Here is a 56,602-nt window from a genome sequence, read left to right on the forward strand (position 1 = left end):
GTGGGCTGCCGGGCGGGGCCCGGGGGGCGGGCCGTTGGGCCGCCGCCCCGGTTTATATGCCGGGGGGGGGCGGCCCTTCGCGGTACGGTAGCGAATATGGCGACTCGTACCTCCTCCGCGCCTCAGTCCAGCAGCAGGACCGGAAAGCCGGCCCGTTCTCCCCGGTCCGGCGGTACGGCAGCACGCAGCAAGGGCACGTCCACGACCCGCTCGGGCGTGACGAGCACGGACTCCGGGCAGCCCTGGCCCGCACGGGTCCTCAGCGGCGTCTGGCTGGCGCTGGCGCACGCGGTCGGCGGCGGCGTGCGGCGGATCGGGACGGACGTGAGCCACATCCCGGCCGACGAGCGCCGCGACGGGGCAGGGCTGTTCAACCTCGCCCTCGCGGTCTTCATTGCGACGTTCGCCTGGTGGGGCTGGCAGGGCTGGTTCCCGGACGCCGTCTACGCGGTGGTCAACGGCACGTTCGGCTGGATCTCGCTCCTCCTGCCGCTCATGCTCGGAGTGTGCGCCTTCCGGCTGTTCCGCAGGCCGCAGGACCACCGCGGCAACAACCGGGTGGGCATCGGCTTCCTCGTCATGGCCTTCGCCGGCACCGGAATCGCCCACGTGGCCGGCGGCCTCCCGGCCGCCTCGGCCGGCTTCGAGGGGCTCCGTGCCGCCGGCGGCATGCTCGGGTTCCTCGCGGCCTCGCCGCTGGCCGAGATCCACCCCGCGGTGCCCGTGCTCGTCTACGGCGCGCTCGCCTTCGTCTCGCTGCTCATCGTGACGGCGACGCCGTTCGCCACCATCCCGCGGCGCATGCGGGGAGCCTGGGAGCACCTTATGGGGGTGGACCTGCACCCCGATGACCGTGAGGGCGGCGGAGGCGCTCATGACCGCAGCTACCTCGAGGACTCCGAGCGCCGGGCCCGCGAGGCCGCCAAGGAACGCCGGAAGAAGGGCCGCAAGGGCCTCCTCGGCCGCGGAGGCGCGGACGAGTCCGACGCGTCCGAGGGGTACGCGGGCGACGAGCCGTACGAGCAGGCGGTCGTGGACACCATCGATCCGGACGCCGCGCCGGCAGCCCCGGACGAGCGCGCGGCCGGCCGCTCCCAGGCCGAGGCCGCCATCGAGAAGATCCGCGCCGCCCAGCAGGGCCGCGTCGGCACCAAGGCACCCGAGGGCGCCACCGAGGCCATCCCGACGGTCGGCCTTCCCGGCGCCGGCGGGGCCGCCGCACCCCACGTGCCGTCGACGCCGGTCGCTCCCACGCCTCCGCCGGCCCCGATCCCGCAGCGCACCGAGCAGCTCCAGCTGGCCGGCGATGTCGCCTACACGCTCCCGCAGTCGGACTTCCTCGTCCAGGGCACCGCGCCCAAGGAGCGCACCGAGGCGAACGACGCCGTCGTGGCGGCCTTGACCAACACGCTCCAGCAGTTCAACGTCGACGCCGAGGTCACCGGCTTCTCGCGCGGTCCCACGGTCACGCGCTACGAGATCGAGCTCGCGCCCGGGACCAAGGTCGAGAAGGTCACGGCCCTGAGCAAGAACATCGCCTACGCCGTCGCGAGCTCGGACGTGCGCATCCTCAGCCCCATCCCCGGCAAGAGTGCGATCGGCATCGAGATCCCCAACATGGACCGCGAGACAGTCTCCCTCGGCGACGTCCTGCGCAGCAACAACGCCCGCCGCACCGAGCACCCGATGGTCATGGGCGTGGGCAAGGACGTGGAGGGCGGCTTCGTCGTCGCCAACCTCGCCAAGATGCCGCACATGCTCGTGGCCGGCGCGACCGGGGCCGGCAAGTCCTCGTTCGTGAACTCGATGATCACCTCGATCCTCATGCGCGCGACCCCGGACGAGGTCCGCATGGTCATGGTGGACCCCAAGCGCGTCGAGCTCACCGCCTACGAGGGTGTCCCGCACCTGATCACGCCGATCATCACGAGCCCCAAGAAGGCCGCCGAGGCGCTCCAGTGGGTCGTGCGGGAGATGGACGCCCGCTACGACGACCTCGCGAACTACGGCTTCAAGCACATCGACGACTTCAACAAGGCGGTCCGGGCCGGGAAGGTGATCCCGCCGGCAGGCTCGGAGCGCAAGGTGCGCCCGTACCCCTACCTCCTCGTGATCGTCGACGAGCTCGCGGACCTCATGATGGTCGCCCCGCGGGACGTCGAGGACTCGATTGTGCGCATCACCCAGCTCGCCCGCGCGGCCGGCATCCACCTCGTCCTGGCCACGCAGCGCCCGAGCGTGGACGTGGTCACGGGCCTCATCAAGGCCAACGTGCCCTCGCGCATGGCCTTCGCCACCTCCTCCGTCACGGACTCCCGCGTCGTCCTGGACCAGCCCGGCGCCGAGAAGCTCATCGGCCAGGGCGACGCCCTGTTCCTCCCGATGGGTGCCTCGAAGCCCATGCGCGTCCAGGGCGCCTGGGTCTCGGAGTCCGAGATCCACAAGGTCGTCGAGCACGTCAAGGGCCAGCTCTCCGTGACGTACCGGGACGACGTCGCCGCGGAGCCCGAGAAGAAGCAGATCGACGAGGAGATCGGGGACGACCTCGAGGTCCTGGTGCAGGCGACCGAGCTCGTCGTCACGACCCAGTTCGGCTCGACCTCCATGCTCCAGCGCAAGCTCCGAGTGGGATTCGCGAAGGCCGGCCGCCTCATGGACCTCCTCGAGTCGCGCGGGGTCGTGGGCCCGTCCGAGGGCTCCAAGGCCCGCGACGTCCTCGTGAAGCCGGACGACCTCCCTGCCGTCCTCGCCGCCCTCCGCGGTCAGGAGGCACCGTCGTCGGACGCCGGCACAGGCCCAGCCGAAGCCCGCACTGCCGCGGCGCTCGCCGACAACGCGAGCGCCAACCACCGCACGGGCGAGTACGAGGAGTCCTCGCCGTATGCGGAGGACCGGGTCGCGGCTGACCTCGATGCGCGCTCCCAGGCCGTCGACTACCACGACGGGTCCGACGGGGAGGACGGCAGCGAGGACGCCTGGCAGCTCACCGGACGCTAGGCTGAACCGGTGACCTCCCCGCCGCCGGCTCCGCCGGGCCAGCTCTGGAACCTGCCCAACATGCTCACGATGTTCCGGATCGCCCTCGTTCCGGTGTTCGTGTGGCTGATGCTCGCGGACGCATCCCAGCAGGGGCTCCTCCGCTGGCTCGCGGTGCTCGCGTTCGCCGTGGCGATGTACACCGACCACCTCGACGGGCAGATCGCGCGCCGGCGGAACCTCATCACCGACTTCGGCAAGATCGCGGACCCCATCGCTGACAAGCTCCTGACCGGCTCCGCGCTCGTGCTCCTCTCCGCCGTGGGCGAGCTCCCGTGGTGGATCACGATCGTGATCCTCGTGCGCGAGTGGGGGATCACGGCCCTGCGCTTCGTCGTGATCCGCTACGGGGTCATGCCTGCCTCTCCCGGGGGCAAGCTCAAGACCGTCCTGCAGACCGTCGGGCTCGGGCTGTACCTCCTGCCGCTGCGCGACGTGGCCCCGGCCGTGCCCGCCGTGGCGTTCGCCGTCATGCTCGCCGCCGTCGCGGTGACGGTCGCGACCGGCGTGGACTACGTGGTCAAGGCGGTCCGGCTGCGAGCCGCGGCGAAGGGCGGCAGCTGATGTCCACCGCCGCCCGGGTCGTCCGCGCGATGGCGGACCGCGCACTGACCGCGGGGACGGCCGAGTCCCTCACGGCAGGACAGGTCGCCGCCGCACTCGCGGACACGGCGGGCGCATCGGCAATGCTGCGCGGCGGGGTCGTGGCGTACGCGAGCGCGGTGAAGGAGCACGTGCTCGGGGTCCCCGGGGAGCTGCTGGCCTCGGTGGGCTCGGTCGACCCGGAGGTCGCGCGGCAGATGGCCCTCGGCGCCCAACGGGTCCTCGGGGCCGACTACGCTGTGGCGACCACGGGCGTCGCGGGGCCCGAGCCCCACGACGGCAAGCCCGTGGGCACCGTGTACGTCGCGGTCGCGGGTCCGCGCGGCTGCGCGGCGCAGGGCCACCACTTCGCCGGCGGCCGCGCCGAGGTGCGCGCGGCCGCGACCGAGGCGGCCCTCGCCGCCCTGCTCGATGCGGTCCTGGCGGCCGACGCCGCTGCTCCCGCCCCCTGACGCCCGCGGCCCCTCTCCCGCGGGCCCCCCTCCCGCCGGGCCCGCGGGGCCGGCGGGCTCGTCCCGTCCGTCGACGGACCGGCTGGCCCCCGCCAGCCGAACCCGAATCGAAGCTGGGAGACTCCTGTGAATCCGCGTAGCGCGCGCGGGGACGGGGAACAAAAGAGGACAAGGCCGAGTTGTGCATAGTGTCCATCGTCGGATGGGCAACACTAAGATGAGTCAGACCGGAGCTCGAGCGGGGCTCCCGTAGTCGAGGAGTGCGTCGATACACATGGTTAAGCAGCCCGTGTCCGTCAATGGAGTAGTCCGCTGGCGCGATGTGGGCATGGCCGGGATCGCGAAGCAGGAGCAGAAGGAGCGCACCATGGTTGTACTGCGACATGAGATCGGCGACGTCCTCCGGGACGTCCGTCAGCGGCAGGGCCGTACGCTCCGTGAAGTCTCGCACAGCGCGAGGGTCTCTCTGGGCTACCTGAGCGAGGTCGAGCGCGGCCAGAAGGAAGCCTCCTCCGAGCTCCTCTCGTCCATCTGCAGCGCGTTGGACGTTCCCCTCTCTGTGATGCTGCGCGAGGTCAGCGACCGCGTGGCCGTCGCCGAGGGCATCACCATCCCTGACACCGTCCCGCAGGAGTTCTCCCAGCGCTACGGCAAGGACATGACCACGACGGACCTGGACGCTGAGCTGACCAAGCTCGGCTGACCTCTCCCCAACCGGGACGGCGGGGTCGGGCGCAATGCCCGGCCCCGCCGTCGTCGTGTCTGTGCGCACTGCTGCGCGGTGCCGCGACAGGCGCCGCAGATCAGGCGTGCCGGTGTTCGGCGTGCTTCTCCGCCAGGGTCGTGTTGAGACGGCGCAGGTATCCCGCGAGGGCGGCCACCTCGCTCTCGTCCCAGGCGCCGAGTGCCTCGCGGAAGAAGCCGCGGCGGCGGTCGAGCACGTCGTCGACGTGGGCCCGGCCCTCCTCGCTGAGGAGGACGAGCGCCGCGCGCCGGTCCTCGGGATCGGACTCCTTGCGCACGAGCCCGAGTTCCTCGAGCAGCGTGACCTGACGGCTCACGGTGGGCTTCCCGACCCCCACTGCCGCGGCGAGATCGGTGACCCGCATCGGGCCCTCGCGGTGCAGGATCGCGAGCAGGCCGTATCCGGCCGGATCGAGCTCGGGGTGGAGGGCCCGTGCCATGGCCTGCGAGGCGGCCCTGCCGCGCCGCCAGAGGAGCCCCAGCTGCTGCTCGATCTCGAGGAGCGCGGTGTCGCGCTGGTCGGCGGCAGGGGCATGGGAGGGCGGCATGGCTCCCATGATAGGGGCCGGGGCTGCGCGGGCAGGGAGCGGCGCGGGGAAGCGGCGGCGGTCGGCGAGTGGCGATGGGAGAATGGACGACGTGCGGCACAGCGACTTCTGGCAGTTGATGGACGACGAGTTCGGGTCCGGGTACGCCCACGTCCTCGCATCCTCGGCCGTGCTCAGTGCGGTGGGCGGCAGGACAGCGGTCGAGGCGCTGAAGGCGGGCGTCCACCCACGCGCGGTCTGGGTGGCCGTGTGCGACCTCCAGGACGTGCCCCAGGAGCGCAGGCTCGGCCGCGACCGGCCCCCGCGCGACTGATCACCGACGACACGCCGCGGGGGGATTCGAAAATGTGTTCGGAATGGCGGTATCCTCCTGCACAGAGCATTCCTCGCCCGTCTCCGCCGGCACTTGTCCACATAGGGCGCCCAAGGCCTTGGACTGTCGGTGGAGCTCGGTAGCGTAGCAGCGTGGGGGACGGCGGGGCCGGACAGGGGCTCCGTCCATGACAATCGGATCCCGGAGGTGGACCATGGCAGTTTCGCCGGAGCGCGAGAAAGCCCTCGAAGCAGCACTCGCCCAGATCGACAAGCAGTTCGGCAAGGGCTCGATCATGCGCCTGGGGGACGACACGCGTGCGCCTGTGGAGGTGATCCCCACCGGTTCGATCGCCCTCGACGTCGCGCTGGGCATCGGCGGCCTCCCGCGCGGCAGGGTGATCGAGATCTACGGCCCGGAGTCCTCCGGAAAGACGACCGTCGCGCTGCACGCGGTGGCCAACGCCCAGCGCAATGGCGGCATCGCGGCCTTCATCGACGCCGAGCACGCACTGGATCCGGACTATGCCGCGAAGCTCGGCGTCGACACGGATGCCCTCCTCGTCGCCCAGCCGGACACCGGTGAGCAGGCGCTCGAGATCATGGACATGCTCGTCGGCTCGGGCTCGTTGGACATCATCGTCATCGACTCGGTTGCGGCACTCGTCCCGCGCGCCGAGATCGAGGGCGAGATGGGCGACAGCCACGTCGGCCTGCAGGCACGCCTCATGAGCCAGGCGCTGCGCAAGGTCACCGGCCGCCTCAACCAGACCAAGACCACGGCGATCTTCATCAACCAGCTGCGTGAGAAGATCGGCGTCTTCTTCGGATCGCCCGAGACCACCACGGGTGGAAAGGCGCTCAAGTTCTACGCCTCGGTCCGTATCGATGTGCGGCGTATCCAGACGCTCAAGGAAGGGTCCGACTCGGTCGGCAACCGCACCAAGGCGAAGATCGTCAAGAACAAGATGGCGCCGCCCTTCAAGCTCGCCGAGTTCGACATCATCTACGGCCAGGGCATCTCCCGCGAGGGCGGCATCATCGACATGGGCGTGGAGCACGGGATCATCAAGAAGTCAGGCTCGTGGTTCACCTATGACGGCGACCAGCTCGGCCAGGGCATGGAGAACTCGCGCCGGTTCCTGCGTGACAACCCCGAGCTGGCGGACGAGCTCGAGCGGCTCATCAAGGCGAAGCTCGGCGTGGGCGTCCAGAGCGAGGCGGAGGGACAGCCGCGCCTGAAGGCCGTTGAGGGAGACTGAGCGGCCCCCGCGCCCGGAGGAGGACCCGGACGCGGATCCCGAGTCGGTCGCGCGGGCAATCCTCCTGCGGCAGCTGACCCACGGGCCCCGGAGCCGTCACCAGCTCGAGGGCAGGCTCCGCGAGCGGAACGTTCCCGAAGAGCTGGCCCAGATGCTGCTCGACCGGTTCGAAGATGTGGGCCTGGTCAATGATGCGGAGTTCGCACGCCTGTGGGTGCGGAGCCGGGCGGAGAGCAAGTCGCTCGCCCGCTCCGCGCTCCGGCGTGAGCTCGCGGACAAGGGCATCCGGGGCGAGACGGCCGAGGCAGCCCTCGAGGAGCTCGGCGCCGACGAGGAGGAGGCGGCTGCCCTGCGTCTGGTCCAGCGCCGGGTGCGGGCGTTCGACCCGGACGACCCCGCCGCGCGGGACAAGGAGCTCCGCCGGCTCGTGGGGATGCTCGCCCGCAAAGGCCACCCGCCCGGCCGCGCGTTCCAGCTCGCTGCGCAGGTCCTCGAGGAGTCCAGCCGGCACCCGTGACGGCCCGGTACCCTTGATGGGTGAGTTCCACGATCGATGCCAGCTCCCTCCCCGCCCTCGAAGCCCAGACCGGGGAGGCGCGCAGCTATGAGGTGCGGACGTTCGGCTGCCAGATGAACGTCCACGATTCGGAGCGCATGTCCGGCCTGCTCGAGGCTGCCGGCTACGTGCGCGCCGAGGACGGCGCGCAGCCGGACGTCGTCGTGTTCAACACGTGCGCCGTCCGCGAGAACGCGGACAACAGGCTGTACGGCCATCTGGGCCAGCTGCGCCCGGTCAAGGACCGCAACCCCGGCATGCAGATCGCAGTGGGAGGCTGCCTGGCCCAGAAGGACAGGGACACGATCCTGGCCAAGGCCCCCTGGGTCGATGCGGTGTTCGGCACCCACAACGTGGGTGCCCTCCCGGCGCTGCTCGAGCGCGCGCGCCACAACGAGTCCGCCCAGATGGAGATCCTCGAGTCCCTCGAGGTGTTCCCCTCGACGCTGCCCACAAAGCGCGATTCGGCCTACAGCGGCTGGGTCTCGATCTCCGTGGGCTGCAACAACACCTGCACGTTCTGCATCGTCCCGAGCCTGCGCGGCAAGGAGCGCGACCGTCGCCCGGGAGAGATCCTGGGCGAGATCGAGGCGCTCGTGGCCGACGGCGCGATCGAGGTGACCCTCCTTGGCCAGAACGTGAACTCGTACGGGGTCGAGTTCGGCGACCGGCTCGCGTTCGGCAAGCTCCTGCGCGCGTGCGGAGGCATCGAGGGCCTCGAACGGGTCCGCTTCACGAGCCCGCACCCTGCGGCGTTCACGGACGACGTCATCGAGGCCATGGCGGAGACCCCCAACGTCATGCCGCAGCTCCACATGCCGCTCCAGTCCGGCTCGGACCGGATCCTGCGCGAGATGCGCCGCTCCTACCGCAGCGCGAAGTTCCTCGGCATCCTCGACAGGGTGCGGTCCCGCATCCCGGACGCCGCCATCACCACGGACATCATCGTGGGCTTCCCCGGCGAGACTGAGGAGGACTTCCAGGCGACTCTCGACGTGGTCGAGCGCTCCCGCTTCGCGAGCGCCTTCACGTTCCAGTACTCGCAGCGCCCCGGCACGCCCGCCGCGGACCTGCCGGAGCAGCTGCCCAAGGCCGTGGTGCAGGAGCGCTACGAGCGGCTCGTGGCCCTCCAGGACCGCATCGCCGCCGAGGAGAACGCGAAGCAGCTCGGCCGCACGCTCGAGGTCATGGCCACGGCCCAGTCAGGCCGCAAGGCCGAGCAGACCCACCGCCTTTCGGGCAGGGCCCGCGACAACCGGCTCGTCCACTTCAGCGTCCCCGAGGGCGCCGAGGCCCCGCGCCCCGGCGACCTGGTCACGGTGCCCGTGACGGAGGCGGCACCCTTCCACCTGATCGCGGACCCCGCCGGCCCCGAGGACTACATGCTGCGCCGTTCGCGCGCCGGGGACGCCTGGGACCGCGCCCAGGCGGACTCGTGCGGGGCTCCGGCAGCCCCCGCCGGCAAGGGCGGCCGCGGCGTGAGCCTCGGCATGCCCGCACTGCCCGTCCGCGCGCTCTAGCGGTGGCGGACTCTGAGGCCCTGCCGCCGGTGATCGCGGTCGTGGGGCCGACCGGTTCCGGGAAGTCGGACCTCGCGGTCGACCTCGCGCTCGCCCTCGGCGGCGAGGTGGTCAACGCCGACGCGCTCCAGTTCTACCGCGGCATGGACATCGGCACGGCGAAGATCACCGACCCCGAGCGGCGCGGTGTCCCGCACCACCTCCTGGACATCCTGCACGTCCGCGAGGAGGCCAGCGTCTCGGCGTTCCAGACCCTCGCCCGGGAGACTGTCGCGGACATCCACGCGCGCGGGCGGCGCGCGGTCCTCGTGGGCGGCTCGGGCCTGTACGTCCGGGCCGTGCTCGACGTCCTCGAGTTCCCCGGCACGGATCCGGCCGTGCGCGCGAGGATCGAGACGGAGGCCGAGCGGGACGGCCTGGAGGCACTGCGGGAGAGGCTGCACGCTGTGGATCCCGTCTCGGCGGGTCGGCTCGGGGACGTGCGCCGCATGGTCCGGGCCCTCGAGGTCCACGAGCTGACCGGACGGCCCTTCAGCTCCTACATGCCCGAGCGGCAGTACGCCGCGCCTGCGGTACAGATCGGCCTCGACCTCGACAGGGCGGCGCTCCACGCGCGCCTCGCCGCGCGGGTCCACCGCATGGCCGACGCCGGCCTCCTGGAGGAGGTGCGCCAGCTCGCCGGGGAGGGGCTCCGGGAGGGCCGCACGGCGTCCAGGGCCCTCGGCTACGGGCAGTTCCTCAGGGTGGTCGACGGCGAGTCCACGCTCGAGCAGGCCGTCGAGGAGACCATCGTGGCGACGCGGCAGTTCGCGCGCCGACAGCTCACCTGGTTCCGTGCTGACCCCCGCGTCCACTGGCTCGACGCCTTGGCGCCGGACCTCGCGGAGCAGGCGCTCGGCGTCGTGCGGGCCGCCGACGACGCCCAGCGCCGGGCGGCCGGGCGGGCGGCCGGTACGCTGGACGCATGACCTCTCCTGCCGCGACGTCCACGCCGTCCACCGCGCCCGAGCACCGCGCCGCCGTCCTCGCCGGACTCGCCGGCCTGCCGTTCGCGAAGGGCCACGGCACGGGGAACGACTTCGTCCTCGTCGCGGATGGCGCCGGCGAGCGCGTGCTGGGCGAGGCCGAGGCCGCGGCCCTGTGCGACAGGCACCTCGGGCTCGGCGCGGACGGGCTCATCCGCGCCATCCGCTCCGCCGAGCTGCCCGAGGGGCGCGCCGTGCTCGCCGAGGAGCCAGCGGCCGAGTGGTTCATGGACTACCGCAACGCGGACGGCTCACTGTCCGAGATGTGCGGCAACGGCGTGCGGGTGTTCGTCGCCTTCCTCATCGACCAGGGCCTCGTGCAGCTCGCGCCGGGAGAGGTGCTCGCGATCGGCACGCGGGCCGGGGTGAAGCGGGTCGAGCGACGCGGCGAGGGGTTCGCCGTGGACATGGGGCCGTGGGAGTTCATCTTCCCCGCCGAAGCCCAGCGGGACGCGGCGGACTCGCAGGTGACCGCGGTGGGCCTCGACGTGCCCCGGCCGGCGCTGAGCGTGAGCATGGGCAATCCGCACACCGTCGTGGCCCTCGCCGAGGCCGCGGAGCTGACGGGCCTCGGCCTCCACACGGCCCCGGGCGTGGAGCCCCTCCCGCCGCACGGGACCAACGTGGAGTTCGTCGTCCCGGCCGAGCCGCTCGTGGCTGGCGGGACGGGGACCATCACGATGCGTGTGCACGAGCGCGGCGTGGGCGAGACCCAGTCCTGCGGGACGGGGGCGTGCGCTGCCGCCGTGGCCATCCGCCACTGGGCAGGCCCGGGCGCCACCGACCGCTGGAGCGTCCACGTCCCCGGCGGAACGGTGGGCGTCACGTTCGTGCCCGGGCCCGAGGGCCGCGAGCATGTGGAGCTCGCCGGCCCTGCGGCCATCGTGGCCCACGGCACCCTCGGCTGATCCTGGCCCGGCGGCGGTCAGGCCGCTCTGGCGACCCGCAGCAGCCTGAAGCCCTTCGACGTCGCCGCCCGCTCGACGTCGTACCCGTCGCCGAGCTCCTTGACGAGCCACGGCGCGAGGGAGTCCGCGCCGAGGTTCTTCTGCACCACAAGCCAGGCCTCGCCGCCCGGTGCGAGCCGCGGCAGCCACAGGAGGAGGAGATCGTGGAGGGCCTGCTTGCCGATCCGGATGGGCGGGTTGGACCAGATCGTGGCGAATCCGAGGCTCGGGTCCACGTCCTCCGGAAGGGACACGCGGACATTGCCGAGCCCGAGCAGTGCCGCGTTCTCCTGGGTGAGCGCGAGGCTGCGCGTGTTGACGTCCACGGCGTGCACGGTCGCGCCCGGGGAGCGCATCGCCATCGTGAGGGCGATCGGGCCCCAGCCGCAGCCGATGTCGAGCAGGTTCCCCTCGGGCGCCGGATCCGGCGCCTCCGCCAGCAGTACCGCCGTGCCCTTGTCGACGCCGTCGGGGCTGAAGATCCCGGCGGAGGTGCGCAGGGCCAGCTCACGCCCCTCGAGGACGACGGCGAGCGGCCGGCGCACGTCCGGCACGTCCGGTGTGGCGTTGAAGTAGTGGGCAGGCTCCATAGGAGACCAGCGTAGTGGCCCGGGCCCGAGGGCATGCCCCGCGGGGTCCGGGAACCGCTTCCGCGACTGGCCCGCCGCAGGCGTGGAGGAGATGCGTGCGGTCCGCGCCGCGGCCGGATGGCGCTGCAGCCGTGTCCCGTCTGGGGGAGCGGGCGGCTGTCGGGTAGACTAGAACGCATGTTCGTGTTCATCTGACGCCGCCGTGTCGCCGCGGCTTCCGCCCGCGACGCCGCCGCGAGGCCCCCCGACCGTCGAGGATCGGCCGCTGCCCGCACGTCCACGCGCTCCGATGCCCATTCCGGCAGCGCACAGAACACCATCCCAGGAGCTTCCCCGTGACATCCCATCCCCTCCAGGGGCCTTCTCCACAGACCCCTGCCCCAGACGCTGCCGGCGAACGGCGCCCGCACTATTCTGGAAACCCACCCGCAGCTAAGGAGACCATGACCGACAACCAGCAGGGCCCGCGCGTCCCGTCCGACAGCGGTGCCGAGTCCGGCGACCTGAGCGCCGCCGACATCCGCGCTGTGATCGACCGCATTCTCACCACCGAGGACGCAGCCTCAGCCAAGGGTGCAGAGGCGCCCGGGGCCGGCGGGGACGTCGCAGGCGGATCCGCCGGCTCGCGGCGCAGCCTGTCCGGCCGGGCCCAGGCGCTCTCCGCGCTCGAGTTCGAGCACGGCGACTACGACGGCGAGCAGCGCGACCTCGATGAGCGGCGGGCACTGCGCCGCGTGGCCGGGCTCTCCACCGAGCTCGAGGACGTCACCGAGGTCGAGTACCGGCAGCTGCGCCTCGAACGCGTCGTGCTCGCGGGCCTCTGGACGGAGGGCACGCTCGAGGAGGCGGAGAACTCGCTCCGCGAGCTCGCCGCACTCGCGGAGACGGCTGGCTCGGAGGTGCTCGACGGCGTCGTGCAGCGCCGCCAGAAGCCTGACCCCGGCACCTTCCTCGGCTCGGGCAAGGCGCTCGAGCTGCGCGACATCGTCATGGCGACGGGTGCGGACACGGTCGTGGTCGACTCCGAGCTCTCCCCGTCGCAGCGGCGCGGCCTCGAGGATGTGGTCAAGGTCAAGGTGATCGACCGGACCGCCCTGATCCTGGACATCTTCGCCCAGCACGCCAAGAGCCGCGAGGGCAAGGCGCAGGTGGAGCTCGCGCAGCTCGAGTACCTCCTCCCACGCCTGCGCGGCTGGGGCGAGTCGATGTCCCGCCAGGCCGGTGGCCGGGTCGGTGCAGCCGGCGGCGGCATCGGCTCCCGCGGTCCCGGCGAGACCAAGATCGAGCTGGACCGCCGGCGCATCCGCACCCGGATGGCCAAGCTGAGGCGTGAGATCGCTGGCATGAAGCCGGCGCGCGAGACCAAGCGGGCCAACCGCAAGCGCAACGAGGTCCCGTCGGTCGCGATCGCCGGCTACACCAACGCCGGCAAGTCCTCGCTCCTCAACCGGCTCACGGACGCCGGAGTCCTGGTCGAGAACGCCCTGTTCGCGACCCTCGACCCGACAGTCCGCCGCGCCGAGACGGCCGACGGTCTCCCGTACACGCTCGCGGACACGGTCGGGTTCGTCCGCTCGCTGCCCACGCAGCTCGTCGAGGCATTCCGGTCCACCCTCGAGGAGGTGGCCGACGCCGACCTCATCCTCCACGTCGTCGACGCCTCGCACCCGGACCCCGAGGGGCAGATCGCCGCGGTCCGCGAGGTCTTCGCAGAAGTGGACGCGCGCAAGGTCCCGGAGATCATCGTGCTCAACAAGGCCGACGCCGCGGACCCCTTCGTCCTCGAGCGGCTGCGGCAGCGCGAGAAGCGCCATGTGGTGGTCTCGGCCCGCACGGGGGAGGGCATCGCCGAGCTCAAGCAGGCCATCAGCGACGCGATTCCGCGCCCGGACGTGGCACTGACCCTCCTGGTCCCGTACAGCCGAGGCGACGTGCTCAACCGGCTGCACGAGTCGAGCTCGGAGATCCGCTCCCTCGACCACGTCGAGCAGGGCACGCGCGTCGAGGTCGTGGTGCGCGAGGACCTCGCGGCGGAGCTCGCCCCGTTCGCTGTCGATGGCTGAGGCGGACGCCGGGCCCGAGGCGCAGGCCGTGCGGCTGCTCGACGCGGCCGTCGCGGCGATGGGCGGCGCCCAGCGCGAGGGGCAGCATGAGATGGCGCGCCAGGTGGCGCGGGCGATCGAGGAGGGGGAGCACCTCCTCGTCCAGGCCGGCACCGGGACGGGGAAGTCCCTCGCCTACCTCGTTCCGCTCATCGCACACGCGCAGCACAGCGACCGTCCCGCGGTCGTCGCCACCGCCACGCTCGCGCTGCAGGCCCAGATCGTCGGACGCGACCTGCCCCGCCTCCTCGAGGCCGTGTCCCCGCATCTGGACCGTCCCGTCGACGTCGCCCTCGTGAAGGGACGCTCGAACTACCTGTGCCGGCACAAGCTCGAGGGAGGCTTCCCCACGGACGAACCCGCCGACGGAGCCCTCTTCAGCCTGGGCGAGGAGACCGCCGTCGGGCATCCTGCCGCGCCGCCCAGCTCCCAGCTGGGACGCGAGGTCAAGCGCCTGCGCGAGTGGGCCGAGGACACCGAGACGGGGGACCGCGACGAGCTGGTCCCCGGGGTCTCCGACCGGGCGTGGCGGCAGGTCTCGGTCTCTGCGCTCGAATGCCTCGGTGCGCAGCGGTGCCCTTTCGCGGCGGAATGCTTCAGCGAGCTCGCCCGCCAGCGCGGCGCCGAGGCCGACATCGTGGTGACGAACCATGCCCTGCTCGCCATCAACGCGTTCGAGGGCCTCGCGGTGCTCCCGGAGCACGATGTGGTCGTGGTGGACGAGGCCCACGAGCTCGCCGACCGGGTCACAGGCGCCGTGAGCGCCCAGCTCTCGGCTGCAATGGTCTCCGCGGCGGCCTCGAGCGCGCGCAAGCACACGGGCATCAGCGTGGACGCCCTCCACGCGGCCGCGCAGGGCCTCGAGCTCTCCCTCACCACGGCGCCGACAGGCCTCCTCTCGCGCGGGCTCAGCGAGGAGCAGGCCCAGGACGTCGCGCTCGTGCGCGACGCCTGCAGGGTGGCCCTGTCCGAATCCAAGCCCGGGGAGGGGCAGAATGCATCCGACGGCGGGCGGCAGGTCGCGCGCTCCCGGCTCGCGGCGCTCGTGGACACCTGTGAGCGGATCCTCGATGCCGAGGCCAGCCGCGAGGTCGTGTGGATCACGCGGACGGGGACGTTCGACCCCGCGTCCGGCTACGCCGCCCCCGACGACGACGCTCCAGCGGTCCTGAACATCGCCCCGCTCAGCGTGGGCGGGCGGCTCCGCGACGGCCTCTTCGCGGACAGGACCGTGGTGCTCACGAGCGCGACGCTCGCGATCGGCTCGGCCTTCGAGCCGACGGCGGGCGGACTCGGTCTCCTCGGCCAGGGCGCCCCCTCGTGGACGGGGATCGACGTCGGCTCGCCCTTCGACTACCCCCGCCAGGGAATGCTCTACGTGGCCCGCCACCTGCCCAAGCCCGGGCGGGGAGTCTCCCCCGAGGCGCTCGACGAGCTCGAGGCCCTCCTCACGGCCTCGTCCGGGGGAGCGCTGTGCCTGTTCTCCTCGCGCCGTGCGGCGGAGGAGGCTGCGGACGCGCTCCGGGACCGGATCCAGGTGCCCATCCTGTGCCAGGGCGAGTCGTCGATGAGCGCGCTCGTGAAGCAGTTCGCGGCCGAGCCGGACACCTGCCTCTTCGGCACCATGTCGCTCTGGCAGGGGGTCGATGTCCCAGGCCACGCGTGCCGGCTCGTGGTCATCGACAGGATCCCCTTCCCGCGTCCGGACGACCCGCTCATGACCGCGCGTTCGAGGGCCGTCGCGCAGGCCGGCGGCAATGGTTTCATGGCGGTGTCCGCGACCCACGCCGCGGTGCGCCTCGCGCAGGGCGCCGGGCGGCTCATCCGCTCGACTGCTGACAGGGGAGTCGTGGCCGTGCTCGACTCGCGGCTCGCGACCGAGCGCTACGGGGCATTCCTCCGCGGCGCCCTCCCGCCCCTGTGGGGCACGACCGAGAGGGACACTGTGCTCAAGGCGCTCGCCCGGCTCGCCGCCGCGGGCTGACGCGCGGACCGCACCGAGCGCGGCTCAGGCCGACCGGCGGGTCGCCGCCCCTGGAACGCGCGCGGCTCAGACCGACCGCAGCACTGAGACGACCTTGCCCATGATCGTGGCCTCGTCGCCGAGGATCGGCTCGTACTGGGTGTTCTGCGGCAGGAGCCACGTGTGCCCGTCACGCTGGCGGAACGTCTTGACGGTCGCCTCGTCGTCGAGGAGCGCAGCGACGATCTCGCCGTTCTCGGCGCTGTTCTGGCGCCGGACGACGACCCAGTCGCCGTCGCAGATCGCGGCGTCGATCATGGAGTCGCCCTTGACCTTGAGCATGAAGAGCTCCCCGTAGCCCACGAGCTGGCGGGGGAGCGGCATGACCTCTTCGACGGCCTGGTCGGCGAGGATCGGACCGCCGGCGGCGATCCGGCCGACGAGCGGCACCATGGCCGTGTCCGCGGCGCTCGCCATCTCCCCGACGGGGATGCCCCCCGCGCCGAGCACCGAGCCTGCCTCGGGGCCGGTGACGCTCAGCTGGCCCTCGTCGAGAGTGAGCGGCATGAGCACCTCCATGGCGCGCGGGCGCTTGGGGTCGCGGCGGAGGTAGCCGAGCTTCTCGAGCTGGCTCAGCTGGTGCGTGACGCTCGAGAGGCTCGCGAGCCCGACAGTGTCCCCGATCTCGCGCATGGACGGCGGGTAGCCGTTGTCCTGGACCGAACGCTGGATCGTCTCGAGGATCCGGCGCTGACGGGCCGTGAGCCCCTTGGCCGCTGCCTTGGTCCGTGTCGCCATCCCGCCGTGCCTCCTCGTCTGCCGGCCCGGGTCCGGGCCTGGTCGCCAGCTCGCAGGATCCCCGCCGTCTTCGAGAACTGTCGGACCCCCTCGCCACGATGGCCATATGCCGTCGAGGAGAGGGTGGTCGACGGTTGCACGCCGGGCGCGGACCCTGCTGTGTCAACCGTAGGCCAGGAGAGCGCGTGTTTCAAACATGTGTTCGACACCATCTGGACTTTGTTCGAGGGCAGGTGCTAAGAAGTACCTACGGAAGTTCGAATACCCGTTCGAAAAGCTGTCCCCGGTCCCGTCGGTCTGTTCGCCAGATCCGCGGCCGGGCCCAAGGGAAGGCAGACCATGGCACACGCTCTCGCCACCGGCACCCGCCGCGCGTCGACGCGCCGCCACGAACGGCAGCGGCCCACGCCGCTGCGGCTCACGCGCCGCGGGCGCTTCGTCCTCATCATCCTCCCGCTCTCGCTGGCGATGGTGGGCCTCCTCGCGCTGTGGGCGGCTCTCATGGCTCCCGCCCACGCTGAGGCCGAGATGCTCGCCGGCCCCGGGGAGGCCGTCGCGGTGACCGTCCAGCCCGGGGACTCCCTCTGGACGATCGCGGCCGAGCACGCTCCCGGGCAGGATGCCCGGGTGACCATAGGGCAGATCCAGGAGCTCAACGACCTGACGGGGTCGCGGGTGGTGGCGGGGGAGCGCCTCCTCGTCCCCGTGCTGGACTGAGGCGGTCGCAGGCCGTCCGTCACGTGGGTCGCCGCATCCCGCCGCTCGCGTAGGCTTGAGGGGTGGACGACCAGCTCGAACGTTTGAACCGACTCCCGCTCAGAGACGACCTGCGGGGACAGCATCCCTACGGGGCCCCCCAGATCGACGTCCCGATCCAGCTCAACGTCAACGAGAACACGTACGGCGTCCCGCAGGACGTCCAGGAGGCGATCGTCGAGGCCGTCCGCGAGGTCGCTGCCGGCCTCAACCGCTATCCCGACCGCGAGTTCACCGCCCTGCGCGAGGCGCTGGCCGAGTACCTCGGCCACGGGCTCGGTGCAGAGCAGCTCTGGGCGGCGAACGGCTCGAACGAGGTCCTCCAGCAGCTGCTCCAGGCCTTCGGCGGGCCCGGACGCTCAGTCCTGAGCTTCCCGCCGACCTACTCGATGTACCCGCTGCTCGCGAGCGGGACCGGCACCGCCTATATCAAGGGAGAGCGTGCCGAGGACTTCGGCCTCAGCGCCGAATCGGCCGCGCGCCAGGTCCGCGAGCACGCGCCGAGCATCGTGATCCTCTGCTCGCCCAACAACCCGACCGGGACGGCGCTGGGCCTCGACGTCGTCGAGGCGGTCTACGCGGCCGGCGAGGAGAGCCAGACGGTCGTGATCGTGGACGAGGCCTATGCGGAGTTCGCGCACACCGGCACGCAGTCCGCCCTGACGCTCCTGCCGGGCCGGCCGCGCCTCGTCGTCAGCCGCACCATGAGCAAGGCGTTCGCGCTGGCCGGGGCGCGGCTGGGCTACCTCGCGGCGGCGCCCGAGGTCGTCGACGCCCTCCGGCTCGTCCGGCTCCCCTACCACCTCTCCGCCGTCACCCAGGCCACGGCTCTTGCTGCCCTCCGGCACCGCACCTCCCTCATGGCCGAGGTCGAGGCCATCAAGGGGCAGCGGGACAGGATCGTCCGAGAGCTCGCCGGGCTAGGGCTCTCGCCCGCCGCCTCTGACTCCAACTTCGTCTTCGTCCGCGGCTTCGAGGACCCCCGCCGGATATGGGAGGGCCTCCTCGAGTCGGGCATCATCGTGCGGGACGTGGGAATCCCCGGGAGCCTCCGTATCACCGCCGGCACGGAGGCCGAGACGACCGCGTTCCTCGACCGGCTGCGCGAGCTCCTCGTCACGGCCTGAGCCCGCACGGTGCCGGGCACGCGCCCGGGGACCGCGGCCGACGGCCTAGAATTGTCCAGACCCGATGAATGCAAAGGACGGCACACGCATGAGCACCGAGCTGCAGACCGCACCCACCGCGCCACGGACTGCCCGGATGGAACGGACCACGAGCGAGTCCACCGTGCTCGTCGAGATCAACCTCGACGGCACCGGGCGCTCGGACATCTCCACGACGGTCCCGTTCTATGACCACATGCTCACCGCGCTCGCCAAGCATTCCCTCATCGACCTCACGGTCAAGGCCTCCGGCGACACCGACATCGACGTCCACCACACGGTCGAGGACACGGCGATCACGTTCGGCGAGGTCCTGCGCGAGGCCCTGGGCCGCAAGGCCGGCATCCGGCGCTTCGGCGAGGCCACTGTGCCGCTCGACGAGGCGCTCGCCCACGCCGTGGTAGACGTCTCCGGCCGCCCCTACCTCGTCCACGGCGGCGAGCCCGCGGGGCAGGAGTACCACCTCATCGGCGGCCACTTCACGGGCTCGCTCACGCGGCACGTCTTCGAGGCGATCACGCTGCACGCCGGCATCTGCCTCCACATGAACGTCCTCGCGGGCAGGGACCCGCACCACATCGTCGAGGCCCAGTTCAAGGCCTTCGCCCGCGCTCTGCGCGCTGCAGTCGAACCGGACCCGCGCATCGGCGATGCCATTCCGTCCACGAAGGGGGCCCTGTGAGCACCGGACCCGCCGACGACGCGCTCCCGGAGGCCTCGGCCGACGCTCCCCGGGCAGTCGTGGCCGATCCGCACGCCGACCGGGGCCCTGCAGCCGACCCCGAGGGGCGGCCCACCGTCGTCGTGCTCGACTACGGCTCCGGGAATGTGCGCTCCGCGGTCCGTGCGCTCGAGCGTGCCGGGGCTGCGGTCATGCTCAGCTCGAAGGCCGAGGACGCGCTCAACGCCGACGGCCTGGTCGTCCCCGGCGTGGGCGCCTTCGCGACCGTCATGGAGGAGCTCAAGGCCGTCGACGGACTGCGCATCATCGGCCGGCGCGTGGCCGGCGGCCGGCCCGTGCTCGCCATCTGCGTGGGCCTCCAGATCATGTTCGAGAAGGGGATCGAGCACGGCGTGGAGGCCGAGGGGCTGGGCGAGTGGCCCGGCACGGTCGAGCTGCTGCCCGCCGAGGTCGTTCCGCACATGGGCTGGAACACCGTCTCCGTGCCGGAGGGCTCGAGGCTCTTCGAGGGCGTCGAGGACGAGCGCTTCTACTTCGTCCACTCCTACGGCGTGCAGACGTGGGACTTCGAGGTCGCCCAGCCCAAGATGGCGCCGCCCCTCGTGACCTGGAGCGAGCACGGGGCGCGGTTCATCGCGGCAGTCGAGAACGGCCCGCTGTGCGCGACCCAGTTCCACCCGGAGAAGTCCGGCGATGCCGGCGCGCGGCTCCTGCGCAACTGGGTCCGCTCGCTGCGCCGCCACCCCGCGCAGCGGGCCGCCGGCGAGGCGGCCTCCTGAGATGTGGTCCGTGCTGCTGTTCGGCCTCGCCGGACTGCTCGTGGGCGGCGTGGTGTCCTTCCGGCGCCAGGGCCTGCCCCCGTGGACCTGGATCAGCTTCGGCGTGCTCGCCGCGGCGGCGCTCGTCGCCGCCTACCTGCTGACGCTGCCTGCGTGAGGCAGCACCGATTCGTTGAGAGAGAGAACACCATGAGTGCTGGGGAGTCCGTCCTCGAGCTGCTGCCCGCCGTCGACGTCGTGGACGGCCAGGCCGTCCGCCTCGTGCAGGGCGAGGCCGGGAGCGAGACCAACTACGGCTCGCCGCTCGATGCCGCGCTCGCGTGGCAGGAGGCGGGCGCCGAGTGGGTCCACCTCGTGGACCTCGACGCCGCGTTCGGACGGGGGGACAACCGTGCCCTGCTCGCCGAGGTCGTCAAGAGCCTCTCCCTCAAGGTCGAGCTCTCGGGCGGCCTGCGCGACGACGCGTCGCTCGAGGCGGCCCTCGACCTCGGCGTCGCGCGGGTCAACCTCGGCACCGCGGCGCTCGAGGACCCGGACTGGACGGCGCGTGCCATCGCGCGGCACGGCGACCGGATCGCCGTCGGCCTCGATGTCCGCGGCACGACGCTTGCCTCGCGCGGATGGACGCAGGACGCGGGCGACCTCTGGGAGGTCCTCGCCCGGCTCGACGATGCGGGCTGCGCGCGCTACGTCGTGACGGACGTGACGAAGGACGGGACGCTCCGCGGCCCGAACATCGAGCTCCTGGCCCAGATCTGCGGCCGCACCGACCGCCCCGTCGTGGCCTCCGGCGGCATCTCGAGCCTCGACGACCTGCGTGCGCTGCGCGAGCTCGTCCCGCTCGGCGTCGAGGGAGCGATCGTGGGCAAGGCCCTCTACGCCGGCCAGTTCACGCTCGCCGAGGCGCTGGACGTCGCCGGGCGCCGCTGACCATGGCGCACGACGGCGGGGACGTGCCTCGTACGGGGAGGCCCGCCGGCGCTGAGGGTGGCGGCGCGGGGGGAGAGGGCGCGGGCCGCAACCTGCCGGGCCATATCGCCGCGGCGCTCGCCCGGGCCGGCGCGCGCACCGACTCGGCCGGACGGCCGTGGGAGGGCCGTGACCTGAGCGGGGACGGGAACCCCCTGCACCACTTCGACGACGACGACGGCCTCGCCGACGCGGGCGTCGCTGCGGCGCTGGCCGCGCTCGCCACGGGCGCCGTAGACGAGACGGGCGTCCACCGGGCGCTCGCGTCGGCGCGAGTCTTCGTGGCGGTCGTCGCGAGCCTGGCCGAGGGCGGCCTCGGCGAGCACGGCTTCGCCGAGGACAAGGAGGCGGACATGGCACTTGTCACCCTCAGCGCCCCGGACGGGCGCAAGGCGCTTCCGGTCTTCACCTCGGTGGCCCGCCTCTCCGCGTGGCATCCAGGAGCCCGGCCGGTGGCGGTCTATGCGCCGCGCGCGGCACTCTCGGCCGTGGCCGAGGAGGCCCAGCTCGTGGTGGTGGACCCGGGGGCTGAGACCACGTTCGTGCTCCGCCGGCCCGCGGTGTGGGCGCTCGCCCAGCAGCGGGAGTGGACACCCTCGTACTCCGACCCCGAGCTCCTCGGGGAGGTCCAGCAGGCTGCGGCGGGGCTCGGCGCCGTGCGCGCGGTCGAGATCTCCGCAGGTGCCGGCGTCGCCTCCCGGGACAGCAGCGGGAGGGTCCTGGCGGGCGGCGGAGCCGGGCCCGAGCTGCGGCTCACACTCGCGCTCGAGCATGGCTTGTCCGCCGAGGCGGTGCGTGAGACGGTGGCAGAGCTGCACGGCAGGCTCGCCGGGAACAGGCGCTTCGCGGAATCCGTGGACTCCCTCGAGGTCAAGGTCCGTCCGGCCCAGGACTGAGCCTGCCGCGCGTGGGCGTGCGGGCAGCGCGCGCAGAAGTGGGCGTGCGGGCAGCGCGCGCAGAAGTGGCCGCGTGGAGAACAGAGCGCGCGTTGGACGACGCGTTGGACAAGGGGGACGGCGTGGACTTCGCCCAGTACGGACAGCTGTGGCGCCGGCCGCTCGTGCGCAGGCTCCTTCTCGTGGCGATGGTCGCCCGGCTGCCCCATTCGGCAGCCGGCGTCCTCCTGACCCTGCACGTGGTCAACTCGCTCGGGCTCGGATTCGCAGCTGCGGGCGCCGTGGCCGCTGTGCTCACGATCGGGATCGCGGTCGGGGCGCCGTGGAGGGGAAGGCGCGTGGACACCGTAGGCCTGCGCCGCGCGCTCGTCCCGTCAGTCGTGGCGGAGGCGGCCGTGTGGGGGATCGCGCCGCATCTGGACTATGCCGGACTGCTCGCCGCCGCATTCGCCGGCGGGCTCTTCGCCCTCCCGGTCTTCTCGGTGGTGCGGCAGTCGCTCGGCGTCATGACCGAGGACCAGCAGCGCCGCACCGCCTTCGCCCTCGATGCGATCTGCACCGAGGTGACCTTCATGGTCGGCCCGGCCCTCGCGGCCTTCGTCGCCGTCCAGGTCTCCACCGTCGTCGGGATCACGGCCGTCGGCGTCTCTGCTGCCTTCGCGGGGCTCGCGCTCATGTGGTTCAACCCCCCGACACGCACGGGCCAGCCCGGGGCGCTGCCGACCCGCGCCCAGATGGGGGCAGACCCTGAGACGGCCGAGGACCTGGGCTCGAGCCTCGAGTCCGCCGAGCAGCCTGCGCCCACCGAGGTCGCGGCGGGGCAGGCCGACGGCGCCTCCGGGCTCGTGCGCCTCCTGCGGCGGAGGCCCGGGGGAGCGCAGTGGCTGACACTGGCCGCCGTTGTCGTCCTCGCTGTGGCCGCGGGAGCGGGGATGGTCCTCACCGGAACGGACGTCGGCATCGTCGCCGTCCTCCGCGGGCACGGCGAGAGCGCAAACCTGGGAGTGGTCTTCTTCTTCTGGTGCCTCTCCTCGCTCATCGGCGGGCTCGTCTACGGGGCGATGCGCCGTACCGTGCCGCCCATGGTCCTGCTGCTCGCGATGAGCCTCCTGACCATCCCGATGGGGTTCGCGCACGACACCGCGACCCTGAGCCTTCTCTCGATCCTTCCCGGCCTGCTCTGCGCGCCGACCCTCTCGGCAGCGTCGGAGGCCATGGCGGCAATCGTCCCGGAGGAGCGCCGGGGGGAGGCCATGGGCTGGTACGGCTCCGCGCTCACGGCGGGGACCGCCCTCGGCGCCCCGGTCACGGGCGCGATGATCGATGCCCTTGGCCCCTGGGCGGGCTTCGTCGGCATCGGGGCCGCAGGCGCGCTCACCTGCGCGGCCGCTCTGGTGCTCCTCGCGGCCCGCGGCCGCGAGCCCGCTGGCGTGCCAGCCTCTGGGGCGAACTGAGGACGCACGGGAGCCAGCCGCGCGAGCCCGGTCGGCGGGGCGTCTGGTGGGCCCAGGGGCAGACGCGAGCGCCTGCCCGCGGGTCAGTTCACGGGGCCTGTGTACTTCTCGCCGGGGCCCTTCCCGGGTTCGTCCGGAATGAGCGACGCCTCGCGGAATGCGAGCTGGAGCGAGCGCAGGCCATCACGCAGCGGTCCGGCGTGCTGTGAGCCGATCTCGGGCGCGGCCGCTGTGACGAGGCCGGCGAGGGCCGTGATGAGCTTGCGCGCCTCGTCCAGGTCGGTCAGCTCGGAGGCGTCGGGGCCCTCGGCGAGGCCTACCTTGACCGCGGCGGCGCTCATGAGGTGCACCGCGGTGGTCGTGATGACCTCGACGGCCGCCACTTCCGCGATGTCGCGCAGCTGGCCCGTCACGTCCTCGAACGCCCCTGCCGGCGCGGGACCGTCGGTCCCGAAGGAGTGGCGGTGCTCGTCGTCCGAGTCGGCGGAGGAGGGGTGATTCGGGCTCGTGCTGGTCATGCTGCTAAGCTTGACACAGACCGACTGGATGTCGTTATTCCAGTGTGGGCGCCTCCCGAGCAAGCGCAGCCGCTCCCTGCGGCCTGTGTCGATGCTGGGTTGAGCGCGTCCACCCTGTACACTTGACAGACAGTTTGCAAGCGGAGATTCCTCCCACCTGTCGGCATCCGGGCTTCCGGAGAGCTGCCGGGTAACCAGGTTGGCCGGAGCAGCACGTGCTGCCGCTCCGGGGCGGTGCCCCTTCCGGGGCGCTCCTTCCGAGGCCTCCGATTGCACCGGCAATCGGGGGCCTTCCTTGTTGCCGGGGCCGTCCTCGACACGTACAGGAGCTTGAACATTAGCGATCCACGCATCAATGAGCGTATCCGCGTCCCCGAAGTGCGCCTTGTGGGCCCGGCAGGGGAACAGGTCGGCATCGTGCGCATCGAGGATGCGCTTCGCCTGGCCGCGGAGTCAGACCTTGATCTCGTTGAGGTAGCACCCCAGGCGAAGCCCCCGGTGTGCAAGCTGATGGACTTCGGCAAGTACAAGTACGAGGCCGCGGTCAAGGCCCGTGAGGCGCGCAAGAACCAGACGAACACCGTTCTGAAGGAGATCCGCTTCCGCCTCAAGATCGACAAGCACGACTACGAGACGAAGACGGGCCACGCCCTGCGCTTCCTCGGTGCCGGTGACAAGGTCAAGGCCATGATCCAGTTCCGGGGCCGCGAGCAGCAGCGCCCGGAGATGGGGATCCGCCTCCTCCAGCGCTTCGCTGAGGACGTGGCCGAGGTGGGCGCCGTTGAGTCCGCCCCGCGGATCGATGGCCGCAACATGGTCATGGTCATCGGACCGCTCAAGAACAAGGCAGAGGCCAAGGCCGAGGCCCGCCGCGCAGCCCAGCGCGCCGCGGACAAGGCCAAGGCCGAGGCGGCGAAGAACGCCGGCGTGACCGCCGAGAACGCCCCGATGACGCAGACGCTCGGAGACGCACTCCCGGCCGAGCTCCTCGAGGCGGCCAAGGCCCGTCAGGAGGAGGCCGAGGCGTCGGCACCGGAGGCCCCGGCTGCCGAGGCTCCGATTGCGGAGGCTCCGGTTGCGGAGGCTCCGGAGACCGAGGAGGCGCCCGAGCCTGTTGAGGCGGAGACGCCCGCAGCCGAGCCCGCGGCCCCGGCCGAGGCTCCTGCACCTGAGACCCCTGCCGCCGAGGCCCCGGCCGAGGCAGCAGAGACGAAGGCCGAGGCGGCGCCCAAGCCGGCGCGCGCACCCAGGCCGGCGGAGAAGGAGGCACCTGCAGCGGCACCCAAGCCGGCAGCGGCCCCCAAGCCCACGCCGTCGGCCGCGCGCCCGACCCCGCCCAAGCCTGCAGCACCCAAGCCCGGTGCGCCGCGCCCGTCCGCGGCCGCGCCGAAGCCCTCCGCCCCGAAGCCCGCGGCTCCGCGGTCCTCGGGACGCCGGGGCAACTAGTCCGACACGGCTGCCGCCGCGCCGCCCCTGAAGAGGAGCGGCGCGGACGGCCGGTCAGTCCACCGCCCCGGCTCCGGCCGGACGGCGGCAGCAACCAGTCGGCCCGCGCGAGCAGGCCGCCAGAGAGAGCCGCGCCCCAGGGCGCGGATACGTAAGGAGATCGGTTCCCATGCCGAAGATGAAGACCCACAGCGGCGCCAAGAAGCGCTTCAAGCTGACCGGTTCCGGCAAGCTCAAGCGCCAGCAGGCCAACCGCCGTCACTACCTCGAGCACAAGCCCACGACGCTGACGCGCCGTCTGGCCGCTGACAAGATCGTCTTCCCGGGCGACGCCAAGGTCATCAAGCGGATGCTGGGCATCTGATTTCTTCCCACCCACCGGCCCTCTGAGGGCCACCAAGCCATCCCGGCCGGGCGCACAGGCGCCCGGGTGACTGGGAGAGATCTTTGAAGGAGTACGCACGTGGCACGTGTGAAGCGGGCAGTCAACGCCCACAAGAAGCGCCGTACCGTCCTGGACCGCGCGTCCGGCTACCGGGGTCAGCGTTCGCGCCTGTACCGCAAGGCGAAGGAGCAGCTGCTCCACTCGTTCGTGTACAGCTACCAGGACCGCCACAAGAAGAAGGGCGACTTCCGTCGCCTCTGGATCCAGCGCATCAACGCTGCGTCCCGCGCCAACGGCCTCACGTACAACCGCCTCATCCAGGGCCTCAAGGCCGCTGAGGTCGAGGTGGACCGCCGCATGCTCGCCGAGCTGGCCGTCTCGGACGCCGCAGCGTTCGCGGCCCTCGTGGAGATCGCCAAGAAGGCACTCCCGGCTGATGTCAACGCCCCCGCGAAGGCTTCTGCCTGAGCCCATCCCCGAAGGCGCCCGCGCCCTCCAGGGAACCGCACGGACGCCCGCACTGCGCTGCAGTGCGGGCGTCCTGCCGTCTGGGGCGCCCGTCGGCACACGCCCGCCGTCCCGCACTAGAGTTGGTCCGTGACCCCCAGCGAGACCATGACCAATCCCCGGGCCGACCGTGTGCGCGAGGTCGCCAGACTGGCCCAGCGCTCGGCACGCGCGCGGCGGCGCCAGTTCCTCGCGGAGGGCCCACAGGCGGTCCGCGAGGCGCTCCGGCTTGACGCCGACCGCAGGGACCGCGGGGCCGCCGCGGTCGTCGACGACGTGTACGCCTCGGCCGAGTTCCTCGCCCGCCACCCCGAGATCGCGGATCTGGCCGAGCGGACCGGGCGGCTCCGGCTCGCGGACGACGCCGTCCTGGCCGCCATGGCGGACACCGTCAGCCCCCAGGGGATCGTCGCGGTGTGCCGGCTGCTCGACGTCTCCCTCGAGGAGGTGCTCGCGCCCGGCCCCTCGCTCGTCGCAGTCATGTGCCGTGTCCAGGACCCGGGCAACGCCGGCACCATCCTCCGCGCCGCGGACTCCGCAGGCGCCGACGCCGTGGTCCTCACAGCCGGGAGCGTGGACGTCTACAACCCGAAGGCAGTGCGCAGCACCGCAGGGTCGCTCTTCCACGTCCCGGTGGTCCTCGGCCAGGACCCGTCCGTCCTCGCCGAGAGGCTGCGTGCCGCCGGGGTCGGCATCCTTGCGGCCGACGGCACCGGCCCGCTCGACCTCGACGAGCTCCAGGACGCCTCGGCGGCCAGGCGCAGCAGGGTGGGCGGTGCGGCCCCGGATGTGCCGGAGGCCAGCGCCGGCTACCGCCTCGAGGAGCCGACGGCCTGGCTGTTCGGCAATGAGGCCCAGGGCCTCAGCGACGAGGAGAAGGAACTCGCGGATCACCGTGTCGCAGTCCCGCTCTACGGAGCGGCCGAAAGCCTCAACGTGGGCACGGCGGCCACCGTCTGCCTGTATGCGAGCGCGCGCAGCCAGCGTCGCAGCGCGCCGGCGGGGTAGGTTGTTAGCGACCACGACAACTGGGCGCCCGGCACCTGGGATGCCCCGCAGGGGAAGGCTTTGTGCATGGCTGCTGGAGGAGGAACGAAGGCTGTCGTCGCGGCCCTCGTCGCGAACCTGTCCATTGCGGTGATGAAGTTCATCGCGTTCGCGCTCACGGCGTCCTCGTCGATGCTCGCCGAGGCGATCCACTCCGTGGCCGACTCCGGCAACCAGATCCTGCTGCTGGTCGGCGGCCAACGGGCCAAGAAGCAGGCGAGCGCCGAGCACCCGTTCGGGTACGGGCGCCAGCGCTACATCTACGCGTTCATCGTCTCGATCGTGCTCTTCAGCGTCGGCGGCCTCTTCGCCCTGTACGAGGCGTGGGAGAAGTTCAAGCATCCGCACGCCATCGAGGGACAGTGGTGGTGGGTGCCGCTCGCGGTTCTCGTCGGCGCGATCATCGCCGAGGCCTTCTCGTTCCGCACGGCGATCATCGAGTCGAACCACGTCCGCGGCAAGGAGACCTGGGTCCAGTTCGTCCGCAACGCCAAGCAGCCTGAACTCCCCGTGATCCTCCTCGAGGACCTCGGCGCGCTCCTTGGGCTCATCTTCGCCCTCTTCGGCGTCTCCATGACCCTCGTGACGGGCGACGGCCTCTGGGATGCCGTGGGCACCGCCATGATCGGCGTCCTGCTCGTCATCATCGCCGTGGTCCTCGCCCTCGAGACGAGCTCGCTGCTGCTCGGCGAGTCCGCGACGAAGGCGGACATCTCCCGCATCGAGGCCGCGCTGACCGCGGACGGCACGCAGATCATCCACCTGCGCACCATGCACCTGGGCCCCGACGAGCTGCTCGTCGGAGCGAAGATCAGCGTGCACGCGGGCGCGAGCGGCGAGGAGATCGCGCGGACGATCAACGAGGCCGAGGCCCGCATCCGCGCGGCCGTGCCGAGCGCCCGCGTCATCTACCTCGAGCCGGACCTCCACGCGGTAGAGGTGTCATAGCGCGTCCGGGATCCCCGCGCGTCCGCTGAGCACGACGACGGCCGGCTGCCTTCCGCGCGGAAGGAAGCCGGCCGTCGTCGTCCGCTCTCTCCCAGGGCCGAGCCAGGCGCCGGGCGGGCCAGCAGGCCTAGCCGACCGGGAATCGGCGCTCCAGACGGCCGCTCGCGGCCGCGATGCCGAGGCCGAGCACCGCGAGCACGGCCCCCACGTACGCCGGCGCGGTGAAGCCCCAGCCCGCGGCGATGACCACGCCGCCGAGGAATGCCCCCAGCGCGTTGGCGACATTGAGGGCCGAATGGCTCAGGGAGGTCGCGAGGGTCGCGGCGCCGGGGGCCGTGTCGAGCAGGCGGGCCTGGATGGCGGGGACGAGGAGCGAGCCCACGCCGCCCACCACGAACGCCATGACGAGCGCGGCGGGCCACCACGGGGCCGCGAGGCCATAGGCGACCATGACGAGCGCGACGGCGGCCAGCGCGCGGTAGATCGTGCCCATGACCGAGCGGTCGGCGAGGCGCCCGCCGAGCATGTTTCCCACGACCATGCCGAGCCCGTACAGCGCCACCACGAGCGGGATGAGCGACTCTGGGAGCCCAGCCACCGATGTCATCGTGTGGGCGATGTACGTGTAGGTCGCGAAGAACCCGCCGAAGCCGACCACGCCGACCGCGAGCGCGAGCCACACCTGGACCCGGCGCAGCGCCGAGAGCTCGCGGCGGATGCTCGCCTCGGGGTGCGCGGGCTCGAAGGGCACGAATGCCGCGACCATGGCGACGGTGGCGAGCGCGATGACGGCGGTGGCCACGAAGAGGAGGCGCCACCCGAAGGCCTGGCCTATCCAGGTCGCGGCCGGCACGCCGAGCACGTTCGCGATGGTGAGGCCTGACATGACTGTGGCGATGGCCCATCCGCGCTTGGTCGGGGCGACGAGCGACGCCGCGATCACCGCGGCGGTTCCGAAGTAGGCCCCGTGCGGGAGGCCGGCGGCGAAGCGGGAGAGCAGCATCGAGCCGTAGTCCGCGGCGATGAAGGACGAGAGGTTCGCCACGGCGTAGAAGGCCATGAGCCCGAGGGCGAGGGACTTGCGGGGCATGCGGGCGCCCACAGCGGCGAGCACGGGTGCACCGACCACGACGCCGAGCGCGTAGGCGGAGATGAGCTGGCCGGCCTCCGGAGTGCTGATGCCCAGGCCGCGCTCGATGTCCTTGAGCAGGCCCATCGTGGCGAACTCCACGGTCCCGATGGAGAAGCCGCCGAGCCCGAGGGCCAGCATGGCCCAGAACAGTGCCTTCGGGGCCAGGAGGGCGCTGGGCCTGGGCCCGCCCACCGTGGTGGTAGCGACGGCAGGCTCGGGTGCAGGCATGGGGTTCCTCCGGTGGGATGTGCGCTTGCGGCCTCAGGGCGGCGCGCGGTGGTGATTCGGAGGAACAGCTCTGGCCCTCTGCACCTTCAACAGTACGTGAGCGCGCTCCATTCCGGAGGCCGGCGATCGCGGCTGCCTAGACTGGCCGGGTGCAGCCTGAGACCCGTGACCAGTCCATGCCGGATCCTGCCGTGCCGGCTCCTGCCGTGCCGGTTCCCACAGCGCCTGCCGCCGGCGGTCCGGAGCCCGGCGCCGCCGACCCCGTGCCGGTGCAGGTGGTCGGGGGAGCGCTCGTCGACTCCCTGGCCAGGCCTTCGCGCCTCCTCGTGGCCCGGCGGACCTCGCCCCCGGCGTTCGCCGGGATGTGGGAGTTCCCGGGCGGGAAGGTGGAGCCGGGGGAGGAGCCCCGAGCCGCGCTCGTCCGCGAGCTGCGTGAGGAGCTCGGGATCGAGGCCCGGCTCGGCAGCGAGGTGCCCGGACCCCTTGAGCAGGGCTGGCCTCTCAACGAGCGCGCCGCCATGCGCGTGTGGCTTGCCGAGGTGGAGGACGGCGAGCCCGCGCCGCTCGAAGACCACGACGAGCTCCGGTGGCTTGCGCTCGACGCCGACTCGCTCGCGTCGGTGCCGTGGATCCCGGCAGACTTCCCCATAGTGGAGGCCCTTCGCCGGCACGTGGCCGGCTGAAGGCTCAGAAGAGGGCTTCCTGCAGGCCGCCCCGGGGCTCGGCCTGCGGGGCCCCGGCGGCCAGCACGCCTGCATCGCGATGCCCGAACTCCCCGCCGCGCCCGAACCCATGGCGGGCCTTTGCCGCTGCCACGCGACGGCCGAGCCAGGCGCGGTACTCGGACGAGGCGTAGGTCCCCTTCCCATACAGCTGCCGGTACCGGCCCACGAGGGCAGGGTGTGTCCGCGCCAGCCAGCCCATGAACCATTCCCTCGTGCCGGGGCGCAGGTGCAGCGCCCCCGCCGTCACGCCGGTGGCACCGGCAGAGGCGAGGGACCCCATGAGCGCGTCGAGGTGCTCCTCGGAGTCGGTGAGCCAGGGGAGGATCGGCATCGCCATGACGCCGCACGTCAGCCCGGCCTCCCGCAGGCGCGAGATGAGCCGCAGCCTGGCGGCGGGGGACGGCGTGCCCGGTTCGAGGGCGCCCTGGAGCTCGGGATCGAGGACCGCGAGGGAGATGCTCGTCCCGATGGGCACTTCTGCGCCGGCCGCCTTGAGCAGGGGGACGTCCCGTGCGAGGAGCGTCCCTTTCGTGAGGATCGAGAACGGCGTGCCGGACCCCGCGAGCGCCTTGATGATCCCCGGCATGAGCGCGTAGCGGCCCTCGGCACGCTGGTACGGGTCTGTGTTCGTGCCCAGGGCCACGTGCTCGCGCTTCCACGACGGCCGCGAGACCTCGGCACTGAGGACCTCGCCGACGTTGACCTTCACCACGAGCTGCTGGTCGAAGTCCAGCCCGGCGTCCATGTCCAGGTACGTATGGGTATTGCGCGCGAAGCAGTACACGCACGCGTGGCTGCACCCGCGGTACGGGTTGACGGTCCACCGGAACGGCATGGAGGACGCCGGCGGCACCTTGTTGAGCGCCGATTTCGCGGCGACCTCGTGGAAGGTGATCCCGTGGAACTCCGGCGTCCTCACGGTCCGCAGTGCCCCCGCCAGGGGGAGGAGGGGCATCTGGGCCGGCGCGGCCAGGGCGTCATCATTCGGCGACTCCCGGACCGACTGCGTGTTCCATCGCATGCCAGCTATTCGAAGACATCTTCGAAGATGTGTCAACCCCCGCCCCGCCGCGGGCTCAGCCTTCGAGCTCCCACACTGCCGTGAGGGTTGCGGCGACCTCCGCCGTCCCGGCCTCCACGGGCATCGCCTCTCCCACCGCCGCGAAGGCCACGCGCCGGAGCGGGACTGGTTCGCCGGGCCCGCCCTGTGCGGTGCCGGCGTCGATGCTGACCACGCGTCCGAGGCGGCGCCCCGCGAGCCGGGCGAGCCGTTCGGCCGCCGCGAGCGCGTCCTTCCAGGCCGCCTCCTGCGCAGCGGCCTCCGCCGCCGCCGCGTCCGATGCCTCGAGGGCCAGCCCGTGGATCCGGAGCGCGTCGCCGCCTGCAGCGACGACCGCCTCGAGGAGCGCGCCGACGCGGTCGAGGTCCCGCACCGCGAGCGTGAGCGACGTGGTCGTGGCGTAGCCGGTCACATGCGGCCCGTGGCCCTCGCTCCAGGCCGTCTCGCTCGTCACGCCGAGGCCGCTCGTGGCGAGGTCCACTCGGTCGACGCCGGCCCCCGTCGCCGCGTCGACGACGGCCCGCGCGGCGCTCGCTGCGCGGGCGTACGCCTCGGAGAGGTGCACGGACCTGGTCTCGATCCCGAGCCGGACGAGTGCGCGGTCCGGGACGAGCCGGGCAGAGCCGGTGCCGACGACGGTGACGGTGTGTGCGCCGCGGGGCGCGGCTTCCTCGGGTGTCATGGCTTCCTCACTCCGTGTCTGTGGGACCCAGCGGGCGTGCTGGCCGGCGGGGGCAGGGGGCGCGTGCGACGGCGGGGGTAGCCTCCCGCTTCGAGCCCAGCGATCTGCTCGAACGGGTTGAGCGAGCCGGGGTTGCCCGTGCGCGCCGCCGAGTAGGCGGCGGCGACGGCGTAGAGGGGGAGGAATGGCAGCCCGAGGCATGCCGCGTACTGGGTTGCATGGCGCGCCTCGTGGCCGAACAGCGCAGGCCGCGCCAGCAGGTCCTCCGCGCGCCCGCGGGTGAAGACGACGTTGCCGACCACGAACGCGGCGGCAGCGGGCAGGCGGGGGCGGTAGTGCTCGGCGATGAACAGCCCGCCGGGCCCACGGCGCAGGGGCGTGCGCGCGGCCGCCGCGAGCGCCAGGCCCAGCGGCGTCGAGAGGTTCGCGGTGTTGAGCGCGGCGCGTGCTGCGCTGCCGATGCCCCGGATGTCCCGCATAGCGCGGATGCCCCGGATGTCCTCGAGTCGCACAGGGGCATCGTAGCCGTGGAATAGACTTGGCGGGTGCCCGAGACAACGCCACCTTCCGCCGAGACTGAGGTTCCCGTGACCGCCCCGAGTGTCCCCGATCCCGTCGACGAGGCCGCCGTCAGCGCGGCTGTCGAGGACGCACTGGCCGCCATCGCCGCCGCCGGCGACCTCGAGCAGCTCAAGAGCGCCCGCATCGCGCACACCGGGGAGAAGTCCCCGCTCGCGCTCGCGAACCGTGAGATCGGCTCGCTGCCCAAGGAGTCCAAGGCTGCGGCCGGCAAGATCGTCGGAGGCGCCCGCGGCCGGGTCAACAAGGCCGTCGCCGAGCGCCAGGCCGTCCTCGAGGCCGAGGACGACGCCCGCATCCTCATCGAGGAGACCGTGGACGTCACGGCTGCCCCCCGCCGTCGACGCGCGGGCGCACGCCACCCGCTCTCGACCCTGCAGGACCGCGTGAGCGACATCTTCGTCGGCATGGGCTGGGAGATCGCCGAGGGCCCTGAGCTCGAGTCGGAGTGGTTCAACTTCGACGCGCTCAACTTCAAGCCGGACCACCCCGCGCGCGAGATGCAGGACACGTTCTTCGTCGAGCCGCCCGAGGCGCACCTCCTCCTGCGCACGCACACGTCCCCGGTCCAGGTCCGCTCGATGCTCGAGCGCGAACTGCCGGTCTACGTCCTGTGCCCCGGGCGCGTGTTCCGCACGGACGAGCTGGATGCGACGCACACGCCCGTCTTCCACCAGTTCGAGGGCCTCGCGATCGACAAGGGCCTCTCGATGGCGGACCTGCGCGGAACCCTCGAGCACTTCGCGCGGCAGATGTTCGGCGAGGAGGCCCAGATCCGCCTGCGCCCCAACTACTTCCCGTTCACGGAGCCGAGCGCCGAGCTGGACATCTGGCACCCCGGCGCCAAGGGCGGCCCGCGCTGGATCGAGTGGGGCGGCTGCGGCATGGTCAACCCCAACGTGCTGCGCGCCGCGGGCATCGACCCCGAGGAGTACTCGGGCTTCGCGTTCGGCATGGGAATCGAGCGCACGCTCATGTTCCGCAACGAGGTCGCCGACATGCACGACATGATCGAGGGCGACGTCCGCTTCAGCGAGCACTTCGGGATGGAGATCTAGTCCAATGCGAATCCCCCTTTCGTGGCTGCGCGAGTACACGCAGCTCCCCGCCGGCGCGACCGCCGAGGACCTCATGGCCGACCTGGTGAAGGTCGGCCTCGAGGAGGAGGCCGTCCACCGCCCCTCGGACTCGATCCGCGGGCCGATCGTCGTCGGCCAGGTGCTCAGCGCCGAGAAGGAGCCGCAGAGCAACGGCAAGACCATCAACTGGTGCCAGGTCCGCGTGGTGCCCGAGGGCCAGGAGCAGACGCTCGTCGGCAAGGGCATCGACCCCTCCGGCGTCCAGGGGATCGTGTGCGGTGCCCACAACTTCGCCCCCGGCGACAAGGTCGTCGTGACGCTGCCGGGCGCAACGCTCCCCGGCGACTTCCACATCGCCGCGCGCAAGACCTATGGCCACGTCTCCGCGGGCATGATCGCCTCGGTCCGAGAACTCGGCATCGGCGACGACCATGACGGCATCCTCGTGCTGTCCCGCATCGGCCTCGACCCCGAAGTCGGCACGGACGCGCTCGAGCTCCTCGGCCTGACCGACGAGGCCGCCGAGATCAACGTGACCCCGGACCGCAGCTACTGCTTCTCGATCCGCGGCATCGCCCGCGAGTACTCGCACGCGACCGGCACCGAGTCCACCGACCCGGCCAGCCTCGTGGCCGCGCCCGAGGCGCTCGAGGGGGGCTACGGCGTCGTGCTCAGCGACGAGGCGCCCATCTACGGCGTGCCCGGCTGCGACCGGTTCGTGGCGCGCACGGTGCGCGGCATCGACCCCACGCGCGCCACCCCGCAGTGGATGGTCTCGCGCCTGCGCCTTGCCGGCGTGCGCTCCATCTCGCTGCCTGTGGACATCTCGAACTACGTCATGTTCGAGCTCGGCCAGCCCACCCACTGCTACGACCTCGGGAAGCTCAGCGGGGACATCGTGGTGCGCCGCGCGGCCGCCGGCGAGACCCTCGAGACCCTTGACGGCAAGGTGCGCACCCTCGACCCCGAGGACCTGCTCATCACCGACGGCTCGGGCCCGATCGGCATCGCGGGCGTCATGGGCGGCGCCTCGACCGAGTGCTCCGACACGACCGTGGACGTCCTCGTCGAGGCCGCGCACTTCGACCCGGTGAGCATCGCGCGCTCGCGCCGCCGCCACAGGCTGCCCTCCGAGGCGTCCAAGCGCTTCGAGCGCGGCGTGGACTGGCACGTGGCCCACGTGGCCGCGCAGCGCGTCGTGGACCTCCTCGTCGAGCTCGGCGGGGGAACGGCCGACGATGCCGGCACCGACGTGGGCACCGCGCCGGAGCCGGTGCGCATCAGCCTGCCCGAGGGCTTCGTCTCCTCCCGGATCGGGATGGAGTTCAGCGACGAGCTCATCACGCGCGCGCTGGGCGAGCTCGGGGCGACGGTCGAGCGCGACGGCAGCGGCTTCGCCGTCGTGCCCCCGAGCTGGCGCAATGACCTCGAGACCAAGGAGGACCTCTCCGAGGAGGTCGCCCGTCTTGTCGGCTACGACAAGATCCCCTCTCGCCTGCCTGTTGCACCGCCGGGACGCGGCTACTCCCGCACCCAGCAGCAGCGCCGCCGGCTCGTCCAGGCGCTCGCGGACGCGGGCCTGACCGAGGTGCTCGCATACCCGTTCGTCTCCAAGGGGCACAACGAGACGTTCGGCACGGCGAAGGAGGGCGCCCCGCTGCCCGCCGTCAAGCTCGCCAACCCGCTGAGCGAGGAGCACGGCTGGCTGCGGGCCTCGCTCCTGCCGGGGCTCGTCGAGATCGCCCGCCGCAACCACGGCCGCGGCTTCCGCGACCTCGCGCTCTTCGAGGCGGGCCTCGTCTTCCTGCCGGACGAGGGGCCGCTCGGCACCGAGTCCATCCCCCCGCTCGGGGCGAAGCCGTCCGAGGAGGTCCTCGACGCGCTCTACGACGGCCTCCCGGACCAGCCGCTGCACGTGGCCGGCCTGTTCACGGGCAAGGACTCGCCCGAGGCGCCCGGCCACACGCCGCGCGCCTGGGACTGGGCCGACGCCCTCGACTTCGCGCGCCTCGCCGCCGATGTCCTCGGGGTGGAGCTCGTGGTCGCCCAGGGCCAGCACCAGGCGTACCACCCCGGACGCGCCGCCGCGCTGAGCCTGCGCACCGGCGAGACGGTCGGGTACGCCGGCGAGCTGCACCCCAAGCTCCTTGCCGCGCTGGACCTCCCGGCCCGCACGGTCGCGTTCGAGCTCGATGCCGACGCGCTCTTCGAGGCGGCAGCCGACGTGGTGGTGGCCAAGCACCTCTCGACGTTCCCGGTCGCGACGCAGGACGTCGCTCTCATCGTGGACGCCGCGGTGCCGGCGGCCGAGGTGCTCGCCGTGCTCCGCGAGGGCGCCGGCACGCTCCTCGAGGAGGTGAGCCTGTTCGACGTGTACACGGGCAAGGGGATCGAGCCGGGCAGGAAGTCGCTCGCGTTCGGCCTGCGCTTCCGCGCCGACGACCGCACCCTCACCGCCGACGAGGCCTCGGAGGCGCGCGCCGCCGCCGTGGCGCTCGCGGCCGAGCGCTTCGGCGCCGTCCAGCGCTGACGCACCGGGCTCTCGGAGGCAGCCGTGCTCCTGCGGGCAGTGCCGCTCGGTTCCCCCGGGTCGGCGCTGCCCGCTGGCGTCCCCACGGCCGGTGAAGCCGAGCGCGCCCGCGCATTCGGCGATCCGGCCCGCGGGCACCGCTTCCTGTCGGGCCGCCTCGCCCTGCGCGCGCTCGTCGCCGAAGCGGCCGACGCCGACCCCGGGCTCGTGCGCCCGGCCTACCTGTGCCCGGACTGCGGCGTGGGGGAGCACGGGGCGCCCGGGTTCGTCCTCGGGCACGACGGCGGGGTGCTCCGCCCGCTGCCCGTTGCGGCGAGCATGTCGCGGGCAGGCGGCTGGGCCCTCCTCTCCGCCGAAATGGGGGTCTTGACCGCCGAAATGGGGGTCTTGACCGCCGAGGTGGGGGTCCTGACCGCCGAGGTGGGGGTGCGCGTCGGCGTCGACCTCGTGGCCGTCGCAGACCTGCGCCGTGCCATCCCGGATGAGGCCCTCTCGGCTGCCGAACGGCGTCGTGCGCACACCGCCGCGGATCCTGCCGAGGAGGCCGCCCGGCTCTGGGCGCGCAAGGAGGCCCTCGCAAAGGCACTCGGGACGGGGCTGCGCGACGATCCGGCCGAGCTGGAAACGCTCGACGACGGCCGCGTCGCCGACCTCGACACCGCGGCGCTCGGCCTTCCCCCAGGCTTCGCAGCGGCCCTCGCCCGAGTGCCCGGATGCGGGCGCTGCGCACCCGCAACGCCGGGCGCCTAGGACGGGAACGCCGGCAGCCGCTCCTCCCACAGCCACGGCCGCAGCACGCGAGCGGCACTGAACCCGCGCGCGCCCGCGCCGACGCGGTCGAAGAGCTCCACCACCTCGCCGGTCGAGGCGTTCGCATGCCGCTTCTCGGAGCACAGGGCGCGGAGGGCGCGGAAGAACCGGTCGTCGCCGACCGCCTCCCGCAGGGCGTGGAGGGCGAGGGCGCCGCGCTTGTAGACGCGGTCGTCGAACATGAGATCCGGGCCGGGGGCGCCGATCACGAGGTCCTGCCTGCGCGAGGCGAGGAGCTTCCACGCGGCTCCTGCCCGGGAACGGGTGGAACCCTGCCCGGCCTTCTCGCTCCAGAGCCACTCGGCGTAGCACGCGAAGCCCTCGTGGAGCCAGATGTCCTCCCATTGTCCGACCGTGACCGAGTTCCCGAACCACTGGTGTGCGAGCTCATGGGCGAGGAGCCGCTGGGACTCCCACGAGCGCGTGATGTGGTTGCGGCCCATGATGGAGAGCGTCTGCGCCTCGAGAGGGATCTCGAGCGCGTCCTCGGTGACCACCACGGTGTAGTCGCGGAACGGGTACGGGCCGAAGAGCCCGGAGAAGTGCGCGACCATGTCCCGCTGGTCCGCCAGGCCGGCCTCGGCGGCGGTGCGCAGCAGGGGCGGGACGGCGGCGTACACGCGCACCGGGGGAGCGCCGCCGGCGCGGACCCGGCCGAGGTCCAGCATGTGCCACCGGCCGATCAGCACGGTGGCGAGGTACGGGGCCATGGGCTCGTGCTGCTCGTACACCCACGTCTCCCGGCTGGCCTTGCGGCGGTGGCCCACGAGCAGCCCGTTGGCCACGACCCGGTAGCCTGCGTCCGCGGTGACGGTGGTGCGGAAGGCCGCCTTCTGCGACGGGTGGTCGTTGCACGGGAACCAGGTGGGCGCTCCGGTGGGCTGGCCCGCGACGAGGACGCCGTCGGCGAGTTCCTCCCAGCCCACCTCGCCCCAAGTGCCGGACGACGGCGAGGGGTTGCCTTCGTAGCGCACCTCGACGTGGAAGTCCCTTCCGGCTGCGAGGGGCGAGGACGGGACGATCCGGAGCTGGTCGCCGCGCTGTACCACCTTGGCGGGCTTCGCGCCGTCGACCTGGACCCTCACCGCGCGCAGGCCGACGAGGCTGAGAACGATGTCACCAAGGGTCTCCTCGGCCCTCGCCTGCAGGCGTGCGCGGCCGGCAAGCCGGTTGCTCGCCAGGCGCACGTCCAGATCGAGCGCGTAGTGGCGCACCGTGAAGGACGGGCTGCCGTGCCCTGGCGTGTAAGGGTCGGGGAGGAGGGGGCGCGCGAGAAGCCGGGCCCTCTGGTCTGAGGGGCGGCTGTCCGTCTGGGCGGCGGGGTTCGTGGGGCTCACCGGGTGGGGACCTCCGGCTCCTTCCATGGCACGACGGGGTTGCCGCGCCAGTAGGTGTTCGCGGGGACGTGCTCGCCGCCCATGACGAGGGAGGCGGGGCCGACAGTCCCGCCGGCTCCAATGGCTGCCCCGGGGAGGATCACGCCGTGGGGCCCGAGAGTGGCGCCGGCGCCGAGGGCCACGGGCCCGATCCGCATGATCCTGTCGTGGAAGAGATGGGTCTGGACGACGCAGCCGCGGTTCACGGTGGAGTTGGCGCCGAGCTGGACGAGATCGGCCTCCGGGAGCCAGTAGCTCTCGCACCAGGCGCCAGGGCCGATCCTCGCCCCGAGCGCCCTGAGCCACACGACGAGCGCGGGCGTTCCCGCGGCCGAGCGGGCGAACCAGGGCGCCGCGACCATCTCGATGAAGGCGTCCACGACCTCGTTGCGCCAGATGAACGGGCTCCACAGTGGGTGCTCCCCGGCCCGGATCCGGCCCACGAGGAGCCACTTGGCCGCCACCGCCGAGGCCGCGGCCACGCCGCCGGCCGCGAGGAGGACGGCGCCCCCGAGCAGGGCGGCAGCGGCGTACCCCCACTGCGCGGCGATCCAGTCCAGCGCGACGACCACGCCGACGGCGATCGCCACCGTGAGCACGACCGGCACCGCCCGGCACAGCTCCCACGCGGCGCGGGCCGCCTTGAGGCGGGCTGGGGGATGGAAGGTCCGCTCGAGGTCGGCCGCCGCCGGCGTGCGCCGCAGGCGCACGGGCGGGCTCCCGAGCCACGAGGACCCGGACTTGGCCTTCTTCGGGGTCGCGGAGAGCACGGCGACGAGCCCGTCCTTGGGCACCGCGCGTCCGGCCCCGGTCATGCCCGAGTTGCCGAGGAACGCCCGCTTGCCGACCTTGGCCGGGGCGACCTTCATCCAGCCGCCGCCCAGCTCGTACGAGGCCACCATGGTGTCGTCGGCGAGGAACGCACCGTCCCCGATGGTCGTCATCGAGGGCACGAGCAGTACGGTCGACGCCTCGACGCCGCGCCCCACCGTCGCGCCGAGCAGCCTCAGCCACGCCGGCGTGGCGAGGCTCGCGTAGAGCGGGAAGAGCAGGTCCCGGGCCATGTCCAGCACGCGCTCGGTGGCCCAGACCTGCCAGCCCTGCCGGCTCCGGATGCGCCAGTGGCCCTCCCGGAGGCCGAGCCCGAGGAGGCGTGTGGTCCCGGCGACGAGGAGGGCGTTGATACCGAACCACACGGCGGCCGCGAGCGGGGCCGCCGCCAGGAGGGGCCCGGCCGCGGCGTGCAGGGAGGCGTGGCCCGCCGCGGCCCAGGCGAGCACGAGGGCGGCGGCGGCCCCCGAGGCGTAGGGGATGAGGGCGATGAGCGAGGAGCCCGCGCCGAACGCGGCGAGCCACAGGAGCTCGGTGAGGCGCGTGCGCCGCGCGTGGTGCTCGGGCCAGTCCGGCTTGGCCTTGCCGACGCGCTCGGCCGGAGAGCCCGCGACGCGGACTCCGGACTTGACCTTCCCGGACACGCACGAGCCGGGCTCGACGATCGCGTCCGCGCCCACCCGCGCGCCCGGCAGGAGCGTGCTGCGCGCCCCTACCGTGGCGCCCGCGCCCACGGTGATGCCGCCGAGGTAGAGCCAGTCGCCGTCGATCCACCACCCGGACAGGTCCACCTCCGGTTCCACCGAGGCGCCCGGGCCCAGCGAGAGCATGCCCGTCACCGGCGGAACCGAGTGGAGGACGGCGTCGCGCCCTATCCTCGCCCCGAGGGCGCGCGCGTAGTACGGGACCCAGGGGGCACTCGCGAGGCTCACGGCCTGGGCCAGGTCCGCGATGTGCTCGGCGAGCCACAGGCGCAGGTGCACACTCCCCGAGCGCGGATACCGCCCGGGGCGGATCCCGCGCAGGAGCACCCGCGCGGCGCCCACCGAGACCGCCATCCGGCCCACGGGGCTCACGAACACGAGCCACGACGCGGCGACCCACCACCAGGAGACGGTGGGCGCAGCGGCGAACCCGGCCACGGCGGCGAGCACGTTGTCCGCGGCCATGAGGACGGTGAGCCAGCGCATGCCGACGAGGATGAACAGGGGCACGCCCATGAGCGTCTGGACGGCCTGCGTCCGCGCGGCGGTGGGCCGCACGGTCCGCTCCGGGGCGGCCTCGCCGCCGGGTGCGCGCCCGCTGAGCGCCTCGACGAGCGCGCCGAGCCGCGGATGCGCGTAGAGCTCGGCAACGGTCACGGTGGGGTAGCGGCGGCGCAGCGCGGTGACGAGCTGCGCGGCCGCAAGCGACCCTCCGCCCGCGGCGAAGAAGTCGGCGTCCAGGCCCGAGGGGCGGGTGCCCAGGACCGCCTCCCACTGCTCCGCGATCCAGCCGGCCTCGCCCTCGAGCGCAGGCGCGGCCTGCCCGGCCCCGGGGCCCTCCTCTGCGCCCGGGAGCGGCCACGGCAGCGCGGCGCGGTCCACCTTGCCGCTCGTCTTCGTGGGGAGGGAGGGGACGACGGCGAGCACGGGCACGAGCGCGGCCGGCAGCTCGCGCGTGAGGTGCTCGCGGGACGCCGCGAGGTCCGGCACCGCGCCGTCCGCCGCCGCGAGGTACCCGACGAGGATCTGGTTCCCCGCCGCCGTCGTGCGCACGGCAGCCGCGGCGCCGGCGACCCCGGGCAGGGACTGGAGTGCGGCGTCGACTTCGCCGAGCTCGATCCGGCGGCCGCCGAGCTTCACCTGCTCGTCGGCGCGCCCCACGAAAAGCAGGCCCGCCGGGTCCCATGTGACGAGGTCCCCCGAACGGTAGGCGCGCTCCCACCCGAGCGTGGGCAGCGGGGCGTACTTCTCCGCGTCCTTCTCCGGGTCGAGGTAGCGGGCCAGGCCGACGCCGCCGATGATGAGCTCGCCCGTGGCGCCCTCGGCCACCGGGACTCCCTCGGAGTCCACGACCGCGAGGTCCCAGCCGTCCAGCGGCAGGCCGATCCGGACCGGGCCCGTGCCGTCCAGAGGAGCTGCGCACGCGACCACGGTGGCCTCGGTGGGACCGTAGGTGTTCCACACTTCGCGGCCGTCCACGGCGAGGCGCGCAGCGAGCTCGGGAGGGCAGGCCTCTCCGCCGAAGATGAGCAGGCGGACGTTCTCGAGCGCCTCGGCGGGCCACAGGGCGGCCAGCGTCGGGACGGTGGAGACGACGGTGATGCCCCGCTGCACGAGCCACGGGCCCAGGTCCATCCCCGTGCGCACGAGCGCCCGCGGGGCCGGCACGAGGCAGGCACCGTACCGCCATGCGAGCCACATCTCCTCGCACGAGGCGTCGAACGCGACCGAGAGGCCGGCCAGTACCCGGTCGTCGGGCCCGAGCGGCTCGGCCTGCAGGAAGAGCCGAGCCTCGGCGTCGACGAACGCCGCCGCCGAGCGGTGCGAGACCGCGACACCCTTCGGGGTCCCCGTGGAGCCGGACGTGAAGATGACCCAGCAGTCGTCCTCCGGCCCGGGCGGCCGGGGAGCGGGGAAGGGCGTGGGGCGGCCGCGGTCCACGACGAGGGAGCCGCCGCCCCGGATGATCCCGGCGACGCGGGCCTCGCCGAAGACGAGCTTGGCCCGCTCGTCGGGATCGTCCGCGTCCACGGGCACGTATGCGGCCCCGATGAGCAGGACGGCGAGGATGGCGGTGTACAGCTCGGCAGTGCCGGAGGGGATGCGGATCCCGATCCGGTCCCCGGCGCCGAGGCCAGCCGCGTGGAGCGTGCGGCCCATGGCGCGCACCTCGTCGAGCAGCTCGGAGTACGTGAGCGACCGGGAGCCGTCATCGAGGGCAGGCGCCTCGGGGAACGCCGCCGCGCTCGCGGTGAGGATGTCGATGAGCGTGCGCGGCGCAGGGGTCCGGGCCGAGCCGGGCAGCTGCGGGGCGTGCTGCCGCACGGCTGCCCCTGGGGGTCCTGGGTTCTCGCTATCGGTCAATGCCGTGCCCTCGGCTCACTCGTGGCTGTCGTCCCGGTCATTGTCGCAGGGAGGTCAGGGAACCAGGAGGACCTTGCCCGTGGTCCCCCGGCCCTCGAGCGCGGCGTGCGCGGCGGCCGCGTCCCTCAGCGGGAACTGGGCACCGATCCGGACGCTGAGTGAGCCGTCCTCCACCGCGCCGAACACCTCGGCCGCCCGCCAGCGCCGCTCGTTGGCGTTGAGGAGGTGGTGCCGGAGTGTGGGGCGGGTGATGGACAGCGAGCCGCCCGTGTTCAGGCGCTGCAGGTCGAACGGGGGAACCGGGCCGGAGGCGGCGCCGAAGAGCACGAGGGTCCCGCGGATCCGCAGGCTCGCGAGCGAGCCGTCGAACGTGTCCTTCCCCACGCCGTCGTACACGACGTCGACCCCGGCGCCCCCGGTCAGCTCGCGGACGCGCTCGGGGAAGCCCTCGTAGCGGAGCACGTGGTCCGCCCCGGCACCCTCGGCGAGCTCGGCCTTCGCCCCGGTCGAGACCGTGGTGATGACCCTCGCCCCGCGAGACTTGAGCATCTGGATGAGCAGGAGCCCCACGCCGCCGGCGCCCGCGTGCACGAGCGCCGTCTGGCCAGACTCGATCCGGAAGCTCGAGGTCACGAGGAAATGCGCCGTCATGCCCTGGAGCGGCAGCGCGGCGGCGGTGAGGAGGTCCACCCCCTCCGGGATCGGCAGGGCCCTCTCGGCGTCCACGAGCGCGTACTCCGCGTAGGTGCGGATCCCCTCCGCCGTGGCGATCCGGTCCCCGTGGGCGAAGCCCTCCACGCCTTCGCCCACCGAGGCGACCACGCCCGAGGCCTCGGCGCCCGGCGTGAAGGGGAACGGCACGCCGTAGACGCCCTGGCGCTGGTACGTCTCGACGAAGTTCACGCCCGCGGCGGCGACCCGGATGAGGAGCTGGCCCGGACCGGGCACCGGCATCTCGGCCTCGGCCTGTGCTAGCACCTCCGGCCCTCCGGGGGCAGTGGCGACGATGGCGTGGATCATGGCTCTCCTCACGGTGCGGAAGTCGGCAGGCCGGGCAGCTGCTCGGGCGGCTGCCGGCCCGCCACCATCCTAGGAGGTGACGCCGTCGGAGCAATGTATAAATATTGACTAGGATGCATAAACTTTCCTAGAGTGGGCCGCGTGACTATTACCGCAGCAGTGTCCGGGGCCAGCGGCTACGCCGGGGGAGAGGTCCTCCGCCTGCTGGCCAACCACCCCGAGGTCGAGATCGGGGCCATCACGGCCCATTCGAGCGCGGGACGCCGCCTCGGCGAGCTCCAGCCCCACCTGCTCTCCCTCGCCGGCCGCGGGATCGTCGAGACGACCGCCGAGAACCTCGCGGGCCACGACGTCGTCTTCCTCGCCCTCCCGCACGGCGCCTCCGCCGAGGTCGCCGCGGCCCTGCCGGAAGGCACCCTCGTGATCGACGCCGGCGCCGACCACCGCCTCGAGGACCCCGAGGCCTGGTTCCGGTTCTACCAGTCCGAGCACGCCGGCACGTGGCCGTACGGCCTGCCCGAGCTGCCCCTCGCCGACGGCTCGAAGCAGCGCGGGCGGCTCGTCGGTGCCCGCCGCATCGCCGTCCCCGGCTGCTACCCGACCTCGGCGCTGCTCGCCCTCACCCCGGGCTTCACCGCCGGGCTGCTGGAGGCCGACGACGTCGTGATCGTCTCCGCGTCCGGCACCTCGGGCGCGGGCAAGGCCGCCAAGCCGCACCTGCTGGGCTCCGAGGTCATGGGCTCGATGAGCCCCTACGGGGTGGGCGGCGGGCACCGCCACACGCCCGAGATCGAGCAGGGCCTCTCCAACGCGGCCGGCGAGCGGGTCACGGTCTCGTTCACGCCCACGCTCGCGCCCATGAGCCGCGGGATCCTCACCACCGCCACGGCGCGGGTCCGCGAAGGCGTCACCGCGGCGCAGCTGCGCGAGGCCTGGGAGTCCGCGTACGCGGGGGAGGCGTTCGTGCACGTCCTGCCCACCGGCCAGTGGCCGGCCACCCAGATGGTGGTCGGCTCCAACAGCGCCGCGCTCCAGCTCGCGTTCGACCCGCACGCGGGCCGGGTGATCGTGAGCTCCGTGATCGACAACCTCACCAAGGGCACCGCAGGCGGAGCGGTGCAGTCCATGAACATCGCGCTGGGCCTGCCCGAGGGCACCGGCCTGAACCAGCTGGGAGTCGCACCGTGACCGTCACCGCACCCAAGGGCTTCCGGGCCGCCGGCATCACCGCAGGCATCAAGGCCTCCGGGAACCCGGACATGGCCCTCGTCGTCAACGACGGCCCGGACCACCACGCTGCCGCCGTCTTCACCTCCAACCGCGTCGCGGCCGCCCCCGTGCGCTGGTCGAAGCAGGTCGTGACCGACGGTCGCGTCGACGCCGTCGTGCTCAACTCCGGCGGCGCCAACGCCTGCACTGGGCCGGAGGGCTTCCAGAACACCCACACCACCGCCGAGAAGACGGCGGACGTGCTCGGCATCTCCGCCGCGGACGTCGTGGTGTGCTCCACGGGCCTCATCGGCGAGCAGCTGCCCATGGACAGGATCGTCCCGGGCGTCGATGCGCTCGCCGCGGCGCTCTCCGCAGACGGCGGGCACGCGGCCGCAGAGGCGATCATGACCACGGACACCGTGCCCAAGGAGGCCGTGTTCGCAGGGACCGACTCCACGGGGCGGCCGTACACGATCGGCGGGATCGCGAAGGGCGCGGGCATGCTCGCGCCGGGGCTGGCCACGATGCTCGTGGTCCTCACGACCGACGCCGAGGTTCAGCCCGAGATGCTCGACGCCGCGCTGCGGGACGCCACGCGCGTGACGTTCGACCGCGCCGACTCCGACGGCTGCATGTCCACCAACGACACGGTGGTGCTGCTCGCCTCCGGCGCGGCGGGCGCGTCCCCGGACCCGGGGTCGTTCACCGCAGGCCTGACGCAGGCGTGCGCCGAGCTCGCGCGCAAGCTCATCGGCGACGCCGAGGGCGCCTCGCACGACATCGCCATCCGCACGTACAACGCGGCGAGCGAGCGCGACGCCGAGGTGGTCTCCCGCGCTGTTGCCCGGTCCAACCTCTTCAAGACCGCGATCTTCGGCAAGGACCCGAACTGGGGCCGCGTGCTCTCCGCCGTCGGCACCACCGACGCGGTGTTCGACCCGGACGCCGTCAACGTCTCGATCAACGGCGTGCAGATCTGCCAGAACGGCGGGATCGGCCAGGACCGTTCGCTCGTCGACCTCGAGCCCCGCGATGTCCTCGTGGAGATCGACCTCGCCGCGGGCTCCGCCGAGGCCACGATCCTGACCAACGACCTCACGCACGCCTACGTGCACGAGAACTCCGCCTACTCGAGCTGAGGACTGCCATGACCGAGACCAGCACGGGCGCGCAGAGCCAGAACATCCGCCTCGCCATGGACAAGGCCGAGACGCTCGTCGAGGCCCTCCCCTGGATCCAGAAGTTCGCCGGCACCACCATGGTGGTCAAGTACGGCGGGAACGCGATGGTGAACGAGGAGCTGCGCCGGGCGTTCGCCGAGGACATCGTGTTCCTCCACCACGTGGGCATCCGCCCCGTGGTCGTGCACGGCGGGGGGCCGCAGATCAACGCGATGCTCGCCCGACTCGGGATCGAGAGCGAGTTCAAGGGCGGGCTCCGCGTCACGACCCCCGAGGCCATGGACGTGGTCCGCATGGTCCTCACCGGCCAGGTGGGCCGCGAGCTCGTGGGCCTCATCAACTCCCACGGCCCGTACGCCGTGGGCCTCTCGGGCGAGGACGGCGGGCTCCTGCGCGCGGTCCGCACGGGCGCCGTGGTCGACGGCGAGGAGGTGGACCTCGGCCTCGTCGGAGAGGTGGTCGGCGTCGACCCCGCTGCCGTCCACGACCTCCTCGAGGCCGGCCGCATCCCCGTGATCTCGACCGTCGCCCCGGAGGTTGAGACCGAGAGCGGGCCCGACGGCGTCGAACGCCACCAGCCCACCGGGCAGGTCCTCAACGTCAATGCGGACACCGCCGCGGCCGCCGTCGCGGTCGCGCTCCAGGCATCCCGCCTCGTCGTCCTGACCGACGTCGAGGGGCTGTACCGCAACTGGCCGGACAGGGATTCACTCGTCTCCCAGATCTCCGCGGGGGAGCTCGCCGAGATGTTGCCGAGCCTCGAGTCCGGCATGATCCCCAAGATGGGCGCATGCCTCAAGGCCGTCACCGAGGGCGTGGACCGCGCCGCGATCGTGGACGGCCGCAGCCCGCACACGATGCTCCTCGAAGTCTTCACGAACGCCGGTGTCGGCACGCAGGTCGTGCCGGACGGGGAAGGAACCGCATGAGCGACAGCAACGCTTCCACTTCGCCTTCGCTCGGCGAGGGGGCGGGCCTCCCGCCCAAGGATGCCAACCGAACCCCGGAGGCCCGCCCCCTCACCGAGCTTGTGGGAGGCTCGCCGTCCGGCGCTGCCTGGCTCTCGCGCTACTCGGATTCCCTCATGGGCGTCTTCGGCACGCCGCAGCGCGTGCTCGTGCGCGGCCAGGGCTGCTACGTGTGGGATGCCGACGGCAAGCAGTACCTCGACCTGCTCGGCGGGATCGCCGTGAACGCGCTCGGCCACGCGCACCCGTTCGTGACGAGCGTGATCTCGAGCCAGCTCTCCACCCTCGGCCATGTCTCGAACTTCTTCACGAGCCCCACGCAGGTGGCCCTCGCCGAGAAGCTCCTGGAGATCACTGGGGCGCCCGCGGGCTCCAAGGTGTTCTTCTCGAACTCCGGGACCGAGGCGAACGAGGCGGCGTTCAAGCTCGCCCGCCGCAACGCTGCCAACCCCTCCGGCGGCAGGCGCACCAAGGTCGTGGCGCTCGAGGGCGCGTTCCACGGCCGCACGATGGGCGCCCTCGCCCTCACTGCGAAGAAGGCGTACCGCGAGCCGTTCGAGCCGCTGCCCTCCGGCGTCGTGCACGTCCCCTTCGGGGACATCGAGGCCCTGCGCGCCGAGGTCGACGACACGACGCAGGCGGTGTTCCTCGAGCCGATCCAGGGAGAGGCCGGCGTCCTCCCGCTCCCCGAGGGGTACCTCGCCGAGGCGCGGAGGATCACGCACGACGCCGGCGCCCTCCTCATCGTGGACGAGGTCCAGACCGGGATCGGCCGCACGGGCTCGTGGCTCGCCATCGAGGGCACCGGTGTGGTGCCCGACGCGGTGACGCTCGCCAAGGGCCTCGGCGGGGGCTTCCCCATCGGCGCGCTCGTGACGTTCGGCCCCCAGACCAGCGCGCTGCTGTCCGCCGGCCAGCACGGCACCACCTTCGGCGGCAACCCGGTGGCCACTGCGGCGGCCCTCGCCACGGTCCACGCGATCGAGAGCCAGAAGGTGCTCGAGAACGTGCGAGCCGTCGGCGCCCACACGCGGGAGGCGCTCGCGGCGCTGCCGGAGGTCGGCGAGGTCCGCGGGCGGGGGCTGCTGATCGGCATGGACCTGACGGGCCCGGGAGGGGACCCAGCACAGGTGCCCGAAGACGCCAATCTGGCCGCCGCCGTCGTCAGTGCCGCGCTCGAGGCGGGCTTCATCGTCAACGCGCCGGGGCCGCGGACCATCCGCCTCGCCCCGCCGCTCATCCTCACGGCCGAGCAGGCCGACTCGTTCGTCGCGGCGCTGCCGGCGCTCATCGCAGCGGCCGCGGACACCCTCAAGGAGACCGCATGACAAGCCCGGGAACCGTCCGCCACTTCCTCAAGGACACCGACCTCACACCGTCCGAGCAGGCCGAGGTCCTGGACCTCGCCGTCCGCATGAAGGCCGCGCCCTACTCGGTGCAGCCCCTCGCGGCGGAGGGTTCCGCCCGGAAGACCGTGGCCGTGATCTTCGACAAGACCTCGACCCGCACGCGCGTCTCCTTCTCCGCAGGCGTGTCCGACATGGGCGGCACGCCGCTCATCATCAACCCGGGCGAGGCGCAGATCGGGCACAAGGAGTCGGTCGAGGACACCGCGAAGGTGCTCGAGCGCATGGTCGCCGCGATCGTGTGGCGCACGGGCGCGCACGAGGGCCTCGTGGACATGGCCCTGAACTCCCGCGTGCCCGTGGTCAATGCCCTGTGCGACGACTACCACCCGTGCCAGCTCCTCGCCGACCTCCTGACGGTCAGGGAGCACAAGGGCCGGCTCGCGGGACTGACCATGGCCTACCTCGGCGACGCGGCCAACAACATGGCCAACTCCTACCTCCTCGCCGGCGTCACCGCGGGCATGCACGTGCGCATCGCCGGTCCGGAGGGCTACCTGCCCGCGGCCGGGATCGTCGCGGAGGCCGAGGACGTCGCCGCGAGGACCGGCGGCTCGGTGCTCATCACAGTGGACCCCGTCGCGGCCCTCGAGGGCGCGGACGTCGTCGCGACGGACACGTGGGTGTCCATGGGCCAGGAGGACGAGAAGGCCGCGCGGATGCAGCTCTTCCGGGACTACTCCGTGGACGCCGCGGCGATGGCCAAGGCCGCGGCCGACGCCGTGTTCCTCCACTGCCTTCCGGCCTACCGCGGGTACGAGGTCGCCGCCGAGGTCATCGACGGCCCGCAGTCCATCGTGTGGGACGAGGCCGAGAACCGCCTCCACGCCCAGAAGGCCCTGCTCGCCTGGCTCCTGCACCGCTCGGGCCAGGCGGTAGTCGACGGCCTCCCGGTCTGAGGCCCCGCCGTGTCCTCCGCCCCGGGGTCCGTCCCGCAGACCAAGGCCGCGCGCCAGGCGCGCATCCGCGCGCTCCTCGCGGAGCAGTCGGTGCGCTCCCAGGCCGAGCTAGCGGCGCTCCTCGCGGACGACGGCGTGCAGGTCACCCAGGCGACCCTCTCGCGTGATCTCGTGGAGATCGGGGCGGTGCGGGTGCGCGGTGCCGCCGGCGGGCTCGTGTACGCGGTTCGGGGCGAGGGCGGAGACCGGAGCCCCCGGACCGGGCTGGACCAGGAGGTGCTCGACGCGCGGCTCGCGAAGCTGTGCGCCGAGCTCCTCGTCACCGCCGAGGCGAGCGCGAACATCGTGGTGCTGCGCACGCCGCCGGGTGCGGCGAACTTCCTCGCGCTCGCGATCGACCACTCCGTGATCCCCTCGATCCTCGGGACGATCGCCGGAGACGACACGGTCATGATCATCACGCGCGACCCGGCCGGGGGAGACGCCGTCGCTGCCCGCTTCCTCGAGCTGGCCTCGCAGGGGGCGTAGGGGCCCTCCCCGGAGCGCGCCGGTGTGGAGCACACTGGTGGCGTGGGCGGAATCCCGTGGGTCCTGCACGTCGACCTCGACCAGTTCATCGCCGCGGTCGAGGTGCTCCGGCGCCCGGAGCTCGCGGGCAGGCCGGTCATCGTCGGGGGCCGGGGCGACCCCACCGAACGGGCCGTGGTCTCGACGGCGTCGTACGAGGCCAGGGCCTTCGGCGTGGGCTCCGGGATGCCCCTGCGCATCGCGGCCCGCAAGGTCCCCCACGCTGTGATCCTCCCTGTCGACCATGAGGCCTACCTCGCGGCCTCGGAGACGGTGATGGCCACGCTGCGCGCGCAGCCCGGCGCCGTCGTGCAGGTGCTCGGCTGGGACGAGGCCTTCGTCGGCATCGGGACGGACGACCCGGAGGCCTACGCCCGGCAGATCCAGGCGGCCGTCCTCGAGCGGACGCGGCTGCACTGCAGCGTGGGCATCGGCGACACCCTGGTCCGGGCGAAGGTCGCCACCGGGTTCGGCAAGCCGGCCGGCGTCTTCCGCCTCACCTCGGAGAACTGGCTCGACGTCATGGGCGGCCACCCCACCCGAGACCTCTGGGGCGTCGGGGCGAGAGTCTCGGGCCGGCTGGCCAGGCTCGGCATCACCACCGTCGCCGAGCTCGCCGCGGCCGACCCCCAGGACCTGGTCCCGGAGTTCGGCCCCACGATGGGCCCCTGGTACGCCCAGCTCGGGCGCGGGGACGGATCCCGCGTGGTGGACGACACCCCTTGGGTCGCCCGCGGGCACAGCCGCGAGACGACCTTCCAGCGCGACCTGACGGAGCCCGCGCAGATGGACGACGCCGTGCGGGAGATCGCAGCGCGCGTCCTCGAGGACGTCGCGGCGGAGGGACGGCCAGTGGTCGGGCTGACCCTCAAGATCCGCTACGCGCCGTTCGACACCACGACGCACGCGAGGAAGATCCCGGCGACCTCCGATCGGGACGAAGTCCTCGCGGTGGCCCTGGACCTTGCCGCCGGCATCGAACCGGGCCGCCCAGTCCGGCTCCTGGGGCTGCGGGCCGAGATGGCCATGCCCCAGGACGCCCGGACGGGGCACACGCCAACGCGCGGGGGCTGGTGACGGCGCCGCCGCGCCGGTCCGGACCGGCCTAGCGCGCCACGCGGTAGCGCAGGAAGACGACCTTGGAGGGGAAGACGCGGGTCTCGACGAGGTCGAGGTCCACCTTCTGCCCGTGGCGTGGGAAGAAGGGGATGCCGCCGCCCACGAGCACGGGGTACACCATGGGGCGGTACTCGTCGATGAGGCCCAGCGCTGCGGCCTCGGCGGCGAGGGTCGCCCCGCCGATGGCGATCTCGCCGTCACCCGGCTCGGCCCGCAGCCGCTGGATCTCCTCGGCCACGCCGCCGGTGGCCAGACGGGCGCTGCCCTGCACGCCCGAGAGCGTGCGCGAGAAGACGATCTTGGGGAGCGGATTCCACAGTGCGATCCATTCCCGGTCCGCGTCGCTGACGGCCGGGTCCTCGCCGGCGGTCTCCCAGTAGAGCATCGTCTCGTAGAGCCGGCGCCCCAGCAGGTGCACGTCCACGCGGCGGATCCCGTCGATCCAGAAGCGGAAGACCTCCTCGTCCGGCGCGGTCCAGTCGAAGCTGCCGTCCGGCCCGACGATGTAGCCGTCGAGCGAGACGCCCATGGAATAGGTCACGGTGCGCATCTCAGGTCCTCCTCGCCTCCGACGCTACCGATACGCGGTTCCTGCTTCGTGGTCAAGGGCGAGTGCTGACGGGCTTCGTCCAGCGCGGCCGGCCGCCTACCCGAACCGCGCGAAGGGCGCGGCGTAGCGGAAGGTGCCCGCCGCGCCGTCGTGCGCTGTCCCATGTGCTGCGAGCAGCCGCACCTGGAAGAAGCCGCCCCATGCCGGATCCGGCGACGCGATTCCGTGCCGCGCCGCGGGCTCCCAGCCGTGGCGCCCGTAGAACGCGGGGTCCCCCACGAGCGCGATGAGGCGCTCGCCGCGCGCCTGGGCCGCGGAGACGGTCGCCTCCAGGAGGGCGGCCCCGATGCCGCGGCCCTGACGGTCGGGCCGCACCGAGATCGGTCCGAGCCCCAGCGCCGGCAGGGGATCCACGCCGGCGGCATCGATCCAGCCGCGCGTCGTGATGGCATGGCCCACGACGGCGCCGCCCTCCTCCGCGACCAGGGCCAGGTCCGGGAGGTACCCGGCATCGGCGCGGAGCCACTCCACGAGTGCTGCCTCGCCCGGGTCTCCCGTGCCGTCGAGGGGCGGCGCGGAGACGGCCGCCTGCCTGAAGGCCGCGGCAGTCACGGCGCGGACGGCGGGGTAGTCCTCGGCGCGCTCGGGGCGGATGATGGCAGGCATGGCGCCACGGTGCCACGGGCCGCCGAGCCCGGGCAACCGCGCGGCTTCGCGGATTGCCAGCACTGTATATCTATGTAGACTGATGCATAACAATTCGTTCTGACCCCCAAGGAGCACACCGTGAAGGATCGCATCGTCCTCGCCTATTCGGGCGGCCTGGACACGTCCGTGGCCATCGGCTGGATCGCCGACGCAACCGGCGCAGAGGTCGTCGCCGTCGCCGTCGACGTCGGGCAGGGCGGCGAGGACATGGAGACCATCCGTCAGCGCGCGCTCGGCTGCGGGGCCGTCGAGGCCTACGTGGCGGACGCCCGCGACGAGTTCGCGAACGAGTACTGCATGCCCACCCTCAAGGCCAACGGGCTCTACCAGGGCCACTACCCGCTCGTCTCGGCCATCTCGCGCCCGGTGATCGTCAAGCACCTCGTCAAGGCCGCGCGCGAGTTCGGCGCCACGACCGTGGCCCACGGCTGCACGGGCAAGGGCAACGACCAGGTCCGCTTCGAGGTCGGCATCCAGACCCTCGGCCCGGACCTGAAGTGCATCGCCCCGGTCCGCGACCTCGCCCTCACGCGTGACAAGGCCATCGCGTACGCCGAGGAGAAGCAGCTCCCGATCGTCACGACGAAGAAGAACCCCTACTCGATCGACCAGAACGTGTGGGGCCGCGCCGTCGAGACCGGCTACCTCGAGGACATCTGGAACGCCCCGACCAAGGACATCTACGACTACACCCAGACCCCGGAGTTCCCGCCGGCCCCGGACGAGGTCACCATCACGTTCGTCCAGGGCGTGCCGACGGCGCTCGACGGCGTCGAGCTCACCCCGCTCCAGGTCATCCAGGAGCTGAACCGCCGCGCCGGGGCCCAGGGCGTGGGCCGCATCGACGTCGTCGAGGACCGCCTCGTGGGCATCAAGTCCCGCGAGATCTACGAGGCCCCGGGCGCGATGGCGCTCATCACGGCGCACAAGCACCTCGAGGACATCACGATCGAGCGCGAGCACGCCCGCTTCAAGGCCACGGTCGGCCAGCGCTGGAGCGAGCTCGTGTACGACGGCCAGTGGTTCTCCCCGCTCAAGCGCGCCCTGGACACGTTCATCGAGGACTCGCAGCAGTATGTCTCCGGCGACATCCGCATGGTCCTCCACGGCGGCACTGCCGTGGTCAACGGCCGCCGCTCGGACACGTCGCTGTACGACTTCAGCCTCGCGACCTACGACACGGGCGACACGTTCGACCAGTCCAGCGCGAAGGGATTCATCGACCTCTGGGGCATGTCCTCCAAGGTCGCCTCGAGCCGCGACCAGCGCGTCGCGGGGGAGTGAACCCGGGTGGCTGAGCAGAACATGGGCCCACGGGCGCAGGGGTCCCCGGCCGAGCGCAGCGAGGCCGGAGGGCGCTCGGGGACCAACGAGGGCGCACTCTGGGGCGGGCGCTTCGCCGGGGGACCGGCGGACGCGCTCGCCGCGCTGAGCAAGTCCACGCACTTCGACTGGCGCCTGGCCCGGTACGACATCGCCGGCTCCAAGGCCCACGCGCGCGTCCTGCACCGCGCGGGCCTGCTCGACGACGGCGAGCTCGCCGGCATGCTCGACGCGCTGGACCGCCTCGACGCAGACGTCGCCTCGGGCGCGTACACCGCGGCGGAGTCCGACGAGGACGTGCACGGCTCGCTCGAGCGCGGCCTCATCGAGCGCGCGGGGACGCACCTGGGCGGCAAGCTGCGCGCCGGCCGTTCTCGCAACGACCAGGTCGCGACCCTCGGGCGCATGTTCCTGCGCGACCACGCGCGGGTCATCGCCCGCGGCGTCCTCGACACGGTCGACGCGCTCGTGGCCCAGGCCGAGGCGCACCCGGACGCGGCGATGCCGGGCCGGACACACCTCCAGCACGCCCAGCCCGTCCTGCTCAGCCACCACCTGCTCGCCCACGCGTGGGCCCTGCTGCGGGACGTCCAGCGCCTCGCGGACTGGGACAGGCGTGCGGCCGTGTCGCCCTACGGCTCGGGGGCGCTCGCGGGCTCGTCCCTCGGACTCGACCCCGAGGCCGTCGCGGCGGACCTGGGCTTCGACTCGGCCGTGCACAACTCGATCGACGGCACCGCCTCGCGGGACGTCTTCGCCGAGTTCGCGTGGGTCGCGGCGATGATCGGCGTGGACCTCTCGCGCATCTCGGAGGAGGTCATCCTCTGGGCCACGAAGGAGTTCTCCTTCGTCACCCTCGACGACGCGTACTCCACCGGGTCCTCGATCATGCCGCAGAAGAAGAACCCGGACGTCGCGGAGCTCGCGCGCGGCAAGGCGGGGCGCCTCATCGGCGACCTCACGGGCCTCCTCGCGACCCTCAAAGGCCTGCCGCTCGCGTACAACCGCGATCTGCAGGAGGACAAGGAGCCCGTCTTCGACGCGGCCGACACCCTCGAGCTCCTGCTCCCCGCGGTCTCGGGCATGATCGCGACCCTCGCGTTCAACACCGAGCGCATGGCCGCCCTCGCCCCGCAGGGCTTCGCCCTCGCGACCGACATCGCCGAGTGGCTCGTCCGCCAGGGCGTGCCGTTCCGCGAGGCCCACGAGCTCTCCGGCGCCGCGGTGAAGCAGGCCGAATCGCGCGGCGTCGAGCTCTGGGACCTGGACGACGAGGAGTACGCGGCGATCAGCCCAGCGCTCACGCCCGAGGTCCGCTCCGTGCTGAGCACCGAGGGCTCGCTCGCGAGCCGCAGCGCGCAGGGCGGCACCGCTCCGGAGGCGGTCGCGCGCCAGCTCGCCGCGCTCCAGGAGCAGCTCGCCCAGGCCCGCGGGTTCGCGGGCTGACCCGGGCTCGCTCCTCGGCGGGGGGGGGGGGGGGGGGGGGGGGGGGCGCGGGGGGGGCGGGGGGGGGGGGGGGGCCCCCGCCCCCCCCCCGGCCCCCCCGGCGGGCCGCGGCGCCGCGGCGGGGGGGGGCCCCCCCCCCCGCGCCGGTGGGACGAGGCTGGGAGGACGCCCGCCCAGCAGGGCCGGAGGCCCGGTCAGTCGCCGAGGTGCGTCGGCGCGAACATCTTCAGGAGGGTCTCGACCACGACGACGTTCGGCCCGTCCGCGGCGAAGCCCTCCTCGAGCGCCTCCCGCACATCCTCGGGGGCCACGCGGCGCGCGGGCACCCCGAACGACTCGGCGAGCGCGACGAAGTCCGGGCGCGCGAGCTCGGTGGCAGTGGCCTTGCCGAACGCGCCGACCATGTACTCGCGGAGGATCCCGTACCCGCCATCGTCGACGATGAGCCACGTGACCGGCACATTGTGCTGCTTGGCGGTGGCCAGCTCGGAGATCGAGTACATGGCCGAGCCGTCGCCGGACACGGCGAGCACGCGCGCGGGCCGGCCCGTCGTGGCGAGCCCCACTGCCCCGCCGATCGCGGCCGGGAACCCGAACCCGAGACCGCCCGCGCCCTGGGCGGAGTGGAACTGCCCCTGCCGGGCATCCCAGCAGCTCCACGCCCAGTAGGCGGAGATGGTCATGTCCCAGAAGGTCTGCATGTCGTCCGGAACGGCCGCGCGGATGTCGGCCATGAAGCGCAGCTCCTTGTCCAGGTCCTGCGACTCGAGCCGGGCCCGCACCGCGGCAAGGGCCTCCGCGACCACGTCCTCGGGGGCCTTCCCGTGCCAGTCCGAGGCGTGCGCGGCCCCGGCCGCCGTCCCGCCGGCCCCGACGCCGGCCCCGAGCCCACCTGCGAGTGCCTCGGCGAGCGCCGCGTCGATGGCGGCGAGCGCCTGCCCGGCATCGGCCCGGATGCCCAGACCCGGGCGGTTGGACTCGAGGACCCGGGGCTCGGCGTCGATCTGGATGATCCGGCCGCGCGGCTCGAAGGTGAAGTAGTTGGACGTGACCTCGCCGAGCGAGGAACCGACCACCACGAGCACGTCCGCGTCCTCGAGGAGGTCGGTCATGTGCCGGTCCTCGATCCAGGACTGGAGCGAGAGTGGGTGCTCCCACGGGAACGCGCCGTTGCCGCCGGGAGTGCAGATGACGGGGGCGCGGAGCTGCTCGGCGATGGAGAGCAGTGCCTTCTCGGCGTGCCCGCGCCGGGTCCCGCCGCCGGCAATGATCGCCGGCCGCTTGGACTCGCGGAGCCACTTCACGGCCTCCCGCACGAGCTCGACGCGCGGCGGGTTGTCCGCAGCGACCGCGAGCGCGTCCTCAACCGGCGGCACCACGATCGGGTCCAGGAGCACGTTCTGTGGGATCTCGACCCAGACCGGCCCCTGCGGGGAGGAGATCGCGTCCGTCCAGGCGTCCTGGATCGCGCTCGGGATGCCGGAGGCGTGCTGGATGAGCCGCTGGCTCTTCGTGACGTTCGCGGCCGAGGCCTTCTGGTCGTCGAGCTGGTGCAGCATGCCCTTGCGCCGCGCGCCGAGGCCCTCGAGCGGGATCTGGCTCGCCACCACCACCATGGGCACGCCGGTCGCGTAGGCCTCCTGCAGCCCGGCGAGCGAGGTGAGCGCGCCCGGCCCCGTGGAGAGGAAGAGGACGCCGACCTCGCCCGTGGCGCGGGAGTACCCGTCCGCCGCGAACGCCGAGTTGTTCTCGACACGGCTCGAGACGAACTGGAGGTTGCCGCGGCCCATCGCGTCGAACAGCCCGAGCGCATGCTGCCCGGGGATGCCGAACACGGTCTTCGCCCCGAGCGCCTCGAGGGTCTCCACGACCAGGTCGCCGCCGTTGCGCGTGCCTGCCTCGCGCTGGGCGGGGCCGCCCTGCGCTTCGTGGGGGCGCACGACGCCGTCGCCCGCCCCGTGCGCGCCGGCTCCGGCCGCGCCGTGGTCGCCGTGGTCGCCGCCGTGCGCGGCCATGGTGTCCTGCTGTTCCGTGCTCATCGGGCATCCGCCTTCGGGAGTTCGCTCATGAGGGTGACAAGGTCGTAGGCTAC

General features: G+C 72.8%; 53 protein-coding genes (1 of these 53 cut by a window edge). 38 read left to right on the forward strand and 15 right to left on the reverse strand.

Translation table 11 applies throughout. The annotated features are described in order from the left end of the window. The first annotated feature begins 96 nt into the window (after nt 1-96). From ABCQ75_RS01305 to ABCQ75_RS01320, 4 genes are all read left to right on the forward strand, one after another. On the forward strand, nt 97-2,997 hold the full coding sequence (locus tag ABCQ75_RS01305) for an FtsK/SpoIIIE family DNA translocase (RefSeq protein WP_345882630.1): 2,901 nt from the start codon (nt 97-99) through the stop codon (nt 2,995-2,997). A 9-nt stretch (nt 2,998-3,006) separates the two neighbouring features. Continuing rightward, nucleotides 3,007-3,600: a CDP-diacylglycerol--glycerol-3-phosphate 3-phosphatidyltransferase gene (gene pgsA / locus ABCQ75_RS01310; protein ID WP_427916016.1), complete on the forward strand. Its 594-nt coding sequence runs from the start codon at nt 3,007-3,009 to the stop codon at nt 3,598-3,600. Next, complete coding sequence (locus tag ABCQ75_RS01315; RefSeq protein WP_345882631.1) at nt 3,600-4,091, forward strand: CinA family protein; 492 nt, start codon at nt 3,600-3,602, stop codon at nt 4,089-4,091. Before pgsA ends, ABCQ75_RS01315 begins: the two co-directional genes overlap by 1 nt. Nucleotides 4,092-4,365: 274 nt before the next feature. After that, the gene (locus tag ABCQ75_RS01320; RefSeq protein WP_345882633.1) at nt 4,366-4,794 is read left to right on the forward strand and encodes a helix-turn-helix domain-containing protein; all 429 of its coding nucleotides are present in this window, start codon (nt 4,366-4,368) and stop codon (nt 4,792-4,794) included. 100 nt (nt 4,795-4,894) lie between these two features. Here the strand turns inward: ABCQ75_RS01320 and ABCQ75_RS01325 are convergent, their stop codons facing one another. Further along, nucleotides 4,895-5,383, reverse strand: coding sequence for a MarR family winged helix-turn-helix transcriptional regulator (locus ABCQ75_RS01325; protein ID WP_345882635.1), 489 nt, complete (start codon nt 5,381-5,383; stop codon nt 4,895-4,897). A 91-nt stretch (nt 5,384-5,474) separates the two neighbouring features. Between ABCQ75_RS01325 and ABCQ75_RS01330 the strand changes: the two genes are divergently transcribed. The 6 genes from ABCQ75_RS01330 (at nt 5,475) to dapF (ending at nt 10,966) form a co-directional block, all read left to right on the forward strand. Beyond that, entirely contained in the window at nt 5,475-5,696 is a 222-nt protein-coding gene (locus ABCQ75_RS01330; protein WP_345882637.1) for a DUF3046 domain-containing protein, read from the forward strand. A 214-nt stretch (nt 5,697-5,910) separates the two neighbouring features. Continuing rightward, a complete protein-coding gene (gene recA / locus ABCQ75_RS01335; RefSeq protein ID WP_345882638.1) occupies nt 5,911-6,957 on the forward strand; it encodes a recombinase RecA in 1,047 nt (348 codons plus the stop codon). Next, entirely contained in the window at nt 6,944-7,474 is a 531-nt protein-coding gene (locus tag ABCQ75_RS01340; protein WP_345882640.1) for a regulatory protein RecX, read from the forward strand. The genes recA and ABCQ75_RS01340 overlap by 14 nt, the downstream gene beginning before the upstream one ends. A 20-nt stretch (nt 7,475-7,494) precedes the next feature. After that, on the forward strand, nt 7,495-9,033 hold the full coding sequence (gene miaB / locus ABCQ75_RS01345; RefSeq protein ID WP_345882642.1) for a tRNA (N6-isopentenyl adenosine(37)-C2)-methylthiotransferase MiaB: 1,539 nt from the start codon (nt 7,495-7,497) through the stop codon (nt 9,031-9,033). Nucleotides 9,034-9,035: 2 nt separating this feature from the next. Beyond that, nucleotides 9,036-10,001 (forward strand): tRNA (adenosine(37)-N6)-dimethylallyltransferase MiaA, encoded by a 966-nt coding sequence (gene miaA, locus ABCQ75_RS01350; RefSeq protein ID WP_345882643.1) that lies wholly within the window; start codon nt 9,036-9,038, stop codon nt 9,999-10,001. Next, the gene (dapF, locus tag ABCQ75_RS01355) at nt 9,998-10,966 is read left to right on the forward strand and encodes a diaminopimelate epimerase (protein ID WP_345882644.1); all 969 of its coding nucleotides are present in this window, start codon (nt 9,998-10,000) and stop codon (nt 10,964-10,966) included. The genes miaA and dapF overlap by 4 nt, the downstream gene beginning before the upstream one ends. A gap of 17 nt (nt 10,967-10,983) precedes the next feature. Here dapF and ABCQ75_RS01360 read toward each other — a convergent pair whose 3' ends face one another. Next, nucleotides 10,984-11,595, reverse strand: coding sequence for a class I SAM-dependent methyltransferase (locus tag ABCQ75_RS01360; protein WP_345882645.1), 612 nt, complete (start codon nt 11,593-11,595; stop codon nt 10,984-10,986). Between the two features lie 443 nt (nt 11,596-12,038). Here ABCQ75_RS01360 and hflX point away from each other — a divergent pair, with 443 nt between their 5' ends. Continuing rightward, on the forward strand, nt 12,039-13,658 hold the full coding sequence (gene hflX, locus ABCQ75_RS01365; protein WP_345882646.1) for a GTPase HflX: 1,620 nt from the start codon (nt 12,039-12,041) through the stop codon (nt 13,656-13,658). Continuing rightward, entirely contained in the window at nt 13,651-15,681 is a 2,031-nt protein-coding gene (locus ABCQ75_RS01370) for an ATP-dependent DNA helicase (RefSeq protein WP_345882647.1), read from the forward strand. The genes hflX and ABCQ75_RS01370 overlap by 8 nt, the downstream gene beginning before the upstream one ends. A 66-nt stretch (nt 15,682-15,747) precedes the next feature. Here the strand turns inward: ABCQ75_RS01370 and lexA are convergent, their stop codons facing one another. Then, nucleotides 15,748-16,458 carry a transcriptional repressor LexA gene (lexA, locus tag ABCQ75_RS01375; RefSeq protein ID WP_345882648.1) on the reverse strand — a complete coding sequence of 237 codons (711 nt, stop codon included), beginning with the start codon at nt 16,456-16,458 and terminating at the stop codon, nt 15,748-15,750. 339 nt (nt 16,459-16,797) lie between these two features. Between lexA and ABCQ75_RS01380 the strand changes: the two genes are divergently transcribed. From ABCQ75_RS01380 to ABCQ75_RS01415, 8 genes are all read left to right on the forward strand, one after another. After that, the gene (locus tag ABCQ75_RS01380) at nt 16,798-17,175 is read left to right on the forward strand and encodes a LysM peptidoglycan-binding domain-containing protein (RefSeq protein ID WP_345882649.1); all 378 of its coding nucleotides are present in this window, start codon (nt 16,798-16,800) and stop codon (nt 17,173-17,175) included. Between the two features lie 62 nt (nt 17,176-17,237). Continuing rightward, nucleotides 17,238-18,341 (forward strand): histidinol-phosphate transaminase, encoded by a 1,104-nt coding sequence (locus ABCQ75_RS01385; protein WP_345882652.1) that lies wholly within the window; start codon nt 17,238-17,240, stop codon nt 18,339-18,341. 88 nt (nt 18,342-18,429) lie between these two features. Then, nucleotides 18,430-19,062: an imidazoleglycerol-phosphate dehydratase HisB gene (gene hisB, locus ABCQ75_RS01390; RefSeq protein WP_345882653.1), complete on the forward strand. Its 633-nt coding sequence runs from the start codon at nt 18,430-18,432 to the stop codon at nt 19,060-19,062. A 59-nt stretch (nt 19,063-19,121) separates the two neighbouring features. Continuing rightward, nucleotides 19,122-19,841, forward strand: coding sequence for an imidazole glycerol phosphate synthase subunit HisH (gene hisH / locus ABCQ75_RS01395; RefSeq protein WP_345882929.1), 720 nt, complete (start codon nt 19,122-19,124; stop codon nt 19,839-19,841). A gap of 10 nt (nt 19,842-19,851) precedes the next feature. Further along, nucleotides 19,852-19,998 carry a hypothetical protein gene (locus tag ABCQ75_RS01400; protein ID WP_345882941.1) on the forward strand — a complete coding sequence of 49 codons (147 nt, stop codon included), beginning with the start codon at nt 19,852-19,854 and terminating at the stop codon, nt 19,996-19,998. Between the two features lie 32 nt (nt 19,999-20,030). Next, nucleotides 20,031-20,771: a bifunctional 1-(5-phosphoribosyl)-5-((5-phosphoribosylamino)methylideneamino)imidazole-4-carboxamide isomerase/phosphoribosylanthranilate isomerase PriA gene (gene priA / locus ABCQ75_RS01405; protein ID WP_345882655.1), complete on the forward strand. Its 741-nt coding sequence runs from the start codon at nt 20,031-20,033 to the stop codon at nt 20,769-20,771. After that, a complete protein-coding gene (locus ABCQ75_RS01410; protein ID WP_427916019.1) occupies nt 20,768-21,706 on the forward strand; it encodes an SseB family protein in 939 nt (312 codons plus the stop codon). The genes priA and ABCQ75_RS01410 overlap by 4 nt, the downstream gene beginning before the upstream one ends. 122 nt (nt 21,707-21,828) lie before the next feature. Further along, nucleotides 21,829-23,160 carry an MFS transporter gene (locus ABCQ75_RS01415; RefSeq protein ID WP_345882930.1) on the forward strand — a complete coding sequence of 444 codons (1,332 nt, stop codon included), beginning with the start codon at nt 21,829-21,831 and terminating at the stop codon, nt 23,158-23,160. An 83-nt stretch (nt 23,161-23,243) separates the two neighbouring features. Here ABCQ75_RS01415 and ABCQ75_RS01420 read toward each other — a convergent pair whose 3' ends face one another. After that, the gene (locus ABCQ75_RS01420; RefSeq protein ID WP_345882659.1) at nt 23,244-23,678 is read right to left on the reverse strand and encodes a DUF1844 domain-containing protein; all 435 of its coding nucleotides are present in this window, start codon (nt 23,676-23,678) and stop codon (nt 23,244-23,246) included. Nucleotides 23,679-24,008: 330 nt separating this feature from the next. On the opposite strand from ABCQ75_RS01420, the gene infC reads away from it, so the two are divergent. The 5 genes from infC to ABCQ75_RS01445 all read left to right on the forward strand — a co-directional run bounded on the left by infC (nt 24,009) and on the right by ABCQ75_RS01445 (nt 28,011). Continuing rightward, nucleotides 24,009-25,124 carry a translation initiation factor IF-3 gene (gene infC / locus ABCQ75_RS01425; protein ID WP_345882661.1) on the forward strand — a complete coding sequence of 372 codons (1,116 nt, stop codon included), beginning with the start codon at nt 24,009-24,011 and terminating at the stop codon, nt 25,122-25,124. A gap of 169 nt (nt 25,125-25,293) precedes the next feature. Continuing rightward, complete coding sequence (gene rpmI / locus ABCQ75_RS01430; RefSeq protein ID WP_077489229.1) at nt 25,294-25,488, forward strand: 50S ribosomal protein L35; 195 nt, start codon at nt 25,294-25,296, stop codon at nt 25,486-25,488. Between the two features lie 99 nt (nt 25,489-25,587). Continuing rightward, on the forward strand, nt 25,588-25,977 hold the full coding sequence (gene rplT / locus ABCQ75_RS01435; protein WP_345882665.1) for a 50S ribosomal protein L20: 390 nt from the start codon (nt 25,588-25,590) through the stop codon (nt 25,975-25,977). 147 nt (nt 25,978-26,124) lie between these two features. Continuing rightward, nucleotides 26,125-27,024, forward strand: a complete 900-nt coding sequence (locus ABCQ75_RS01440; RefSeq protein ID WP_345882931.1) for a TrmH family RNA methyltransferase — start codon at nt 26,125-26,127, stop codon at nt 27,022-27,024. Nucleotides 27,025-27,090: 66 nt separating this feature from the next. After that, nucleotides 27,091-28,011: a cation diffusion facilitator family transporter gene (locus ABCQ75_RS01445; RefSeq protein WP_345882667.1), complete on the forward strand. Its 921-nt coding sequence runs from the start codon at nt 27,091-27,093 to the stop codon at nt 28,009-28,011. A gap of 127 nt (nt 28,012-28,138) precedes the next feature. Here ABCQ75_RS01445 and ABCQ75_RS01450 read toward each other — a convergent pair whose 3' ends face one another. After that, nucleotides 28,139-29,281, reverse strand: coding sequence for an MFS transporter (locus ABCQ75_RS01450; protein WP_345882932.1), 1,143 nt, complete (start codon nt 29,279-29,281; stop codon nt 28,139-28,141). 239 nt (nt 29,282-29,520) lie between these two features. Between ABCQ75_RS01450 and ABCQ75_RS01455 the strand changes: the two genes are divergently transcribed. After that, entirely contained in the window at nt 29,521-30,054 is a 534-nt protein-coding gene (locus ABCQ75_RS01455) for a (deoxy)nucleoside triphosphate pyrophosphohydrolase (protein ID WP_345882669.1), read from the forward strand. 4 nt (nt 30,055-30,058) lie between these two features. Here the strand turns inward: ABCQ75_RS01455 and ABCQ75_RS01460 are convergent, their stop codons facing one another. From ABCQ75_RS01460 to ABCQ75_RS01470, 3 genes are read right to left on the reverse strand one after another with little or no spacing between them, the layout of a single operon-like run. Continuing rightward, nucleotides 30,059-31,117 (reverse strand): Rv2578c family radical SAM protein, encoded by a 1,059-nt coding sequence (locus ABCQ75_RS01460; RefSeq protein WP_345882670.1) that lies wholly within the window; start codon nt 31,115-31,117, stop codon nt 30,059-30,061. 55 nt (nt 31,118-31,172) lie between these two features. Continuing rightward, on the reverse strand, nt 31,173-31,838 hold the full coding sequence (locus ABCQ75_RS01465; protein WP_345882672.1) for an SIMPL domain-containing protein: 666 nt from the start codon (nt 31,836-31,838) through the stop codon (nt 31,173-31,175). Then, nucleotides 31,835-32,350, reverse strand: a complete 516-nt coding sequence (locus ABCQ75_RS01470; protein WP_427916017.1) for a hypothetical protein — start codon at nt 32,348-32,350, stop codon at nt 31,835-31,837. Before ABCQ75_RS01470 ends, ABCQ75_RS01465 begins: the two co-directional genes overlap by 4 nt. Nucleotides 32,351-32,383: 33 nt before the next feature. On the opposite strand from ABCQ75_RS01470, the gene pheS reads away from it, so the two are divergent. The 3 genes from pheS to ABCQ75_RS01485 are packed head-to-tail and all read left to right on the forward strand — an operon-like array spanning nt 32,384 to nt 36,776. Next, nucleotides 32,384-33,475, forward strand: a complete 1,092-nt coding sequence (gene pheS, locus ABCQ75_RS01475; RefSeq protein ID WP_345882675.1) for a phenylalanine--tRNA ligase subunit alpha — start codon at nt 32,384-32,386, stop codon at nt 33,473-33,475. Between the two features lie 4 nt (nt 33,476-33,479). After that, nucleotides 33,480-36,026, forward strand: coding sequence for a phenylalanine--tRNA ligase subunit beta (gene pheT / locus ABCQ75_RS01480; protein WP_345882677.1), 2,547 nt, complete (start codon nt 33,480-33,482; stop codon nt 36,024-36,026). Between the two features lie 24 nt (nt 36,027-36,050). Beyond that, entirely contained in the window at nt 36,051-36,776 is a 726-nt protein-coding gene (locus ABCQ75_RS01485; protein WP_345882679.1) for a 4'-phosphopantetheinyl transferase family protein, read from the forward strand. On the opposite strand, the gene ABCQ75_RS01490 is transcribed toward ABCQ75_RS01485, so the two are convergent. The 3 genes from ABCQ75_RS01490 to ABCQ75_RS01500 all read right to left on the reverse strand — a co-directional run bounded on the left by ABCQ75_RS01490 (nt 36,773) and on the right by ABCQ75_RS01500 (nt 43,131). Further along, complete coding sequence (locus tag ABCQ75_RS01490) at nt 36,773-38,173, reverse strand: M1 family metallopeptidase (protein WP_345882681.1); 1,401 nt, start codon at nt 38,171-38,173, stop codon at nt 36,773-36,775. The two genes, ABCQ75_RS01485 and ABCQ75_RS01490, sit on opposite strands and share 4 nt — an antisense overlap. Further along, nucleotides 38,170-42,072: a Pls/PosA family non-ribosomal peptide synthetase gene (locus ABCQ75_RS01495; RefSeq protein WP_345882682.1), complete on the reverse strand. Its 3,903-nt coding sequence runs from the start codon at nt 42,070-42,072 to the stop codon at nt 38,170-38,172. The genes ABCQ75_RS01490 and ABCQ75_RS01495 overlap by 4 nt, the downstream gene beginning before the upstream one ends. Nucleotides 42,073-42,165: 93 nt before the next feature. After that, a complete protein-coding gene (locus tag ABCQ75_RS01500; protein ID WP_345882684.1) occupies nt 42,166-43,131 on the reverse strand; it encodes a quinone oxidoreductase family protein in 966 nt (321 codons plus the stop codon). Between the two features lie 141 nt (nt 43,132-43,272). Here ABCQ75_RS01500 and argC point away from each other — a divergent pair, with 141 nt between their 5' ends. Genes argC through ABCQ75_RS01535 form a run of 7 tightly spaced genes read left to right on the forward strand, consistent with a single transcriptional unit; the run spans nt 43,273 to nt 50,441 of the window. Further along, a complete protein-coding gene (argC, locus tag ABCQ75_RS01505) occupies nt 43,273-44,319 on the forward strand; it encodes an N-acetyl-gamma-glutamyl-phosphate reductase (protein WP_345882686.1) in 1,047 nt (348 codons plus the stop codon). Continuing rightward, on the forward strand, nt 44,316-45,482 hold the full coding sequence (argJ, locus tag ABCQ75_RS01510) for a bifunctional glutamate N-acetyltransferase/amino-acid acetyltransferase ArgJ (RefSeq protein WP_345882687.1): 1,167 nt from the start codon (nt 44,316-44,318) through the stop codon (nt 45,480-45,482). Before argC ends, argJ begins: the two co-directional genes overlap by 4 nt. An 8-nt stretch (nt 45,483-45,490) precedes the next feature. Beyond that, nucleotides 45,491-46,453, forward strand: coding sequence for an acetylglutamate kinase (gene argB / locus ABCQ75_RS01515; RefSeq protein ID WP_345882688.1), 963 nt, complete (start codon nt 45,491-45,493; stop codon nt 46,451-46,453). Next, nucleotides 46,450-47,820: an acetylornithine transaminase gene (locus ABCQ75_RS01520; RefSeq protein ID WP_345882689.1), complete on the forward strand. Its 1,371-nt coding sequence runs from the start codon at nt 46,450-46,452 to the stop codon at nt 47,818-47,820. The genes argB and ABCQ75_RS01520 overlap by 4 nt, the downstream gene beginning before the upstream one ends. Further along, nucleotides 47,817-48,797 (forward strand): ornithine carbamoyltransferase, encoded by a 981-nt coding sequence (argF, locus tag ABCQ75_RS01525; RefSeq protein WP_345882691.1) that lies wholly within the window; start codon nt 47,817-47,819, stop codon nt 48,795-48,797. Before ABCQ75_RS01520 ends, argF begins: the two co-directional genes overlap by 4 nt. A 9-nt stretch (nt 48,798-48,806) precedes the next feature. Further along, complete coding sequence (locus tag ABCQ75_RS01530) at nt 48,807-49,325, forward strand: arginine repressor (RefSeq protein ID WP_345882693.1); 519 nt, start codon at nt 48,807-48,809, stop codon at nt 49,323-49,325. A 42-nt stretch (nt 49,326-49,367) separates the two neighbouring features. Beyond that, nucleotides 49,368-50,441, forward strand: a complete 1,074-nt coding sequence (locus ABCQ75_RS01535) for a DNA polymerase IV (protein WP_345882695.1) — start codon at nt 49,368-49,370, stop codon at nt 50,439-50,441. Nucleotides 50,442-50,469: 28 nt separating this feature from the next. Here ABCQ75_RS01535 and ABCQ75_RS01540 read toward each other — a convergent pair whose 3' ends face one another. Both ABCQ75_RS01540 and ABCQ75_RS01545 read right to left on the reverse strand, forming a co-directional pair. Further along, nucleotides 50,470-51,033 carry a dihydrofolate reductase family protein gene (locus tag ABCQ75_RS01540; RefSeq protein ID WP_345882696.1) on the reverse strand — a complete coding sequence of 188 codons (564 nt, stop codon included), beginning with the start codon at nt 51,031-51,033 and terminating at the stop codon, nt 50,470-50,472. A 96-nt stretch (nt 51,034-51,129) separates the two neighbouring features. Continuing rightward, complete coding sequence (locus ABCQ75_RS01545; RefSeq protein ID WP_345882698.1) at nt 51,130-51,699, reverse strand: GNAT family N-acetyltransferase; 570 nt, start codon at nt 51,697-51,699, stop codon at nt 51,130-51,132. A 120-nt stretch (nt 51,700-51,819) separates the two neighbouring features. Here ABCQ75_RS01545 and ABCQ75_RS01550 point away from each other — a divergent pair, with 120 nt between their 5' ends. Then, a complete protein-coding gene (locus ABCQ75_RS01550; RefSeq protein ID WP_345882699.1) occupies nt 51,820-53,025 on the forward strand; it encodes an argininosuccinate synthase in 1,206 nt (401 codons plus the stop codon). A gap of 21 nt (nt 53,026-53,046) precedes the next feature. Then, nucleotides 53,047-54,510 (forward strand): argininosuccinate lyase, encoded by a 1,464-nt coding sequence (gene argH, locus ABCQ75_RS01555; RefSeq protein ID WP_345882934.1) that lies wholly within the window; start codon nt 53,047-53,049, stop codon nt 54,508-54,510. A gap of 194 nt (nt 54,511-54,704) precedes the next feature. On the opposite strand, the gene ABCQ75_RS01560 is transcribed toward argH, so the two are convergent. Then, entirely contained in the window at nt 54,705-56,549 is a 1,845-nt protein-coding gene (locus ABCQ75_RS01560) for a thiamine pyrophosphate-binding protein (protein WP_345882700.1), read from the reverse strand. Further along, on the reverse strand, nt 56,546-56,602 hold the 3' end of the coding sequence (gene speB, locus ABCQ75_RS01565) for an agmatinase (protein WP_345882701.1). Its footprint extends 924 nt past the window's final position; 57 of the gene's 981 nt are visible here — the last part of the coding sequence; its start codon lies off the right edge, out of view; its stop codon occupies nt 56,546-56,548. Before speB ends, ABCQ75_RS01560 begins: the two co-directional genes overlap by 4 nt.

This window comes from Sinomonas halotolerans, from assembly GCF_039615075.1.
Lineage (GTDB): Bacteria > Actinomycetota > Actinomycetes > Actinomycetales > Micrococcaceae > Sinomonas > Sinomonas halotolerans.

Bases quoted from the DNA above. Each gene is read 5' to 3' on its own strand.
- ABCQ75_RS01305 (WP_345882630.1), top strand. From the start codon at position 97: ATGGCGACTCGTACCTCCTCCGCGCCTCAGTCCAGCAGCAGGACCGGA.
- ABCQ75_RS01315 (WP_345882631.1), top strand. From the start codon at position 3,600: ATGTCCACCGCCGCCCGGGTCGTCCGCGCGATGGCGGACCGCGCACTG.
- ABCQ75_RS01320 (WP_345882633.1), top strand. From the start codon at position 4,366: ATGGTTAAGCAGCCCGTGTCCGTCAATGGAGTAGTCCGCTGGCGCGAT.
- ABCQ75_RS01325 (WP_345882635.1), bottom strand. From the start codon at position 5,383: ATGCCGCCCTCCCATGCCCCTGCCGCCGACCAGCGCGACACCGCGCTC.
- recA (WP_345882638.1), top strand. From the start codon at position 5,911: ATGGCAGTTTCGCCGGAGCGCGAGAAAGCCCTCGAAGCAGCACTCGCC.
- dapF (WP_345882644.1), top strand. From the start codon at position 9,998: ATGACCTCTCCTGCCGCGACGTCCACGCCGTCCACCGCGCCCGAGCAC.
- ABCQ75_RS01360 (WP_345882645.1), bottom strand. From the start codon at position 11,595: ATGGAGCCTGCCCACTACTTCAACGCCACACCGGACGTGCCGGACGTG.
- hflX (WP_345882646.1), top strand. From the start codon at position 12,039: ATGACCGACAACCAGCAGGGCCCGCGCGTCCCGTCCGACAGCGGTGCC.
- ABCQ75_RS01370 (WP_345882647.1), top strand. From the start codon at position 13,651: ATGGCTGAGGCGGACGCCGGGCCCGAGGCGCAGGCCGTGCGGCTGCTC.
- lexA (WP_345882648.1), bottom strand. From the start codon at position 16,458: ATGGCGACACGGACCAAGGCAGCGGCCAAGGGGCTCACGGCCCGTCAG.
- ABCQ75_RS01380 (WP_345882649.1), top strand. From the start codon at position 16,798: ATGGCACACGCTCTCGCCACCGGCACCCGCCGCGCGTCGACGCGCCGC.
- hisB (WP_345882653.1), top strand. From the start codon at position 18,430: ATGAGCACCGAGCTGCAGACCGCACCCACCGCGCCACGGACTGCCCGG.
- priA (WP_345882655.1), top strand. From the start codon at position 20,031: ATGAGTGCTGGGGAGTCCGTCCTCGAGCTGCTGCCCGCCGTCGACGTC.
- ABCQ75_RS01420 (WP_345882659.1), bottom strand. From the start codon at position 23,678: ATGACCAGCACGAGCCCGAATCACCCCTCCTCCGCCGACTCGGACGAC.
- rpmI (WP_077489229.1), top strand. From the start codon at position 25,294: ATGCCGAAGATGAAGACCCACAGCGGCGCCAAGAAGCGCTTCAAGCTG.
- ABCQ75_RS01440 (WP_345882931.1), top strand. From the start codon at position 26,125: ATGACCAATCCCCGGGCCGACCGTGTGCGCGAGGTCGCCAGACTGGCC.
- ABCQ75_RS01445 (WP_345882667.1), top strand. From the start codon at position 27,091: ATGGCTGCTGGAGGAGGAACGAAGGCTGTCGTCGCGGCCCTCGTCGCG.
- ABCQ75_RS01450 (WP_345882932.1), bottom strand. From the start codon at position 29,281: ATGCTGGCCCTCGGGCTCGGCGGCTTCTCCATCGGGACCGTGGAGTTC.
- ABCQ75_RS01460 (WP_345882670.1), bottom strand. From the start codon at position 31,117: ATGCGATGGAACACGCAGTCGGTCCGGGAGTCGCCGAATGATGACGCC.
- ABCQ75_RS01465 (WP_345882672.1), bottom strand. From the start codon at position 31,838: ATGACACCCGAGGAAGCCGCGCCCCGCGGCGCACACACCGTCACCGTC.
- pheT (WP_345882677.1), top strand. From the start codon at position 33,480: ATGCGAATCCCCCTTTCGTGGCTGCGCGAGTACACGCAGCTCCCCGCC.
- ABCQ75_RS01500 (WP_345882684.1), bottom strand. From the start codon at position 43,131: ATGATCCACGCCATCGTCGCCACTGCCCCCGGAGGGCCGGAGGTGCTA.
- argB (WP_345882688.1), top strand. From the start codon at position 45,491: ATGACCGAGACCAGCACGGGCGCGCAGAGCCAGAACATCCGCCTCGCC.
- ABCQ75_RS01520 (WP_345882689.1), top strand. From the start codon at position 46,450: ATGAGCGACAGCAACGCTTCCACTTCGCCTTCGCTCGGCGAGGGGGCG.
- argF (WP_345882691.1), top strand. From the start codon at position 47,817: ATGACAAGCCCGGGAACCGTCCGCCACTTCCTCAAGGACACCGACCTC.
- ABCQ75_RS01540 (WP_345882696.1), bottom strand. From the start codon at position 51,033: ATGCGCACCGTGACCTATTCCATGGGCGTCTCGCTCGACGGCTACATC.
- ABCQ75_RS01545 (WP_345882698.1), bottom strand. From the start codon at position 51,699: ATGCCTGCCATCATCCGCCCCGAGCGCGCCGAGGACTACCCCGCCGTC.
- argH (WP_345882934.1), top strand. From the start codon at position 53,047: ATGGGCCCACGGGCGCAGGGGTCCCCGGCCGAGCGCAGCGAGGCCGGA.
- ABCQ75_RS01560 (WP_345882700.1), bottom strand. From the start codon at position 56,549: ATGAGCACGGAACAGCAGGACACCATGGCCGCGCACGGCGGCGACCAC.